General features: G+C 37.6%; 58 protein-coding genes, 8 pseudogenes and 1 riboswitch (1 of these 67 running past the window's edge). Of the genes and pseudogenes, 59 read left to right on the forward strand and 7 right to left on the reverse strand.

The features are described from left to right. The 17 genes and pseudogenes from STRIC_RS03195 to STRIC_RS03275 form a co-directional block, all read left to right on the forward strand. A pseudogene (locus STRIC_RS03195) lies at positions 1-630 on the forward strand (IS30 family transposase); the annotation flags it as partial. A gap of 146 nt (positions 631-776) precedes the next feature. Then, a complete protein-coding gene (locus tag STRIC_RS03200; RefSeq protein WP_008088267.1) occupies positions 777-1304 on the forward strand; it encodes a YqeG family HAD IIIA-type phosphatase in 528 nt (175 codons plus the stop codon). Further along, positions 1304-2422 carry a ribosome biogenesis GTPase YqeH gene (gene yqeH, locus STRIC_RS03205; protein ID WP_008088399.1) on the forward strand — a complete coding sequence of 373 codons (1119 nt, stop codon included), beginning with the start codon at positions 1304-1306 and terminating at the stop codon, positions 2420-2422. The genes STRIC_RS03200 and yqeH overlap by 1 nt, the downstream gene beginning before the upstream one ends. 19 nt (positions 2423-2441) lie before the next feature. Continuing rightward, complete coding sequence (gene yhbY / locus STRIC_RS03210) at positions 2442-2750, forward strand: ribosome assembly RNA-binding protein YhbY (RefSeq protein WP_008088193.1); 309 nt, start codon at positions 2442-2444, stop codon at positions 2748-2750. 104 nt (positions 2751-2854) lie between these two features. After that, a complete protein-coding gene (locus STRIC_RS03215) occupies positions 2855-3487 on the forward strand; it encodes a nicotinate-nucleotide adenylyltransferase (RefSeq protein WP_008088250.1) in 633 nt (210 codons plus the stop codon). After that, on the forward strand, positions 3484-4083 hold the full coding sequence (gene yqeK, locus STRIC_RS03220) for a bis(5'-nucleosyl)-tetraphosphatase (symmetrical) YqeK (RefSeq protein WP_008088546.1): 600 nt from the start codon (positions 3484-3486) through the stop codon (positions 4081-4083). Before STRIC_RS03215 ends, yqeK begins: the two co-directional genes overlap by 4 nt. Before the next feature lie 18 nt (positions 4084-4101). After that, complete coding sequence (locus STRIC_RS03225; protein WP_040831929.1) at positions 4102-4596, forward strand: cysteine hydrolase family protein; 495 nt, start codon at positions 4102-4104, stop codon at positions 4594-4596. Between the two features lies 1 nt (position 4597). Beyond that, entirely contained in the window at positions 4598-4951 is a 354-nt protein-coding gene (gene rsfS / locus STRIC_RS03230; RefSeq protein WP_008088177.1) for a ribosome silencing factor, read from the forward strand. Between the two features lie 49 nt (positions 4952-5000). After that, a complete protein-coding gene (locus tag STRIC_RS03235; protein ID WP_008088374.1) occupies positions 5001-5744 on the forward strand; it encodes a class I SAM-dependent DNA methyltransferase in 744 nt (247 codons plus the stop codon). A 9-nt stretch (positions 5745-5753) separates the two neighbouring features. After that, a complete protein-coding gene (locus tag STRIC_RS03240; RefSeq protein WP_008088513.1) occupies positions 5754-6869 on the forward strand; it encodes a nucleotidyltransferase in 1116 nt (371 codons plus the stop codon). Between the two features lie 53 nt (positions 6870-6922). Next, the gene (locus STRIC_RS03245) at positions 6923-7648 is read left to right on the forward strand and encodes a MerR family transcriptional regulator (protein WP_008088035.1); all 726 of its coding nucleotides are present in this window, start codon (positions 6923-6925) and stop codon (positions 7646-7648) included. A gap of 226 nt (positions 7649-7874) precedes the next feature. Beyond that, on the forward strand, positions 7875-8591 hold the full coding sequence (locus STRIC_RS03250; RefSeq protein WP_008088325.1) for a YebC/PmpR family DNA-binding transcriptional regulator: 717 nt from the start codon (positions 7875-7877) through the stop codon (positions 8589-8591). Positions 8592-8739: 148 nt separating this feature from the next. After that, positions 8740-9587, forward strand: a pseudogene (locus STRIC_RS03255) (amino acid ABC transporter substrate-binding protein). 154 nt (positions 9588-9741) lie between these two features. Further along, entirely contained in the window at positions 9742-10587 is an 846-nt protein-coding gene (locus STRIC_RS03260; protein WP_008088521.1) for a MetQ/NlpA family ABC transporter substrate-binding protein, read from the forward strand. A 74-nt stretch (positions 10588-10661) separates the two neighbouring features. Next, the gene (locus tag STRIC_RS03265; protein WP_008088408.1) at positions 10662-12035 is read left to right on the forward strand and encodes a M20/M25/M40 family metallo-hydrolase; all 1374 of its coding nucleotides are present in this window, start codon (positions 10662-10664) and stop codon (positions 12033-12035) included. Further along, on the forward strand, positions 12028-13092 hold the full coding sequence (locus STRIC_RS03270) for a methionine ABC transporter ATP-binding protein (protein ID WP_008088580.1): 1065 nt from the start codon (positions 12028-12030) through the stop codon (positions 13090-13092). The genes STRIC_RS03265 and STRIC_RS03270 overlap by 8 nt, the downstream gene beginning before the upstream one ends. Then, positions 13093-13785, forward strand: a complete 693-nt coding sequence (locus tag STRIC_RS03275) for a methionine ABC transporter permease (protein ID WP_008088163.1) — start codon at positions 13093-13095, stop codon at positions 13783-13785. 40 nt (positions 13786-13825) lie between these two features. Here the strand turns inward: STRIC_RS03275 and brnQ are convergent, their stop codons facing one another. Next, complete coding sequence (brnQ, locus tag STRIC_RS03280; RefSeq protein WP_008088306.1) at positions 13826-15205, reverse strand: branched-chain amino acid transport system II carrier protein; 1380 nt, start codon at positions 15203-15205, stop codon at positions 13826-13828. A 210-nt stretch (positions 15206-15415) separates the two neighbouring features. On the opposite strand from brnQ, the gene sstT reads away from it, so the two are divergent. Next, positions 15416-16621, forward strand: coding sequence for a serine/threonine transporter SstT (gene sstT, locus STRIC_RS03285; protein ID WP_008088221.1), 1206 nt, complete (start codon positions 15416-15418; stop codon positions 16619-16621). 45 nt (positions 16622-16666) lie between these two features. On the opposite strand, the gene ktrA is transcribed toward sstT, so the two are convergent. The 3 genes from ktrA to rsmG form a co-directional block, all read right to left on the reverse strand. Then, the gene (gene ktrA / locus STRIC_RS03290) at positions 16667-17341 is read right to left on the reverse strand and encodes a potassium uptake transporter gating subunit KtrA (protein WP_008088361.1); all 675 of its coding nucleotides are present in this window, start codon (positions 17339-17341) and stop codon (positions 16667-16669) included. Positions 17342-17350: 9 nt separating this feature from the next. Next, the gene (gene ktrB, locus STRIC_RS03295; RefSeq protein WP_008088618.1) at positions 17351-18727 is read right to left on the reverse strand and encodes a potassium uptake transporter channel subunit KtrB; all 1377 of its coding nucleotides are present in this window, start codon (positions 18725-18727) and stop codon (positions 17351-17353) included. 81 nt (positions 18728-18808) lie between these two features. Next, positions 18809-19522 (reverse strand): 16S rRNA (guanine(527)-N(7))-methyltransferase RsmG, encoded by a 714-nt coding sequence (gene rsmG / locus STRIC_RS03300; protein ID WP_008088162.1) that lies wholly within the window; start codon positions 19520-19522, stop codon positions 18809-18811. A gap of 149 nt (positions 19523-19671) precedes the next feature. On the opposite strand from rsmG, the gene STRIC_RS03305 reads away from it, so the two are divergent. The 18 genes and pseudogenes from STRIC_RS03305 (at position 19672) to greA (ending at position 37919) form a co-directional block, all read left to right on the forward strand. After that, on the forward strand, positions 19672-20229 hold the full coding sequence (locus STRIC_RS03305; protein ID WP_008088274.1) for a LemA family protein: 558 nt from the start codon (positions 19672-19674) through the stop codon (positions 20227-20229). 32 nt (positions 20230-20261) lie between these two features. Next, the gene (htpX, locus tag STRIC_RS03310) at positions 20262-21158 is read left to right on the forward strand and encodes a zinc metalloprotease HtpX (protein ID WP_008088487.1); all 897 of its coding nucleotides are present in this window, start codon (positions 20262-20264) and stop codon (positions 21156-21158) included. Between the two features lie 203 nt (positions 21159-21361). Continuing rightward, the gene (locus STRIC_RS03315; RefSeq protein WP_008088637.1) at positions 21362-21895 is read left to right on the forward strand and encodes a YceD family protein; all 534 of its coding nucleotides are present in this window, start codon (positions 21362-21364) and stop codon (positions 21893-21895) included. Between the two features lie 208 nt (positions 21896-22103). Next, positions 22104-22790, forward strand: a complete 687-nt coding sequence (gene covR, locus STRIC_RS03320) for a two-component system response regulator CovR/CsrR (RefSeq protein ID WP_008088134.1) — start codon at positions 22104-22106, stop codon at positions 22788-22790. A gap of 16 nt (positions 22791-22806) precedes the next feature. Further along, on the forward strand, positions 22807-24282 hold the full coding sequence (locus STRIC_RS03325) for a HAMP domain-containing sensor histidine kinase (RefSeq protein ID WP_008088313.1): 1476 nt from the start codon (positions 22807-22809) through the stop codon (positions 24280-24282). Between the two features lie 218 nt (positions 24283-24500). Then, positions 24501-25160 (forward strand): hypothetical protein, encoded by a 660-nt coding sequence (locus STRIC_RS03330; RefSeq protein ID WP_008088503.1) that lies wholly within the window; start codon positions 24501-24503, stop codon positions 25158-25160. 188 nt (positions 25161-25348) lie between these two features. Next, positions 25349-25843 carry a transcriptional regulator NrdR gene (gene nrdR, locus STRIC_RS03335; RefSeq protein WP_008088068.1) on the forward strand — a complete coding sequence of 165 codons (495 nt, stop codon included), beginning with the start codon at positions 25349-25351 and terminating at the stop codon, positions 25841-25843. Further along, complete coding sequence (locus STRIC_RS03340; RefSeq protein WP_008088142.1) at positions 25830-27002, forward strand: replication initiation and membrane attachment family protein; 1173 nt, start codon at positions 25830-25832, stop codon at positions 27000-27002. Before nrdR ends, STRIC_RS03340 begins: the two co-directional genes overlap by 14 nt. After that, a complete protein-coding gene (gene dnaI, locus STRIC_RS03345; protein ID WP_008088245.1) occupies positions 27003-27905 on the forward strand; it encodes a primosomal protein DnaI in 903 nt (300 codons plus the stop codon). Positions 27906-27960: 55 nt separating this feature from the next. Further along, entirely contained in the window at positions 27961-29271 is a 1311-nt protein-coding gene (gene der, locus STRIC_RS03350; RefSeq protein ID WP_008088296.1) for a ribosome biogenesis GTPase Der, read from the forward strand. Positions 29272-29360: 89 nt separating this feature from the next. Continuing rightward, complete coding sequence (locus STRIC_RS03355; protein ID WP_008088534.1) at positions 29361-29864, forward strand: VanZ family protein; 504 nt, start codon at positions 29361-29363, stop codon at positions 29862-29864. A gap of 105 nt (positions 29865-29969) precedes the next feature. Continuing rightward, positions 29970-33062, forward strand: a complete 3093-nt coding sequence (locus tag STRIC_RS03360; RefSeq protein ID WP_008088458.1) for a DEAD/DEAH box helicase — start codon at positions 29970-29972, stop codon at positions 33060-33062. A 110-nt stretch (positions 33063-33172) separates the two neighbouring features. Continuing rightward, positions 33173-33781, forward strand: coding sequence for a hypothetical protein (locus STRIC_RS03365; RefSeq protein ID WP_008088300.1), 609 nt, complete (start codon positions 33173-33175; stop codon positions 33779-33781). Positions 33782-33827: 46 nt separating this feature from the next. Further along, a complete protein-coding gene (gene murC / locus STRIC_RS03370) occupies positions 33828-35159 on the forward strand; it encodes a UDP-N-acetylmuramate--L-alanine ligase (protein WP_008088189.1) in 1332 nt (443 codons plus the stop codon). A gap of 33 nt (positions 35160-35192) precedes the next feature. Next, a pseudogene (locus STRIC_RS03375) lies at positions 35193-35680 on the forward strand (GNAT family N-acetyltransferase). Between the two features lie 96 nt (positions 35681-35776). Further along, positions 35777-35993, forward strand: a pseudogene (locus STRIC_RS13030) (endolytic transglycosylase MltG); the annotation flags it as partial. Between the two features lie 239 nt (positions 35994-36232). Then, positions 36233-37372, forward strand: a pseudogene (mltG, locus tag STRIC_RS03380) (endolytic transglycosylase MltG); the annotation flags it as partial. Positions 37373-37436: 64 nt separating this feature from the next. Next, positions 37437-37919, forward strand: coding sequence for a transcription elongation factor GreA (greA, locus tag STRIC_RS03385; protein WP_008088597.1), 483 nt, complete (start codon positions 37437-37439; stop codon positions 37917-37919). Between the two features lie 139 nt (positions 37920-38058). On the opposite strand, the gene yidC is transcribed toward greA, so the two are convergent. Continuing rightward, complete coding sequence (yidC, locus tag STRIC_RS03390; RefSeq protein WP_008088153.1) at positions 38059-38985, reverse strand: membrane protein insertase YidC; 927 nt, start codon at positions 38983-38985, stop codon at positions 38059-38061. A 151-nt stretch (positions 38986-39136) separates the two neighbouring features. On the opposite strand from yidC, the pseudogene STRIC_RS03395 reads away from it, so the two are divergent. Further along, positions 39137-40159: pseudogene (locus STRIC_RS03395) on the forward strand (IS30 family transposase). 85 nt (positions 40160-40244) lie between these two features. Here STRIC_RS03395 and STRIC_RS03400 read toward each other — a convergent pair. Beyond that, entirely contained in the window at positions 40245-40523 is a 279-nt protein-coding gene (locus STRIC_RS03400) for an acylphosphatase (RefSeq protein ID WP_008088050.1), read from the reverse strand. Positions 40524-40652: 129 nt separating this feature from the next. On the opposite strand from STRIC_RS03400, the gene STRIC_RS03405 reads away from it, so the two are divergent. Then, positions 40653-41108, forward strand: coding sequence for a TlpA family protein disulfide reductase (locus STRIC_RS03405; RefSeq protein ID WP_008088191.1), 456 nt, complete (start codon positions 40653-40655; stop codon positions 41106-41108). 13 nt (positions 41109-41121) lie between these two features. Here STRIC_RS03405 and STRIC_RS03410 read toward each other — a convergent pair. Then, positions 41122-42228: pseudogene (locus STRIC_RS03410) on the reverse strand (IS3 family transposase). 261 nt (positions 42229-42489) lie between these two features. Between STRIC_RS03410 and STRIC_RS03420 the strand changes: the two are divergent. The 21 genes and pseudogenes from STRIC_RS03420 to pflA form a co-directional block, all read left to right on the forward strand. Next, positions 42490-43227: a TrmH family RNA methyltransferase gene (locus STRIC_RS03420; RefSeq protein WP_040831992.1), complete on the forward strand. Its 738-nt coding sequence runs from the start codon at positions 42490-42492 to the stop codon at positions 43225-43227. A gap of 38 nt (positions 43228-43265) precedes the next feature. Beyond that, positions 43266-43766 carry an HD domain-containing protein gene (locus tag STRIC_RS03425; RefSeq protein WP_008088357.1) on the forward strand — a complete coding sequence of 167 codons (501 nt, stop codon included), beginning with the start codon at positions 43266-43268 and terminating at the stop codon, positions 43764-43766. Between the two features lie 15 nt (positions 43767-43781). Next, positions 43782-44471: a Bax inhibitor-1/YccA family protein gene (locus STRIC_RS03430; protein ID WP_008088515.1), complete on the forward strand. Its 690-nt coding sequence runs from the start codon at positions 43782-43784 to the stop codon at positions 44469-44471. A 179-nt stretch (positions 44472-44650) separates the two neighbouring features. Next, positions 44651-44893 (forward strand): YneF family protein, encoded by a 243-nt coding sequence (locus STRIC_RS03435; protein ID WP_008088581.1) that lies wholly within the window; start codon positions 44651-44653, stop codon positions 44891-44893. Positions 44894-45085: 192 nt separating this feature from the next. Continuing rightward, the gene (racE, locus tag STRIC_RS03440; protein WP_040831994.1) at positions 45086-45880 is read left to right on the forward strand and encodes a glutamate racemase; all 795 of its coding nucleotides are present in this window, start codon (positions 45086-45088) and stop codon (positions 45878-45880) included. Beyond that, positions 45877-46854 carry a nucleoside-triphosphate diphosphatase gene (locus STRIC_RS03445; protein WP_008088059.1) on the forward strand — a complete coding sequence of 326 codons (978 nt, stop codon included), beginning with the start codon at positions 45877-45879 and terminating at the stop codon, positions 46852-46854. The genes racE and STRIC_RS03445 overlap by 4 nt, the downstream gene beginning before the upstream one ends. Beyond that, positions 46830-47351, forward strand: coding sequence for a metallophosphoesterase (locus tag STRIC_RS03450; protein ID WP_008088505.1), 522 nt, complete (start codon positions 46830-46832; stop codon positions 47349-47351). The genes STRIC_RS03445 and STRIC_RS03450 overlap by 25 nt, the downstream gene beginning before the upstream one ends. Next, on the forward strand, positions 47348-47809 hold the full coding sequence (gene cbpB / locus STRIC_RS03455; protein ID WP_008088406.1) for a cyclic-di-AMP-binding protein CbpB: 462 nt from the start codon (positions 47348-47350) through the stop codon (positions 47807-47809). Before STRIC_RS03450 ends, cbpB begins: the two co-directional genes overlap by 4 nt. Next, positions 47806-48549, forward strand: a complete 744-nt coding sequence (gene xerD / locus STRIC_RS03460; protein ID WP_008088116.1) for a site-specific tyrosine recombinase XerD — start codon at positions 47806-47808, stop codon at positions 48547-48549. The genes cbpB and xerD overlap by 4 nt, the downstream gene beginning before the upstream one ends. Then, positions 48549-49256, forward strand: a complete 708-nt coding sequence (locus tag STRIC_RS03465) for a segregation/condensation protein A (RefSeq protein ID WP_008088380.1) — start codon at positions 48549-48551, stop codon at positions 49254-49256. Before xerD ends, STRIC_RS03465 begins: the two co-directional genes overlap by 1 nt. Further along, on the forward strand, positions 49253-49804 hold the full coding sequence (gene scpB / locus STRIC_RS03470; RefSeq protein WP_008088527.1) for an SMC-Scp complex subunit ScpB: 552 nt from the start codon (positions 49253-49255) through the stop codon (positions 49802-49804). Before STRIC_RS03465 ends, scpB begins: the two co-directional genes overlap by 4 nt. Positions 49805-49855: 51 nt before the next feature. Further along, positions 49856-50578: a pseudouridine synthase gene (locus STRIC_RS03475; RefSeq protein WP_008088073.1), complete on the forward strand. Its 723-nt coding sequence runs from the start codon at positions 49856-49858 to the stop codon at positions 50576-50578. Then, a pseudogene (yidD, locus tag STRIC_RS03480) lies at positions 50575-50822 on the forward strand (membrane protein insertion efficiency factor YidD). Before STRIC_RS03475 ends, yidD begins: the two are co-directional and overlap by 4 nt. A 192-nt stretch (positions 50823-51014) precedes the next feature. Continuing rightward, on the forward strand, positions 51015-51554 hold the full coding sequence (locus tag STRIC_RS03485) for a tRNA (cytidine(34)-2'-O)-methyltransferase (protein WP_008088185.1): 540 nt from the start codon (positions 51015-51017) through the stop codon (positions 51552-51554). Between the two features lie 137 nt (positions 51555-51691). Continuing rightward, positions 51692-51816: riboswitch (FMN riboswitch) on the forward strand. A 75-nt stretch (positions 51817-51891) separates the two neighbouring features. Further along, positions 51892-52455 carry an ECF transporter S component gene (locus tag STRIC_RS03490; RefSeq protein ID WP_008088164.1) on the forward strand — a complete coding sequence of 188 codons (564 nt, stop codon included), beginning with the start codon at positions 51892-51894 and terminating at the stop codon, positions 52453-52455. A gap of 3 nt (positions 52456-52458) precedes the next feature. Beyond that, on the forward strand, positions 52459-53109 hold the full coding sequence (locus STRIC_RS03495) for a phosphatase PAP2 family protein (protein WP_008088125.1): 651 nt from the start codon (positions 52459-52461) through the stop codon (positions 53107-53109). Between the two features lie 114 nt (positions 53110-53223). Continuing rightward, positions 53224-54150 (forward strand): TIGR01212 family radical SAM protein, encoded by a 927-nt coding sequence (locus STRIC_RS03500; protein WP_008088342.1) that lies wholly within the window; start codon positions 53224-53226, stop codon positions 54148-54150. A 3-nt stretch (positions 54151-54153) separates the two neighbouring features. Then, positions 54154-54939, forward strand: coding sequence for an aminoglycoside 3'-phosphotransferase (locus STRIC_RS03505; protein ID WP_008088469.1), 786 nt, complete (start codon positions 54154-54156; stop codon positions 54937-54939). Positions 54940-54948: 9 nt separating this feature from the next. Continuing rightward, positions 54949-55539, forward strand: coding sequence for a tRNA (mnm(5)s(2)U34)-methyltransferase (locus STRIC_RS03510; protein WP_008088630.1), 591 nt, complete (start codon positions 54949-54951; stop codon positions 55537-55539). 59 nt (positions 55540-55598) lie between these two features. Then, complete coding sequence (locus STRIC_RS03515; protein WP_008088102.1) at positions 55599-56933, forward strand: hemolysin family protein; 1335 nt, start codon at positions 55599-55601, stop codon at positions 56931-56933. 75 nt (positions 56934-57008) lie between these two features. Beyond that, positions 57009-57671 carry the 5' portion of a pyruvate formate-lyase-activating protein gene (gene pflA, locus STRIC_RS03520; RefSeq protein ID WP_008088629.1) on the forward strand. Its footprint extends 129 nt past the window's final position, so only the first 663 of its 792 coding nucleotides appear in the window; it begins with the start codon at positions 57009-57011; the stop codon falls past the right edge of the window.

The raw sequence follows: 57671 nt of genomic DNA on the forward strand, positions 1-57671 counted from the left end.
GAAGTGTCCCCTCTCCAAAAGCGATTTATCGTTATATCAAAGAGGGGGTATAGCTATTAACCAATCGATTTGCCTAAGATGGTTAGTATCAGAAAACGTTCTAAGAAAGTCATGAAGACGAATAAGAAGACTTTAGGTAAATCTATCGAAGAACGTCCAGAATATATTAATGATCGTTCTGAATTTGGGCATTGGGAGATTGATTTGGTTCTCGGCAAGAAAACCAAAGGTGAAGCTGTTATGTTGACTTTGGTAGAGCGCCAGACACGCTATGCACTAGGAGTTAAGCTAGAAGACAAGCAGTCCCAAACCATTAACCGTGCTGTCACGCATCTCATCAGTCAGTATCCTATTGCATCCATCACAGCGGATAATGGTTCTGAGTTTAGTTTACTCTCAAACTTAGAAGCTGTTGAAGTTTACTTTGCACATCCCTATTCTTCACATGAGAGAGGAAAAAACGAGAACTTCAATGGCCTCCTCAGAGAATATGTCCCTAAAGGAGTCTCACTTAATCCACTAACCTCTGAAGAACTTGACAATTATATTACTGCCATCAATGAGCGCCCAAGACGACTTCTTCAATATCAATCCTCAAAATTCCTGTTTGAGCTATCCCGAACAGCTTAACATCTGGAACTCTAGTTATCTATGAACTGGTTGCACTTGACTTGACAACTTACGGTTTTATTTTCCTCTTAAGAATGACATGAATTTGAATGCTATTTGTCTTGAAATATGATAAAATAAGAGGTACTAACTATTTTGGAGATGTAATGAGTATCGATGATTACAGGCCGACCTATACGGTAGAGGCTGTTTATGATTTAAGAGCAAATGATTTATTGCGAAATGGCATTTCAGCTGTTTTGGTTGATTTAGATAATACACTAATCGCTTGGAATAACCCAGATGGAACTCCTGAGGTTCGTGCTTGGCTAGATGAAATGACAATTGCAGACATTAGTGTTGTCGTTGTTTCAAATAATAATCATGCACGTGTTGAGCGAGCTGTTTCTCGTTTTGGTGTTGATTTTATTAGTCGTGCGATGAAGCCATTTGCACATGGTATTAATAAGGCGATTGAACGCTATGGTTTTGATCGTGATGAAGTATTAATGGTTGGTGATCAGTTAATGACCGATATTAGAGCTAGTCACAGGGCAGGAATCAAATCTGTTTTGGTGAAACCATTGGTAACTTCAGATGCTTGGAATACTAAAATCAACCGTTGGAGAGAACATCGGGTGTTATCAAAATTAGAAGAGAAATATGGTAAATTATCATATCAAAAAGGGATTTAATGGAAGAATTATTTTGTATTGGGTGTGGTATTCAGATTCAAACCTTGAGTAAAAGTGAGGTGGGATATACGCCCTTATCTGCTTTAGAAAAAGGGCTAGAGACTGGTGAGCTTTATTGTCAGCGATGCTTTAGATTACGTCACTATAATGATATTACAGATGTTAATATTACGGATGATGAATTTTTAACCTTATTACATGAGGTTGGGGATAGTGACGCCTTAGTTTTAAATGTGATTGATATTTTTGATTTTAATGGTTCAGTCATTCCAGGTCTATCTCGTTTTGTTTCAGGCAATGATGTTTTATTGGTAGGAAATAAGAAAGATATTTTACCTAAGTCTGTTAAAGATGGTAAGCTAACACAATGGTTAACTGAAAGAGCTCATGAAGAAGGGTTTAGACCAGTAGATGTTTTATTAACAAGTGCTCAAAATAAATATGCCATCAAAGACTTGATGAAGCGTATTGATCAATTGCGAAAAGGTAGAGATGTTTATGTGGTTGGTGTTACCAATGTTGGTAAATCGACTTTAATTAATGCCATAATTCAAGAAATTACAGGTAATAAGGATCTGATTACGACTTCTCGTTTTCCAGGAACTACCCTTGATAAAATTGAGATTCCTTTGGATGATGGTTCTTTTATTTTTGATACACCAGGAATTATTCATAGGCACCAGATGGCTCACTATTTATCAGCAAAAGATTTGAAATACGTCAGTCCTAAGAAGGAAATAAAACCTAAAACTTATCAGTTAAATCCCGAGCAAAGCCTTTTCTTAGGAGGACTTGGTCGTTTTGATTTTATTAATGGTGATCGACAAGGGTTCACAGCCTTCTTTGATAACAATTTATTACTGCATAGGACAAAACTAGAAGGTGCTTCTACTTTTTATGAGAAACATCTAGGCACTTTGCTGACTCCTCCAGGCAAAAAAGAAGTGGCAGATTTTCCAAAACTCGTGCGTCATGAATTCACTATTGATGATAAAATGGATATTGTTTTTTCAGGCTTGGGTTGGATTAGAATTCAAGCCAATAAAGAGTCAAAAACAAGAGTTGCAGCATGGGCTCCAGAAGGGGTTGCCGTTTTAGTGCGTAAAGCATTAATTTAAAAGAAGAAAGAGATATGAGATGTTAACAAGTAAACAAAGAGCTTTTTTAAAGTCGGAAGCTCATAGCTTAAAACCAATTGTTCAAATTGGGAAAAATGGTCTGAATGATCAGATCAAAACCAGTATTCGTCATGCCTTGGATGCTAGAGAGTTGATCAAAGTAACCCTATTACAAAATACTGATGAAACTATTCATGAGGTTGCTGAGACACTAGAAGAAGAAATTGGATGTGATACGGTGTTAAAAATTGGACGCATTTTGATTTTATACAAAGTATCTGCTAAGAAGGACAATCGTAAATTATCAGTAAAAGTAAAAGCTATTTAAAGAACTTTTTGAAAAAGCTTTATTTATGGACTTTTACTTTTGAATTGACGAACAAATTGATCTTTTTAAAAGGCCTTTTAGGAGATCAATAATTTGGAGACGTTATGGCATTAGAACTTTTGACCCCTTTTACAAAGGTTGAATTAGAAACAAAAGAAAAAAAAACCGATAGAAAGCAAATTGGGATATTGGGTGGTAACTTTAACCCAGTTCACCATGCTCACTTGATTGTTGCTGATCAAGTTCGGCAACAGCTAGGCTTGGATCAGGTCTTACTGATGCCTGAATATACACCGCCTCATGTTGATTTCAAGGAAACCATTGATGAAAATCATCGTTTAAAAATGCTTGAATTAGCTATTGATGGGACAGAGGGTTTAGCTATTGAAGAGATTGAGTTGAAGCGTAAAGGAATTAGCTATACTTATGATACGATGAAACTGTTAATCGAAGCTAACCCAGATGTGGACTATTATTTTATCATCGGTGCTGATATGGTTGACTATCTCCCCAAATGGTATCGTATTGATGAATTAGTCAATATGATCCAATTTGTCGGGGTACAAAGGCCTAAATATAAGGTTGGTACCTCATACCCATTAATTTGGGTAGATGTGCCTTTGATGGATATTTCTTCTAGTATGATTAGAGATTTTATCAAAAAAAAGAGACAACCTCATTATTTATTACCTGAATCAGTTTTAAGCTATATTAGACAAGAAGGTCTTTATCGATGAACTATCAAAACTATCTGTCATTGTCTCGTGAGCAACTCTTGGAAAGCATTTCAGCTCAAATGAGCCAGAAACGGTTTCAGCATGTTTTAGGTGTTGAAAAAGCAGCTATTGCTTTAGCAGAATTATATGGGTATGATAAGACTAAAGCTAGTTTAGCAGCTCTTTTGCATGATTATGCTAAGGAATGTTCAGATCAGGTCTTTTTAGATCTTATTGATAAATATCATTTGAATCCAGATCTAAAACATTGGAACAATAATGTCTGGCATGGTATGGTTGGTATTTACAAAATTCAAGAAGATTTTGGTATTGTCAATCAAGATATTTTAAGAGCTATCCAAATTCATACAGTTGGGTCTGCTCAGATGAGTTTATTAGATAAAATTTTATATGTTGCGGATTACATTGAAGAGGGGAGACAGTTTCCTTTGGTGGAAGAGGCTAGACAAATCGCTAAAAGCGATCTTAATAAAGCAGTAGCTTTTGAGACTGTAAATACTCTTGCTTTCTTAGCTAGAAAAGCCCAGCCAATTTACCCACAAACTTTAGAAACCTATAATGCTTTTTGCCGCTACATGCAAGATGAGGAAGAATAGATGAGAACAGCTTAGGTGATGATTGATGTTCAAAATGGATTGGTTAATTCACAACCCTATCTAATTGATAACTGTCTGGCCTTATGGCAAGAAGCTATAGGGACGGCACGCCAAAAATCAATAGAAGTTATTTATATTCGTCATCACGACGAGGAGTTACCTTTAAATAGTAAAGAATGGGAAATTCCTGCTAATCTGTCACCACTTGATGGGGAACGTATTTTTGAGAAAAGATTTAATTCAATCTTTAAAGAAACAGACTTACATTGCTATCTTAAAGAAAAAGGGATTAAAAAGCTCTGTTTAATGGGAATGCTTACCAATTATTGTATGGATACTTCCATCAAAGTGGCATTTGAGCTTGGTTATGAGGTTTTTGTTTTAGAAAATGGTACGACAACCTTTGATGATGACAATATCCCAGCATCTTTATTAGTGGATTACCATGAAAGAATTTGGGCAGATCGATTTGCCCAAGTAGATGACTTAGAAATGATGTTACAAGAGGAGTAGAATGAAAAAAGAAGAACTTTTAGAAATTGTGGTTAAAGCTGCTGATGAGAAGCGTGCTGAGGATATTTTAGCACTTGACTTGGAAGGCTTAACTAGCTTAACCGATTATTTTGTCATTGCTAGCGCTAGTAATAGCCGTCAATTAGAAGCTATTGCGGATAATATTCGTGAGAAAGTGAAAGCTGCAGGAAATGATGCTAGTCACATCGAAGGTGATAGCAAGGCTGGTTGGATTTTGCTTGACTTGAATGACTTGGTTGTTCATCTTTTCTCAGAAGATGAGCGCCACCATTATAATCTTGAAAAATTGTGGCATGAAGCTCCGGTTGTAGACCTTGATAGTTTCTTGGCTTAATAAATAGTAGGGACCTTGTCAGTTTGGCAGGGTTTTTGAGGATAGGAATATGCAAAAAAATTATGAAAAGTTTACGTCTATTTATGACGCCGTAATGGATGATAGTCTCTATGATAAATGGACCGATTTTTCATTGAGACATTTACCTAAAAAGAAAGGCGCTAACCGTTTGTTAGAGTTAGCTTGTGGTACTGGGATACAGTCTCTTCGCTTTGCACAGGCTGGATTTGATGTGACAGGGCTTGACCTTAGTCAGGAAATGCTTGATATTGCTCAAAAGCGTGCCAAATCAGCTCACAAAGCTATTCATTTTATTCAAGGTAATATGTTGGACTTGTCAGATTCAGGGACATATGATTTTGTTACTTGCTACTCGGACTCCATTTGTTACATGCAAGATGAAGTGGAAGTAGGTGATGTTTTTAAGGAAGTCTATCAATGCCTTAATGATGACGGGGTCTTTATCTTTGACGTTCATTCGACTTATCAAATTGATGAGGTGTTTCCTGGTTTTTCTTATCATGAAAATGCAGATGATTTTGCTATGGTTTGGGATAGTTATGAAGATGAGGCGCCGCATTCGATTGTTCATGAATTGACCTTCTTTATCCAAGAAAATAACGGATCTTTTTCACGATTTGATGAGGTTCATGAAGAACGGACTTATGAGATCTTGACCTACGATATCTTATTAGAGCAAGCTGGATTTAAATCTTTTAACGTCTATGCGGATTTTGAGGATAAAGAGCCAAATAAAGAAAGCAAACGCTGGTTCTTTGTAGCGCAGAAATAGGAACTTTCTATGACTATAACTGGAATCATCGCCGAATTCAATCCCTTTCACAACGGGCATAAGTACCTCTTAGAGCAAGCAAAAGGTCTCAAAATCATTGCTATGTCAGGCAACTTTATGCAGCGTGGTGAGCCTGCTATTGTTGATAAGTGGACACGTGCGCAAATGGCGCTACAAAATGGAGCTGACCTAGTGGTTGAGCTTCCTTTTCTGGTTGCCGTTCAGTCGGCTGATTACTTTGCTCAAGGTGCGATTGACCTTCTAGCCGAGTTAGGTGTGGATAACCTGACCTTTGGCACAGAGTCTGTTCTCGATTATAACCAGATTGGGGACATCTATGTGGAAAAGTTCCAGGAAATGACAACTTTTTTGGAAAACCAGCCCACTCATCTCTCTTATCCGCAGAAGACACAGGCCATGTGGGAACATTTTACAGGCATCCAGTTCTCAGGCGACACCCCTAATCATATTCTGGGGCTTGCCTATACTAAGGCCGCAAGGAAAAATGGCATCCGCTTAAATCCTATTCAACGTCAGGGGGCAGGCTATCATTCCAAAGAAAAAGAGGTCGCTGCATACGCCTCGGCAACAAGTATCCGACAGCACAAGGCCGACAAGGACTTCGTGAATGCATTTATGCCTAACGCAGAGCTACTTTTGGATAGTCCGCAAGTTTCGTGGGACAACTATTTCACCTTGCTTAAATATCAGATCCAAACGCATGCTGATTTAACCCAAATTTACCAAGTCAACGAGGAGTTAGCCAACCGTATCACCACAAACATCCGACATGTGAACACTGTGGAAGAATTGGTGGATAAGGTGGCCACAAAACGCTATACCAAAGCACGTGTGCGACGTCTTTTGACCTATATTCTAGTCAATGCTGTGGAAAAACCACTGCCTCAATCCATTCATGTCTTAGGTTTTACACAAAAAGGGCGACAACATTTGAAATTTTTAAAGAAATCTGTGGATATCATAACGCGAATTGGTGCAGAGCCTTGGGATGTAGTGACCCAGCAGGCAGATGCCGTTTATCAAATGGGGGATGGGGACATCAAAGAACAAAGCTTCGGAAGACGACCACTTATTTTTGAAGATGATGGCAATTTATCTGATTAACCCCTTGACCCTCACGCCACGTGATAGCTTATACTGATAGTAGAGAGGTAACCATGAAGACCGTTAAAGACATGAGTATTATCACAGGCATCAGCGTGCGCACGCTTCACTATTATGATGAAATTGGCCTATTGTCTCCAGCCTTGTTAGGAGAAAATGGCTATCGCTTTTATGATGATGACAGTCTGGTGAGACTGCAAGAAATTCTCCTCTTTCGAGAATTAGAGTTTCCTCTCAAAACAATAAAAGAAATCATGGATAGCCCAAGCTATGACCGAAATCAAGCTCTTTCTGATCAAATCAAGTGGTTAGAACTCAAAAAAGTGCACTTGGAGAAAGTGATTAGCCAGGCAAAGGCCATGCAAGGAGGATTAGATATGACAGATTTTACCGCCTATAATCAAACAGAATTAGAAGCATTTCAAAAGGAAGCTAAAGAACGTTGGGGAGAGACTTCAGGCTATCGCGAATTTGAAAGCAAATACAGCGCCAGCCATTTTTCAAAAGTCCAAGAGGATATGGGGAACATCATGGCAGTATTTGGAAAATGGAAAGACTTGGACGTCTCAGATGAAAAAGTTCAAAGGCAAGTCAAAGTTTTACAAGATTATATCACTAGAAATTGTTACACCTGTACTGATGAGATATTGGCCGGTCTTGGTCAGCTTTATGTAGCTGATGAGCGTTTTACCTCTTATATCGATAGCGTGGGTGGAAATGGGACAGCTCATTTTATTAATGAAGCCATCAAAGTAGCTTGTAATATTAAGGCAGATTAATAAAATGTACTCTCTAGAGCCATCTTTTTAATTTCCTCAAAAAGTTGTCGAGCAAATACTGTCTAAAAAGAGCTATGACAAAGCAGTCTGTCACTTACCGTTTAATCCGTGATGTGATTAGCAATTTACTATCTTTTTTCAAAGTGTTATAATAATAAAGTTAAAGTAAAATGTCGCTTATCTTTTGAGGTGCGCAATCAAAATTCAGATATAAGAGGAGAATCCAATGGGTCGTAAATGGGCTAATATTGTAGCTAAGAAAACTGCTAAAGATGGGGCTACTTCAAAAGTCTATGCTAAATTTGGTGTAGAAATCTATGTTGCTGCTAAACAAGGGGATCCAGATCCTGAAACCAACTCTGCCCTTAAGTTTGTCATTGACCGTGCTAAACAAGCGCAAGTTCCAAAACATGTTATTGATAAAGCTATTGATAAAGCTAAAGGAAATACTGATGAGACTTTCGTTGAAGGTCGTTATGAAGGTTTTGGACCGAATGGTTCAATGATTATCGTTGATACCTTGACGTCAAACGTTAACCGTACAGCTGCTAACGTCCGTACTGCTTATGGTAAAAATGGTGGTAATATGGGAGCATCAGGCTCAGTCTCTTACATGTTTGATAAAAAAGGTGTTATTGTTTTTGCTGGTGATGATGCTGATAGTATCTTTGAATTGTTATTAGATGCTGATGTTGAAGTTGATGACGTTGAAGCAGAAGAAGGCACAGTAACGGTTTATACGGCACCAACAGATCTTCATAAGGCTATTTTAGCCCTTCGTGAATCAGGTATTTCTGAATTCCAAGTGACAGAACTTGAAATGATTCCACAATCTGAAGTAACACTTGAAGGTGATGATTTAGAAACCTTTGAAAAATTGGTAGATGCCTTAGAATCAGATGATGATGTGCAAAAAGTTTATCATAATGTTGCTGATTTTTAAGATGTCTCATATGACGATAAAAGAGTTGACGTGAGTCAGCTCTTTTTTGTGATAGCCAAATGATATCGCCTTGATAAGTTTTAAGGATTAGTGTCTTGACCTAAAAAGTGGTACACTAAAAGTAATTAAGGAAATGGAGGAAATCAGGATGAGAAAAGGGATATTAGGATTAGTGAGTCTTTTAGTGGTCGCTAGCTTTGGACTTGTGGCTTGCACAGCTTCTAATAAGACTGAGAAATCTTCGGATTCAAAAATTCAAAAATTCAAAAGATTATATTTGCTACAGTAGGGACAACGGCTCCTTTTTCCTATGAAAAAGATGGGCAATTAACTGGTTATGATATTGAAGTGGCTAAAGCCATTTTTAAAGATAGCAAAGACTATCAGTTGGTTTTTCAAAAAACAGAATGGTCATCCATTTTTACGGGACTAGATTCTGGTAAGTACGCTATAGGAGGTAATAACATTTCCTTTACCAAGGAAAGAGCTTCAAAATATCTCTTTTCTTATCCAATAGGTGCAACCCCTTCGTTTTTAGTGGTACCAGACAAAAGTGATATCAAGTCTTACCAGGATATTAAAGGACATTCAACGCAAGTGGTTCAAGGTACTACAACAGTTGCACAGCTTGAGGCCTTTAACCAAAAACATCCAGATCAGCCAGTTGAGTTGAAGTTTACTAATGAGACCATTACCCAAATGCTGATGAATTTGAGTGATGGTAAGGCCGATTTTAAATTATTTGATGCTCCAACCGTTAATGCCATTATTAAAAATCAGGGATTGAAACATTTAAAAACCATTCCTTTAACGTCAAGTGAACAACCATTTATCTATTTCATTTTTGGGCAAGACCAAGAAAAATTACAAGCTTTTGTGAATAAGCGTTTAGAAAGTCTGCTGCAAGATGGTACTTTAAGTCAGCTAGCTAAAAAACACTTAGGTGGAGACTATGTTCCCAAATCTTCAGAATTAAAAGTGCCAGAACTTCCTTAAAAGAAGCCTTTATCAGTTAACCTTTTGTTGACTGATTTTTTTGAATCTTTGATATAGTTTTAAACTATATATTTACCTAATTTATTCCAATTTGAAAACTATATCTAATTACGCTACAATGGGTACAGTTAAAAAATGAAGTGAGGATATCATGATGACAATAAAAAAAACAGTTGGTTTAATAGGCCTTACCCTAGCTTCTCTTTTCTTAGTGGCTTGTTCAGGAAAAGAGGATGATAAAAATACCTTAACCATTGGTGTAATGACAAAGACGTCTTCTGATCAAGCGAGATGGGATAAAGTTGAAGAGTTACTAAAAAAAGAAGGCATTACTTTAAAATACAAAGAGTTTACAGACTATTCACAACCTAACAAAGCAGTAGCTAATGGAGAAGTGGATGTCAATGCTTTTCAGCATTATAATTTCTTAAATAATTGGAATAAAGAAAATAAAGCAGGGTTAGTGGCTATTGCAGATACCTATATCAGTCCTGTAAATCTCTTTTCAGGAACCAGTCAAGATGGTAAAACCAAATACAAATCTATCGCTGAGCTACCTAAAGGTGCTCAAATTGCCGTTCCAAATGACGCGACTAACGAAAGCCGTGCCTTATATGTCTTGGAAGCAGCAGGTTTGATTAAATTAAATGTTTCTGGCGATAAGTTGGCAACTATTGCGAATATCACAGAAAACAAGAAAAAGTTAGATATCAAAGAGTTAGATGCTAGTCAAACAGCGCGTGCCCTAACATCAGCTGATGCGGCTATTGTGAATAACAGCTATGCTGTTCCAGCTAAAATCGATTTTGAAACATCGCTTTATAAAGAACAAGTAGATGACAATTCTAAACAATGGATCAATATTATTGCTGGCCAAAAGGAATGGAAATCATCTCCAAAAGCTAGTGCTATTAAACAATTAGTTAAAGCTTATCAAACCGATGAGGTTAAAAAAGTTGTTGATAAAACCTCTAATGGTATTGATGTACCCGTTTGGTAAAGCAGCGTAAAAAGGTAACAGGAGGATTGAGGCGTGTCTGACACGCCCTTTCTTGTCTTGAAGGAGTAAAAAGCATGTTAGAAAAGGAAAATGTGGCGAGTAGCCATCCCATTTGGCATCGTGATAATACCAAGATTTATCTCAAACAATTAGAGCATTTTTTAGCCATACGATCTATTTTTGCACAGAAAGTCGGTCTAAAAGAAGCAGCTCTCTTTCTAGAAAAGCTCTTTAAAGAGGCAGGAGCAGAGGTTCTTGTGGATTCTTCTGAGGAAGCCCCCTTAGTGATTGCTCAATTTAAGAGCCCTAAAAAAGAGGCTAAAACCATCATTTTTTATAACCATTACGATACTGTGCCAGCTGATCAGGATCAAGAGTGGACTTATCCAGCTTTTGGTCTAAGTATTGAAGATGGGAAGATGTATGGTCGTGGAGTAGATGATGATAAGGGACATATTATTGCTCGATTAACAGCAGTGACCCGTTACCTTCAAGAAGTAGGGGATTTGCCATTACATATTATTTTTGTAATGGAGGGTGCCGAAGAATCAGCCTCTGTTGGATTAGAGAAATACCTTGAGCGGCATGCCAATCTTTTAAAAGGAGCGGACTTATTGGTCTGGGAACAAGGCATTCGTAATGCTTGTGGAAAATTAGAATTTACTGGCGGAAATAAAGGCATTCTGACTTTTAACATGTCTGTAAACAGTGCCAGTTGTGATATTCACTCACAGTTTGGTGGGATTATTGAGTCGGCTTCATGGTATTTATTGCAGGCCTTGACTTCCTTGAGAGATGAGAAAGGTAAACTATTGATCCCAGCAATTTATGAGCGGGTGATTCCTCCTAGTCAAAGAGAATTAGATTTAGTTGAGCAGTATGCTCTTGAAAATGCCCCTGCTTTAAAAAAGCTTTACGGACTTAAGTTACCTACGTTACAATCAGAAAGGCGTCAATTGCTAAAAACTTATTATTTTGAACCATCTATAGGGATTCAAGGTTTATGGATTGGTTACCAAGGTCAAGGGGTTAAGACCATTATTCCTTGTCAAGCTCAGGCTAAAATGGAAGTCCGCCTTGTTCCTGGTTTAGAGCCTAAATGGGTTTTTGAAACGATTAAAGAGCATTTGCTTTGTCAGGGTTTTGATAAAGTAAATTTAGAGTATAGTTTGGGAGAGAGCAGTTACCGTAGTGATTTATCAGCTAATAGTATTACTAATCTCCTATCTCTTGCTAGCCGTTTAAACCCTGAAGGGATTAGTTTGTTGCCAACGTCAGCTGGAACAGGGCCGATGCATATGGTCTTTAAGGCTTTGGAAGTTCCAATTGTTGGCTTTGGATTAGGTCATAGCAATAGTCGAGACCATGCTGGAGATGAGAATGTTCTGATCTCGGATTATTGTCGTCATATAGAATTAATAGAGGAGTTAATAACATCTTATGAGTAATACCATTATTCAATTAGATCATATTGATATCACCTTTCATCAAAGAAAGCGCGTGATTGATGCAGTTAAAGATGTAACGGTTCACATTAACCAGGGAGATATCTATGGTATTGTGGGCTATTCGGGTGCTGGTAAATCAACACTTGTCAGGGTCATTAATTTATTACAGGTGCCAACCAAAGGAAAAATCAAGATTGATGGTGATCTTACTTTTTATCAAGGTAAAGTACAGCTAACATCTGCAGAGTTGCGACAAAAACGTCGTGATATCGGTATGATTTTCCAACATTTTAACTTGATGGCTCAAAAAACAGCCAAAGAAAATGTGGCTTTTGCTCTGCGTCATTCAAACCTGTCTAAGGCTGAAAAAGAAAAAAAAGTGACTGAGCTCTTAGCTCTAGTGGGATTGTCCGATCGAGCGGATAATTACCCGTCACAATTATCAGGTGGTCAAAAGCAACGGGTAGCTATCGCTCGCGCTCTTGCTAACGATCCTAAAATTTTGATTTCAGATGAGGCAACATCAGCCTTGGATCCCAAAACGACTATACAAATTTTGGCACTTTTGCAAGAGCTTAATCGCAAATTAGGTCTAACCATTGTCATGATTACGCATGAAATGCAGATTGTAAAAGATATCTGTAATCGTGTAGCTGTCATGCAAAATGGGGTCTTGATTGAAGAAGGATCTGTTTTAGATATTTTCTCTGCACCAAAACAAGCACTAACACAGGAATTTATACGGACAGCAACAGGTATTGATGAAGCGCTTGACAAAATTAATCAGCAAGATATTGTCAAGCATCTACCTCAAAATGCAATCCTGGTTCAATTAAAATATGCTGGAACATCAACAGATGAGCCACTTCTGAATCGAATTTACCGTCAATATGAGGTTACAGCTAATATTTTATATGGCAATATTGAAATATTAGATCATGTGCCTGTGGGTGATATGATTGTGGTCTTGGAAGGGCAAGCTGAAAATATTCTTGCTGCAGAAGAAGCCCTTCATCAAGCAGGTGTCGAAGTCAGTGTACTGAAGAGAGGAGTTTAGATGTCACATTTAATTCAAACCTATTTACCAAATGTTTATGAACTCGGATGGTCTGGAGAAGCTGGTTGGGGCTTAGCCATTTGGAATACCCTGTATATGACCATTGTTCCTTTTATTATTGGTGGCTTGATTGGTCTCTTATTAGGCTTGTTGTTAGTTTTAACAGGACCGGGTGGTGTTATTGAAAACAAAGCTATTTGTTGGGTTATTGATAAAGTAACCTCTATTTTCCGAGCTATTCCTTTTGTTATTTTGATTGCCATTTTAGCTAGCTTTACCTATTTGTTGTTAAGAACAACCTTAGGAGCAACAGCTGCCTTGGTACCTTTAACCTTTGCGACTTTTCCTTTTTTTGCCCGTCAGGTTCAAGTTGTTTTTTCAGAATTAGACAAAGGTGTTATTGAAGCAGCGAAAGCTTCAGGTGCTACTTTCTGGGATATTGTCAAAGTGTATCTCAGTGAAGGTTTACCAGATCTTATTCGTGTTTCTACAGTCACCTTAATTTCTTTAGTTGGGGAAACTGCCATGGCAGGAGCTATTGGCGCTGGGGGATTAGGAAATGTTGCTATTTCCTACGGCTATAACCGTTTTAACAATGATGTGACATGGGTGGCCACTTTGATTATTTTGTTGTTAATCTTTTCAATCCAGTTTCTTGGAGATAGTTTGACACGCCGTTTTAGTCATAAATAAAAAAAGAATCTGAGTGATTAAAGCTCGGATTCTTTTTGTTTTAATGTGATGGTTTATTCTTGAGTGATTTTAGGAGTAAACCTAAAATGAATCCTGCAAAGGCAAAGATGATCCATCCCATTGAAAATTGACCGAGTGGAACCACTTTTTGGAAGAAGTTCGTAATAGCTTCAGGAAGGGTAAATAATTTGGTCATGTCAGATAGGGTAAAGATAGCATCGAATAGAGCAGGGATAGCCGTCAGGCCGATAGTTGTTCGATAAACAATTGGATCATTATCAAATGTTTTTTGGAAAAGAACAAGGAAAATAAGGTCTACTGTTAATGGATAAAGAAGGAATAAGACTGGTGCTGACCAATTGATGATAACAGATAAGCCACCAAAGTAGAAAAAGGCAGAAACTAAGGTGAAAATAGAAGCCCATGTAATGTGAGATAGACCTGGAATCAACTTATGGAAATATTCAGCACTAGAGGTAATCAAACCAGTGGATGTGGTTAAACAAGCAAGGAAAATAATAATGGCTAAGAAGGCTTGTCCAATACTGCCAAGGTAAAAACGTGACGCATGGCTTAAAATTTGTCCACCGTTGACGGCAACACCATCTAAGGTAAAGTTACCATTGACGAGTGGGAAGAGGGATTGAGAAGTGGCACCAATACGACCTACAAAGATATAAACAAAGGCAAGTAGGAGAATGGCAATCAATCCTGAAATCAGAGTGACTTTGGTTACTTCTTTATCTGACTTGGCACCAAATTGTTTGGTGGCTTCAATAACCAAAATAGCAAAAACTAAAGAAGCTAAGGCGTCCATCGTGCCGTAACCTTGAATTAAACCAGCAATAAAAGGAACATCTTTAAAGGCATTATTGATACCTGTACCAGCATTTAATGGGGTGCCGTAATCGCCAGCTGAATGGACAAAAGAAGAAATCACTAAAATAGCAATAACGACAAGTAGCGTTGGTGTCAAATATTTTCCAATATTTTCTGCTAGTTTACTTGGACGGATAGCTAAAAAGTAGGATAAACCAAAGAATAAAAGAGCGTAGATTGCTTTATTAGTAAAATTATCTCCTAGGATAGGGGCGATTCCCACAGAAAAAGAGGTCGCACCAGTTCTAGGAATGGCAAAAAAAGGACCGATGGAGAGGTAAAGAATGGCAGAATATGCGATAGCATACCATTTTGAGATAGGACGAGCTAGGCTCTCAACATCACCAGATCCTGACTTAGCAACTGCAATGACACCGAGGAGTGGTAAAGACACGCCGGTTAAGCAGAAACCTAGGATAGACCATAGGATATTGTGTCCGGAATAGATCCCTAGGAAGGCTGGATAAATGAGATTAGCAGCTCCAAAAAAGAGTGCAAATAGCATAAAGCCAACAACAATATATACATTTTTTTGTTTCATTTATAAATAGTCTTTCTATTGGTACTAATGGTACTAATTTGAAGATTCTAACAATTTTAACTTTAGGTCTCCGAAAAAATTAACAGATGCTATTATATCGCAGTTTTAGCTTATCGTCAATAGTCAAGTTTTTAGAAAATTTTAAATATATTTGACGAATAGTCAGATTTATATTATGATAAAAAATAAACTTTAGTGAGGAAGTGAATAATGAAAAAAATAATTCATCTGTGGCTTAGGATAAGCCTGATTAAAAAGATTATTATCGGTGTCGTAATTGGTCTCTTGTTAGGCATCTTATTACCTGGTTTTACAGGAATCGGTATTTTTGGGAAACTATTTGTGGGGGCTTTGAAAGCTATTGCGCCACTTCTTGTTTTTGCCTTAGTCTCTCAAGCAATTTCGCATCAAAAACAGGGTCAAGAAACGAATATGAAGCTTATTGTTGTGCTTTATTTGTTTGGGACTTTTGCAGCTGCCTTGGTGGCAGTTTTGACATCCTATATTTTCCCTCTCACTTTAATTTTAAACAAACCTGTTGATACGGAGTTTGCACCACCTCAAGGAGTCACTGAGGTCTTTCAAACCCTTCTTTTAAAATTAGTGGACAATCCTATTGACGCATTAGCTAATGCTAACTACATTGGCGTCCTAGCTTGGGCCTTGATTTTTGGACTAGCGCTTAAGGCGACCAGCTCAGAAACCAAGCATTTGGTTAGAACAGCTGCAGAAGTAACCTCACAAGTGGTGGTTTGGATTATTAATCTAGCTCCGATTGGGATTATGGGCTTAGTATTTTCGACGGTTTCAGAAAACGGAATTGGTATCTTGTCGGATTATGCGCTCTTAATTATGGTATTAGTAGGAACCATGGCTTTTGTCGCTTTGGTTGTCAATCCTTTTATTGCTTTTTTGGTGACACGTCAAAATCCTTATCCTCTGGTTTTAAAATGTTTGAGAGAATCTGGAATTACAGCTTTCTTTACAAGGAGTTCAGCAGCTAATATTCCTGTAAATATACGCTTGTGTGAGGATTTAGGTTTGAGTAAAGAAACTTACTCTGTATCTATTCCACTTGGATCTACCATTAACATGGGAGGCGCAGCTATTACCATTAACGTGTTGACTTTAGCAGCTGTCAATACATTTGGTATTCAAATTGATTTTGCAACAGCTGTCTTATTGAGCGTTGTGGCAGCAGTATCAGCCTGTGGTGCATCAGGTGTAGCCGGTGGATCATTACTATTAATTCCTGTAGCATGTAGCCTTTTTGGTATTTCAAATGATTTGGCCATGCAAGTGGTCGGCGTTGGCTTTATTGTTGGTGTTATTCAAGACTCTTGTGAAACTGCCTTGAATTCTTCTACAGATGTTCTTTTTACAGCCATTGCTGAGAATGCTTTCTGGAAAAAATAGTAAAAACCTCATAAGAGAAGAAGGATTTCTCTTATGAGGTTTTTACTATTTGAGATAACCTAAATAATCAAATTTTTCGAAGGTATGATCATTTGCAATGGCTACAATAATGGTATTTGCTCCTAAAGGTTCAAATGGTTTGACATTGGTATCCAATGTTTTGACATCCTTTTGACGCATGCCGATAATATTGAGTTCATATTTTCGGCGAACGTCTAATTCTGAGAGTGATTGGCCTTCCCAAGTCTTAGGAATAACAAACTCAATCATGGAAATGCCATGCTCTAAATAAATAATGCTCTCGATATGACGTCGAAGGAGGTTTGAGGCAACACGTTTTCCAGAATCGCGTTCAGGAGTGATGACTTTAGTAGCTCCGATACCATACAAGACTTCTTCAAAGATTTTGTTTTTAGCTTTAGCAATAATTGTAGGAACGCCTAATTTTTTACAATGCATTACGGCAAGTACTGATGATTCTAGGTTATTACCAGAGGCGATAACTACAGTATCACAATGTTCAATGCCGACTGCTAGTAAAAAGTCTTTATCAGTAATATCGCCAACAGCAGCCTTAGTTACTAAATCGGCTACTTCTTTGACATGGCTTTCTCTAATATCGATGGCGATAACATCTTGATCAAAATTACTTAATTCTCTGGCCACTGTACGACCAAAGATTCCTAGACCAAGGACACCAACAGTTTTACGTTTTAACATGATTTCTCCTTAACCCACTAAAATATCTGTAGTGGCATATTGAATGGTTTTTTCTTTACGTTGGATCAAACTGATAAGAACCGTAATAGGTCCAACACGTCCAACAAACATGAGAACAATAATAATGAGTCGTCCAGCTGTTGAAAGCTCAGGTGTTAAATCCATTGAGACACCCACAGTAGCGATAGCTGAAATAGATTCAAATAAGAGTGGAATTGGCTCAATATGAGGCTCCACACTCAATAACAGAATGTAGCCAGTCATTAAAACAGCGAAAAAGAAAATGAGAACCGTCATGGTTTGTTTAATGGTTTTATTTGCAATAATGCGATTACGGAAGGTTACTTCTGACTGACCTGATAACTCGGCCTTAAATAACAAGAAGGTAATAGCAGCAGTGGTAACTTTAATCCCACCTGCAGTCCCCCCTGGTGCTCCTCCGATAACCATTTGAATCATATAAAGAATATTGGTTGGTGCTAAGGTATCCTTATAGGAAATAGTTGCAAAGCCTGCTGTTCTCATCGTGACTGTCTGGAAAAAGGAGACCATCATTTGTTCATGAAGGGCAAAGTTAGCAATGGTTTTGGGATTATCTTTTTCTAAGAACCAAGAGACAAGTGTTCCTAGAAGCAGAATGACTAGGGTAGTTTGCAAGACTAAGCGGGTTTGATTTGATAGCTTCCTAAATGTTGAACCGTAGCAGTGAGGTCTTTCAAAAAAGAATTTCTTAAAGGAAAGACCTAAATCCACCCAAACGGCAAAACCAAGTCCTCCTGAAATAATCAAAAAGGTAATGATAAAATTAAGTGTTGGGTTTAGGATAAATGCTTTTAAACTTGAGGAACCTAAATTATCAAAACCAGCATTACAAAAAGCAGAAATAGCAAGAAAAATACTATTGAAGATGCCATGTTTTACCCCAAAACGAGGGATAAAGTCAGTCATAATGATTAAAGCGGCTATGGCTTCTAGCGAAAAAGTAACCTTATAAGCAAAAAAGAGATAATGTTTTAAGTCTTTACTATCTCCTCGGTTTAAAGCCGATTGGAGCAAGGTTTGGTCGGTTAAACGCATTTTACGCTTTAAAGCAAAGGTACTCATAGCGATTAATGTTACTAATCCAAGACCACCAATTTGCATAAGAATCATAGCAATGGTTTGCCCTATACCGTTGTAGACCTCTGAAACAGGAACAACTGATAGTCCAGTCACACAGACCATAGAAACCACATTAAAAAAATGATCGAGATAAACCGTATCAGGTCCATTTTGGTAATGGGTAAAGGGCATGGATAGCAAAATAGTCCCTATCAAAATGACAATGGCAAAGCTAAAGGTTAAGCGTTGCGTCACCGAGAGGGATTTGATAAATGAGCGTTTCATGATTCCTCCATAATAATATCTCATACTATCATATCAAAAATACAATTAAAAAGCTAAGTTTGGTCTTAGCTTTTCGGTTACTCATAAAGGTTTTTTGTTTGGTGTGCCTGCTTTTCTTGGAAACTTTTTGGGTGTCTCTTTTTTCTTTTCTACGATGGTAATGTAACGAGCATCGCCATTTGGCAAAACATAACCATAATTTGTAACAACTTTTGCGAATAAAAGAGAGAGTGCTTTTTTAGCTTCTTCCAATTCTTGATCAGCAGCTTGAGCTTTTAAGGCAATTAACTTGCCTCCGACTTTTAGAAAAGGAATGGTTAATTCAGATAAAATTTGCATACGCGCAACAGCTCTTGCAGTTACTAAGTCAAATTGACCTCGAAAAGCTTTATCTTGTCCAAAGTCTTCTGCACGGCCATGGAAAAAGTCAACCTCTGTCAAACCTAATTCCTTGGCTAAATGATTGAGAAACAAGATTCGTTTATTTAACGAATCAATAATAGTGATTTTCAAATGAGGAAAGAGGATTTTCATAGGAAGGCTTGGAAAGCCTGCTCCAGCCCCAATGTCTAAAAGTTTTAAAGGTTCATTTTGAATAAAGCCTTGTAAAATCGGCGCTACTGAGTCATAGAAGTGCTTTAGATAGACTTCTTTTTCGTCAGTGATAGCGGTTAGGTTTATCTTTGTGTTCCACTCAACTAAGGTATTAAAGTAAGTGTCAAACTGTTCTTTTTGACGTTCACTTAAAGAAATGCCAGCTTCTTCAAGGGCGATATAAAATTCTTGTGGTATCATTGTTTTCCTCTGATTTTGATTAGTCTATCTATTTTAACATAAATTAAAAGATAAAAAAATAATCTAAATCTCTGTAAACCAGCCTACAATACTTGCTATTGGGCTAAAAATTGCTATAATTGAGACACAAAGATTAAAGGAGAAACAATATGCCAACATTTTTGATTATCTTAGTCGTTTTAGGAGTGCTTGCTCTTTGGTTGATGACTAGCTACAATAGTCTTGTTAAATCTCGTATGCGCACAAAAGAAGCTTGGAGTCAAATTGATGTGCAATTGAAACGTCGTAATGACTTGATTCCAAATCTTATTGAGACGGTTAAAGGTTACGCAAGTTACGAGGAAAAAACATTTGAAAAAATTACGGATCTTCGTTCACGTGTTGCCAATGCGACAACTCCTCAAGCAACTATGGCTGCTTCAAATGAGTTGAGTAAGCAAGTCACCAATCTTTTTGCAGTAGCTGAAAATTATCCTGATTTGAAAGCTAATACTAATTTCTTGAAATTACAGGAAGAATTAACTAATACAGAAAATAAAATTTCTTACTCTCGCCAATTATTTAATACAACAACCGCTAATTATAATGTTCAGTTAGAGTCTTTCCCAAGCAATATTGTTGCTAAGATTTTTGGCTTCAAAGCAAGTGAATTTTTACAAACACCAGAAAATGAAAAAGAAGTTCCAAAAGTGGATTTTCAATTCTAAATGGGATGATTAGGGATTAGTAGAGGAGATCAATGCTTTATAATCAAATCTCACAAAATAAGCGAAAAACGATTCTTTTATTGATTGTTTTCTTCACTTTATTAGCGCTGATTGGTGCCTCAGCTGGCTATTTACTACTTGAGAGTTATCAGCTAGGAATGGTTATTGCTTTGATTATTGGTGCTATTTATGCCTTCAGTATGATTTTTCAATCCACATCTGTGGTCATGGGGATGAATAATGCTAGGGAAGTTACTGAAGAAGAAGCTCCGGATTTTTATCATATTGTTGAAGATATGGCATTGGTGGCTCAAATTCCTATGCCGCGAGTCTTTATTATTGATGATTCATCCTTAAACGCTTTTGCAACGGGATCAAGTCCACAAAATGCAGCTGTCGCTGCAACTACTGGGATATTACAAGCCATGAACCGTGAGGAACTAGAAGGCGTGATGGGACACGAAGTCAGTCATATCCGCAATTATGACATTCGTATCTCAACCATTGCCGTTGCTTTAGCAAGTGCCATTACCCTTATTTCCAGTATTGGTGGTCGTATGATGTGGTATGGAGGTGGCAACCGAAGACGTAATGATAATCAAAATGACAATGGCCTTGGTGCTATAATGCTCATTTTTTCGCTCTTGTCATTAATTTTAGCTCCCTTAGTGGCTACCCTAGTTCAACTTGCTATTTCAAGGCAAAGAGAGTATCTGGCTGATGCCAGTTCTGTCGAACTGACTAGAAATCCTCAAGGAATGATTAGAGCTCTTGAAAAGTTAGGGCAATCACAGCCCATGCGAAAACCTGTGGATGACGCAAGTGCCGCACTTTACATCAATGAACCGAGAAAGAAAGAAAAAATAAGTTCTCTCTTTAGTACACATCCTGCTATTGAAGATAGAATTGAACGACTTCGACATATGTGAGAGCTTGGGTTTAGCTCAAGTCTCACTTTTTTCTTTCTAAATAATATTCAGAAAATATTAGATAAAGCAAAAGTGATAAGACTACAAGAAATAATATTGTAAAAGCTATTAACTTCGCAATTGTTACCAATTTGTCATAAATGCAAGGGCAAAAAATTGGTATAATAGTGAGAATAAATTAGATTTTTATTAGGAGAGGCGTTATGTTACTCGTTTCAGAGATACGAAAAAGACCAGATGGTATTCACTTCGATCAGAAGTGTGAGATTAAAGAAAAGCTACTTGAACGTGATCCAAACATTCTCGATATTGATAAGGTGATGGTTACAGGGAAGGTTCAATATGATAATGGTTTGATTTTATTAGATTATCAGTTAAGCTATGAGCTGACGCTTCCTTCCAGTCGATCAATGATTCCAGTGACCTTATCTGAGAATCAAATGGATCAAGAACTCTTTATTCAGGAAGAAGATATTAGAGGCCGAGAAGATTTAATCGAAGATCAACTAGTCTTGGTTTTAGAAGACAATCAAATTGATCTTGAGGAAAGTATTGTGGATAATATTCTATTAGCGATTCCATTGCAAGTATTGACAGATGAGGAAAAAGTGTCTCAAGACCTTCCAACAGGTCAGAATTGGACGGTTTTAACAGAAGAACAATACCAAGCGCTTCAAGCAGAAAAAGAGAAAGAAAATAATCCTTTTTCAAGCTTACAAGGCCTGTTTGATGAATAAAACAGAAAATTAAAGATATCTGTAATTTTTATTTGAAAAAATATTGATTCTTTGATATACTTTGTACAGAACAAGGTTGCTGATTAACAAGGTTTACCAGTTAATAAAGGGCCATTTGAGTTCAGTACTCAAAAATGAAAAATTTTAGATAAAAAGTCCTGCCGAGGAGAGATTTAGGTAGAGCTGTAAAAGGTAAAGGTTGATTTAAATGACAAAGAAAATTTTAATTATCGAAGATGAAAAAAATCTAGCAAGGTTTGTTTCCCTTGAACTTCAACATGAAGGGTATGAAGTTACAGTGGAAGTAAATGGACGTGAGGGTCTTGAAACTGCTTTAGAAAAAGATTTCGACTTGATTCTTCTTGACTTGATGCTTCCTGAAATGGATGGTTTTGAGGTGACTCGTCGCTTACAAACTGAAAAAACCACTTATATCATGATGATGACTGCGCGTGATTCTATCATGGATGTGGTAGCAGGCTTGGATCGTGGTGCTGATGATTATATCGTCAAACCATTTGCGATTGAAGAATTATTAGCACGTATCCGTGCAATCTTCCGCCGTCAAGATATCGAAACTGAGAAGAAAGCACCAACCCAAGGTGTTTATCGTGATCTTGTTCTTAATCCACAAAACCGTTCTGTTAACCGTGGTGACGATGAAATCACTTTAACAAAACGTGAATACGACTTGCTTAATATTTTGATGACAAATATGAATCGTGTTATGACACGTGAAGAGTTATTGTCAAATGTTTGGAAATATGATGAAGCGGTTGAAACAAACGTTGTTGACGTTTATATCCGTTACTTGCGTGGGAAAATCGATATTCCAGGCAAAGAATCTTATATTCAAACAGTTCGTGGAATGGGATATGTTATTCGTGAGAAATAATTAAGTGGCAAATCAGATGGAGAAAAAGTATAAAAAATCCTTACCGAAGCGGTTATCAAATATCTTTTTCGTTCTGTTTTTCTGTATTTTCTCTGCATTTACACTGATTGCTTATAGCTCAACCAACTACTTCTTGCTGAAAGAAGAAAAGCAATCGGTTTTTCAGGCTGTTAATATTGTTAGAGTTCGTCTTTCTGAGGTGGACTCTAATTTTACATTAGAGAACCTGGCAGAAGTTCTATATAAGAATGACAAAACGCATTTAAGGATTGATGATACCACTGGTAGTCGTGTTATTCGAAGCGAAAGAGATATTACAAACTCTCTTGTGGCCAATCAGGATATCTATGTCTATGATTTGAATAAAAAAATGATTTTCACCACGGATGACGAAGAATCTTCTCCAGGGTTAAAAGGTCCAATTGGTCGTGTCTATAACGATCATATTGAAGATCAATACCGTGGTTTTTCGATGACGCAAAAGGTTTATTCCAATAAAACTGGTGAACTGGTTGGATATGTACAGGTCTTTCATGACTTGGGCACTTATTATGTCATTCGTGCCAGACTACTCTTTTGGTTATTGGTGGTTGAACTATTTGGAACGAGTCTAGCTTACTTTATTATTTTGGTAGCTACTCGACAGTTCTTGAAACCATTGAAAAATCTTAATGATGTCATGCGAAATATTTCGAAGAATCCTAACAACCTCAATTTGCGCTCAGATATTTCATCGGGTGATGAAATTGAGGAATTATCGGTTATTTTCGATAAGATGCTAGACAAAATTGAAACCCATACCAAATTACAATCTCGCTTTATTAGCGATGTCAGTCATGAGCTACGGACTCCTGTGGCGGTAATCAAGGGGCATATCGGACTCTTGCAACGTTGGGGTAAAGATGATAGCGAAATTCTAGAAGAGAGTCTTAATGCTGCTGCTCATGAGGCTGATAGGATGACTATCATGATTAATGACATGTTAGATATGATAAGGGTTCAAGGTTCTTTTGAAGGTCACCAACATGATACTACTGTTTTGGAAACATCTGTGGAAACGGTTATCAGTAACTTTAAGGTCTTAAGGGAAGATTTCGAGTTTACTTGGGAGTCAGACCAGCCTAAAACCTTGGTACGTATTTATAAAAATCATTTTGAGCAAGCCTTGATGATTCTTATTGACAATGCTGTTAAATATTCGAGACGTGAGAAAAAAATCAGCATTCATATAGCAGTCAACGATGCTAATGAAGCTGTGGTAAGGGTAAGAGATAGAGGTGAAGGGATTTCTGATGAAGATATCAAACACATCTTTGAACGCTTTTATCGCTCTGATAAATCTCGTAATCGGACTAGTACCCAAGCTGGCTTAGGAATTGGGCTCTCTATTTTGAAACAAATTGTGGATGGCTACCAGCTTCATATGGAGGTAGAAAGTGAGATCAATCAAGGGTCTGTCTTTATTTTACATATTCCATTGGTAGAAAATTAGAGATGGGAGCTGCAATTTAAGATTTGCTATAATTAAAATGAGAGCTTAAAGGCTCTCTTTTTTTAGTTCTTTTTTCCTTGTGATAGACTTGTTTTAAAACACTGTTTAAAACAAAAAAATTAAAAATAAGCGCAAAAAATGATTTACAAATTAAAAATAAATTATATAATTAAAAACAATTAAGTTCTTAATACAATTATAGAATGAGGAAATCAAAAATGAAAAAACTATTTAGTCCCCTTGTAAAATCCTTAGCTTTAGTTTCAGCTGTGGGTGGATTTGTTGTTGTTTCTAACCAAATGGCATCAGCCAGTGAAAAATACGATCTTTACTGGACATACTCAAATCCAGTCGAAGAATATGTGGATTATGAGAAGAAAGTCTCTCACGATGCGATTGAATGGACTGTTACTTTCAACAAATATCATCGTGCTTGGGTTAATCCAACCTATACGGTTTTCTTACCAAGTGAGGTTAAGGATCCAACAGATATTACCATCACAAGAGAAAATGCCCATAGAAAAATTGTAGATACTAAGAAAGTTAGTCATACCAAATGGTCAACTCATTTCACCTCAAATCGTTGGCAGTTTGAAAAAGAATGGGATAAATACCCTGGCTATACAGCATATAGTCCAGCATTAGGACACTTTACGGATTTAAAAAATGAAGGTAAATTCGATGCTGTTTTGATTGAAGGAGATGGTGGTGACTTTACCCAGTATAATGATAAATTGGTTTGGAAATTCAAAACAGAGTTAAAAGATCAATTTAAAGGTCAAGGAGATAAAACAGCCTTTTTAGCTGGTATTCGTCAACACGTTAGATGGGGAGACAAGTCTCATCCAAACTTCAGAGGTGAATTTGGCGAAGATTAAGAAAAGCAATATTACTTATAGTCAAAAGAACTTTTTTGACTTGTAAGCGAGTTAGAAATGTAAGACATTAAGTGACACGTTGAGATTACTATTTGCCATGAGACGTAGAGGTAGTAGATGCTTTTGTATTCCTTATAATTATGGTAAAATAGATTATTAGATTAATTTGATAGAATTGGGGTGTTTGCGTGCGTTGTCCGAAATGTAACTATAATAAATCAAGTGTTGTTGACAGTAGACAAGCCGAGGATGGCAACACCATACGTCGCCGCAGAGAATGTGAGCAATGTCATTCGCGTTTTACAACTTTTGAGCGAGTAGAAGAACTTCCCTTATTGGTGGTCAAAAAAGATGGTACCAGGGAACAATTTTCGCGAGATAAAATCCTAAATGGTGTGGTGCAAAGTGCTCAAAAACGCCCTGTTTCTAGTACAGATATTGAAAACCTTATTTCACGAATTGAGCAAAAAGTCCGTACAGCTTATGAAAATGAAGTTTCAAGTACTATCATTGGAAATTTAGTGATGGATGAATTGGCTGAGTTAGATGAAATCACCTATGTTCGCTTCGCTAGTGTCTATAAAAGTTTTAAAGATGTTGATGAGATTGAAGAGCTTTTACAACAAATCACTAGTCGTGTTCGCGGTAAAAAGAAGAGTAGAGTAACAGATGAAACCCATTGATTCTTTTTCTTACGTTAAGCATAATAAAGTTTCTAAGGATTCTAGCAGTCTAATCCAATTGTATTTTCCAATCATCGGAAGTGATGCGGTAGCTCTTTATCATTATTTTTTGCATTTCTTTGATGATGGCAAAAGCCAATACAAATTCAGTGATGTCCTAAACCATTTACAGTTTGGGATGAAGCGCTTGGGAGATGCCTTGGTCATGTTGACAGCCATGGATTTGCTTGTTTTGTATCAACTGCCAGATTCCTATCTTATTAAGCTGAACCAACCCTTAAGTCATGAGGCTTTTTTTAATCATCCCCTTTATTGTCGCCTTTTGGAACAAAAAATTGGAGAGCTTGCCCTTTCAGACTTAAAAATGCAAATTCCTAGACAAGCTCGTGATATTTCAAAAAAATTCTCGGATGTCTTTGGTACAGAAGAGACAGTTTCACATAACTTGACTAGTGGAAAGAATCGCTTTGATATCGATAGTTTCCAAAACTTAATGTTACGTGATGGTTTGCAATTTGATGATGAGTCAAAAGATGTGATTCGCTTGTATAGTATCTCAGAAAAATACCAAATGACTTGGTTTGATACCTACCAATTAGCTAAGGAAACAGCTGTGAATGGCAGTATTCGTCCAGAACGTATGGTTATTCAGAAGAAACAAGCGAAAAGGTCTCTCAATCAGACTGATTTTTCTAAAGCAGAAGAAATTATTCTTAGAGAGGCCAAGCAAGACAAGTCTTTAGCTTTTTTGGAAAAAATCAAGAAAGCAAGAAGAGCGGCAGTAACAAAGGATGAACGGCAATTATTGATTACTTTAGCAGAGATGAATTTCTTGGATGAAGTGATTAATGTGATGGTTTTGTATACCTTTAATAAAACGAAATCAGCCAATCTGCAAAAAAATTACCTTATGAAGATTGCCAATGATTTTTCTTATCAACAAGTCACAAAAGCTGAGGATGCGATTTTAAAAATGCGTGCCTTCACGGAATCAAAAGAGAAGTCAAAAAAGGTTTCCAAATCAACTACTAGTAATGTTCCCAAGTGGAGTAATCCCGATTATCAAGAAAGCACTAGTCAAGAAGAACAGGCGAAATTAGATCAATTTAAGCAGGCGGCTTTGAAGCGTTTAGAAAAGCTCAAAAAGGACGGTGATTAGATGGAAAAGATTGGAAAGACCATGCAAAAGCTAGACCAGAGGGCGCGTGTGCAAAGTGAGCACTTGATGCAAGCCATTTTATCAGATCCAGAGATTGCCCAATTTATTAGCGAACACAAGCTTGATCAAGAGCAGATAAAATTAAGTCTATCGAAGTTTAATCAATTTTTATTGGAACGTAAAAAGTTTCAAACGAGTGACCAAACATACATTGCTAAAGGGTATCAGCCCATTTTAGTCATGAATGAGGGCTATGCTGACGTCTCTTATTTGGAGACCAAAGAATTAGTGGAAGCCCAAAAGCAAGTAGCTATTTCAGAGCGTATTCGCTTAGTCAATTTGCCCAAATCTTATCGCTCCATTCAACTATCAGATATTGATGTGAACAATACCAGTCGCATGCAAGTTTTCTCGGAAATTCTTGACTTTGTTGAAAATTATCCCCTAAATACTCAAAAAGGCCTGTACTTGTATGGTGATATGGGGATTGGTAAGTCTTATTTTATGGCTGCCATGGCCCATGAGTTGTCAGAGCGAAAAGGGGTGTCGACAACACTCTTACATTTTCCTAGCTTTGCTATTGATGTCAAAAATGCCATTTCGAAAGGTTCTGTTAAAGAAGAAATCGATGCCGTTAAATCCGTGCCAATCTTAATTTTAGATGATATTGGTGCAGAACAAGCCACATCTTGGGTACGAGATGAGGTCTTACAGGTCATCTTACAGTACCGTATGTTAGAAGAGTTGCCTACTTTTTTTACTTCCAATTATAGTTTTTCGGATTTAGAAAAAAAATGGGCTAATATTAAAGGAAATGATGAGACTTGGCAAGCCAAGCGTGTTATGGAACGGGTTCGTTACTTGGCTAATGAGTACCACTTAGAGGGTGCCAATCGTCGTTAACCTTATAGAAAGAATTAACAATAATTGACAAACAGTTATTGAGAGAAGGAGAATCATGGTTTTACCTACAGTTGCCATTGTTGGGCGTCCTAATGTTGGGAAGTCTACATTATTTAACCGAATTGCAGGAGAGCGCATTTCCATAGTTGAGGATGTGGAAGGGGTGACTCGTGACCGTATCTATACTACTGGTGAATGGCTAAATCGAAAGTTTTCATTGATTGATACTGGAGGGATTGATGATGTGGATGCACCATTTATGGAGCAAATCAAGCATCAAGCTCAAATCGCAATGGAAGAAGCAGATGTTATCGTCTTTGTGGTCTCTGGAAAAGAAGGGGTTACAGATGCGGATGAATACGTGTCAAAAATCCTTTATCGCACCAATAAGCCAGTTATTTTAGCTGTCAACAAGGTGGATAATCCCGAAATGCGAAATGACATCTATGACTTTTATTCGCTTGGTTTGGGAGATCCTTACCCAGCTTCATCTGTTCACGGGATTGGAACAGGTGACATTTTAGATACTATTGTCGAAAATCTTCCTGTTGAAGAGGCTGAAGAAAATGATAATATCATTCGTTTTAGTTTAATTGGACGTCCTAATGTTGGTAAATCAAGTTTGATTAATGCTATTTTGGGTGAAGATCGCGTTATTGCTAGTCCAGTTGCTGGAACAACCCGTGATGCCATTGATACCAACTTTACGGATGCTGAAGGCCAAGAATACACCATGATTGATACGGCCGGAATGCGTAAATCTGGTAAAGTCTATGAAAATACTGAGAAGTATTCTGTCATGCGTGCTATGCGTGCCATTGACCGATCAGATGTGGTTTTGATGGTTATTAATGCCGAAGAGGGCATCCGAGAATACGATAAACGTATTGCTGGTTTTGCACATGAAGCCGGAAAAGGGATGATTATTGTCGTTAACAAGTGGGATACTCTTGAAAAAGACAATCATACCGTGGCAAAATGGGAAGCAGATATTCGTGACCAATTCCAATTCTTAGCTTATGCCCCTATTATTTTTGTCTCAGCAGTAACCAAGCAACGTTTGAATAAACTGCCTGAGCTGATTAAACGTATCAGTGATAGCCAAAACAAACGGATTCCATCTGCTGTCTTGAATGACGTCATCATGGATGCTATTGCGATCAATCCAACGCCGACAGATAAAGGAAAACGCCTGAAAATTTTCTATGCCACGCAAGTTTCGGTTAAACCACCAACTTTTGTTGTCTTTGTTAACGAAGAAGAATTGATGCATTTTTCATACCTACGTTTCTTAGAAAATCAAATTCGAGCAGCCTTTACATTTGAAGGAACTCCTATACATTTAATTGCTCGTAAACGAAAATAAAGCGAAAACCACTAGTCTTGTACTAGTGGTTTTTGATATGATAAAGGTGTCTAAGTGAAAAAAACAGCTTGAATAAGGAAGGAAGTCTTATGTCACAAGCTAAAATGACGCGTCTTATCTTTACTACCTATATCTTCTTTTTGATTTGGTGTATTTTATTGAAGTTTAATCTACCTTTTCGTCTCCTGTTTTTTCAGAATTATCGGTATATTAACTGGATTCCTTATGCGGCCCCCCTCACCTTGAATGGTCAAGTAGTTCCTTTGGAAATGCTTTTTAATCTAGTAGTTTTTCTTCCTTTGGGAGCTTATTTAAAGCTGATGAAACCTAACTGGTCTCACCTTAAGATTGTCTGCAGTGGCTTCTTAATTAGTCTTTTGTTTGAGCTTCTGCAATATGTTTTAGCTATTGGGATGACGGACGTCACTGATGTGATTCATAATACTTTAGGTAGCTATTTAGGCATTTGGATTTACCAAGCCTTTGTTTTAGCTTTCAAAAGTAAAGCAGAGCAAGTTCTCAATAGTCTAGGGATCTTACTTGCCATAATTGCTTTCATTGTCTTTATGGTGTTTGGTTTTAATGGCTATTAGTAAACTAAGTTTTGAGATGAAATCCAATCAAAAACAGGATTTTTATCAGTCAACTCACTGGAATTTTGCTATAATAAAAGGATAAGCAAAAAGGTGGGACAGTAAATGGCTAGATTAATTCCAGGACGTGTGCGTAATCAAGGGATTGAACTTTATGAAGAGGGTTTGGTCTCTATTGTCGAAGAGACAGAAGGGCTTCTTAAGGCAGAAGTGGATTCTTATCAAGTTCAATATGGCATAGCAGATGATGATATTAAGTGTCAGTGTGACCTTTTTGAGCGCAAAAATTATTGCCAACATATTGCCGCTTTGGAGTATTACCTAAAAAATAATCAAGAAGGTCAAACAATTTCAAAACAACTGGCAGACCAGACTGAAAACCAGGAAGAAACGAAAAAAATGACCTCTTTTGGAAGTCTGTTTTTAGATAGTCTGAAAATGAATGAAGATGATACGGTTAAATATCGTATCTCGGCTTCAGGAACAAGAAGTCCCTATACTTCGGATTATTGGTGGAGCCTTAAAATTAATCGTTTACCAGATGAACGAACTTATGTCATTAGAGATATCAAAGCTTTTGTAAGTATTATTCGTAAAGAGGGATTTTATCAGATTGGCAAAAACTATTTTGAACCTTTATCGATTTTGCAATTTGATCAAGCTAGCCAGGAGCTGATTTATTTTCTATGGCGTTTGATACCGGATTCTGATAAATCAGAACAAGAACTACTTTTTCCTAATCATGCCAGGCATTTGAGACTACCAAGTGGTTTTTTTGAAGAAGGACTGTATTTACTGTCGGAGCTGTATGACTTTACCTTTGAAGGTGTGTCACAAAGCTATTCTAAAGTATATGTTCGTCCTTTAGATGGTGAATCTGGTCTTTTCACTTTCGATGTGGCTGTTCATCGTAAATCGATTGAATTAACGATCACAGAAAAAAATTGTCAGTACCTTTTTGGGAATCAGTGCCTTTTGTACTTAGATACCTTTTATCAGTTGACCTTGAAGCAACAAAAAATGATTCAAGCCATTCGTAGCCTTCCTATTCAATCTGATTTGGCTAAGCACATTCATTTTGATTTGGATGATCAGGCTAAACTAGCGGCTAATTTACTCGAATTTAAAGAGATTGGCCAAGTGAATGCACCAAAAAGTTTTACCATTCGAGATTTTGAGGTTAGCTTTTATTTTGATATTAATGAGCGTGGCAAACTAAGTTGTCAATTGCTCTTTGACTATGGCAATGTTCAGATTAAGGATAAGCACAGCTTGGATCAACTTCCTTTTGCTAGTCACTATAAAAAAGAAGAGAAAATTTACCGTGCCTTAAAACATTTTGGCTTTGCAGCTCAATTTCTATCACAAAAAGAGTTGGCAAAACCAAACGAACTTTATGACTTCTTTACGCAGACAGTGCCCTATCTGGCGCGTTTAGGAAAGGTTCATTTATCAGATGATGTGGAAGCCTTACGTTTTTCTGAAGCGCCACAAATTCATATTAATAAGCAAGGTGGGCTTTTGGATATTTCTTTTGATTTTTCAAGTGTATTTGAAAATGATATTGATGATGCCTTGGCTGCACTTTTTAATAATAAGCCCTATTTCTTTAGTGAGACAGGAAAACTGGTTGTTTTTGATGAAGATACCCAAAAAGTTAGTCACAGTTTACAAGAATTAAGAGCTAAGCAATTGTCTAACGGCCATATGCAATTGGATGGTATGGCTGCTTTACAGGTTTCGCAATTATTCTCTAGTAACGATTCTGTCCATTTTTCTAAAGAACTGGAAAACTTGATTTATGACTTGCAGCATCCTGAGGCGTTTGCCTTGGGAGAGTTAAGGGTTGAAGCTGAGGTTCGTGATTACCAAATTCAAGGAATCAAATGGATGTCTATGCTTGATCACTATGGCTTTGGTGGCATTTTAGCCGATGACATGGGATTGGGTAAAACACTTCAGACCATTGCTTTTTTGACTTCGCGTCTGACAAAAGATAGTAGGGTGCTGATTCTATCACCATCTAGTCTTATTTATAACTGGCTAGATGAATTTCATAAGTTTACCCCTTCCATAGATGCAGTGGTTTCTTATGGGTTGAAAACAGTGAGAGATCAGTTGATTGCAGAACAACATCAGGTAACTATCACTAGCTATTCTTCTTTTAGACAAGACTTTGATACCTATCAGGCTTTTGACTATGATTATTTGATTTTAGATGAGGCGCAAGTCATCAAAAACGCTCAGACTAAAATTGCTCAAAGTTTACGAGCTTTTAATGTCAAACATTGCTTTGCCTTGTCAGGAACTCCTATTGAAAATAAACTGCTTGAGATTTGGTCTATTTTTCAAATTGTTTTACCTGGTCTTTTGCCTTCCAAAAAAGCCTTTCTTAAAATGGATGCTAAACAGGTTTCTAAATGCATTAAACCTTTTGTTATGCGTCGTAAAAAAGAAGATGTCTTGCCAGAGCTGCCTGACTTGATTGAGATTAACTACCCTAATGAAATGGCAGACAGTCAAAAAGCCATCTATTTAGCGCAACTCCGTCAAATGCAAGACCGTATTTTGAAAGCTAGTGATGCTGAGATTAATCGTCAAAAAATTGAAATATTATCAGGTATCACACGCCTAAGGCAAATTTGCGACACCCCTAGTCTTTTCATGGATTATCAAGGAGATAGTGGGAAGTTAGATAGTCTAAGGACTTTGCTTGTGCAAATTAAGGAAAATGGACATCGTGCTTTAATCTTTTCACAATTTCGAGGTATGCTAGAAATAGCTGGTCAGGAAATGGAAAAGTTGGGACTTACCTCTTACCAGATTACAGGATCTACACCAGCCAATGAACGTCAAGAAATGACACGAGCTTTTAATAATGGATCTAAGGATGCTTTTTTGATTTCCTTAAAAGCTGGTGGTGTCGGTCTGAACTTGACAGGGGCTGATACGGTGGTCTTGATTGATTTGTGGTGGAATCCAGCAGTGGAGATGCAAGCCATTAGTCGCGCTCATCGTTTGGGACAAGAAGAGAACGTCGAGGTCTATCGTCTGATTACTAGAGGCACCATTGAAGAAAAAATACTAGAATTACAAGAAAGTAAGCGTAATTTAGTGACAACAGTTCTAGATGGTAATGAAAATCGTGCTAGTATGTCTATTGAAGAAATTAAAGAAATTCTTGGTTTGAATTCTTAAAAAAGTCAGTATTCCTAATGGAAACTGGCTTTTCTTATAGGAATACTTTGAAAAAAGCTGGTCTTTAGTTTATAATAGTGAGAGCTATAGGAAGGAAGGGGATAAAAAGGATGACGAAAAAGCAGTTTCCTCTGGTTGCAGATGGGGAGCCCATTATTGAAGTGGCAAAACAAATGGCCTTGTATGACAATGAGGATCTCATTACTAATATTCAAGGATTTTATCAGGAAAAAGATTACAATGATGTCACGAGAGATTTTCAGTTTGCTGAGAATCAAAAGCTAGCAAATACGTCACACGCCAACTCTTCCAATCGTCTTCAAACCATTAACGAAGGCCGTAACTATGCTAAAGAAGCTCGTCAAAAAGCTAAGCAAGATATTAAAGAGAAACGAAAAGCCTATATTACTAAAGAGATGGCTTATCAGCCAAAACAAACAGCCAAAAAGAGTCAATCACATAAAGCGAGTGCAAGCTTGAAAGAATCGAATTCTGAGTTAGGCCGTTTTACCGGTAAATTACAGCAAGAGGATTATATTTTAGCTGAATTACCGCGTCAGTATAAGGAACCAAAACCATCAGATCAAAAGGCAAGTCAAAAGAATAATTATGACTTTTTGAAACGTAGTCAAATCTATAACAATAAAGAGACCAGAGAAAATCGTGAAAAAACAATAGCTCAAGAACTAAATTTGAGTCGTTTTGATGATTTATCGTAATCAGGTAGTCAATTTAAGGGGAATAAGGGAAATAAAAGGAGTCAAAATGTCAAAAACTTATCATTTTATCGGAATCAAAGGATCTGGGATGAGTGCCTTAGCCTTGATGCTTCACCAAATGGGGCACCAAGTACAAGGAAGTGATGTCGAGAAATACTACTTCACACAACGTGGATTAGAGCAAGCAGGGATTACCATCTTACCATTTGATGAAAAGAATATTTCAAAAGATATGGAACTGATTGCTGGAAATGCTTTTCGTGAAGATAATAATACTGAAGTGGCATATGCTATTCATGAGGGGATTCCTTTTAGACGTTATCATGAGTTCTTAGGAGAATTCATGAAGTCCTTTATTAGCTTTGGTGTCGCAGGAGCTCATGGGAAAACATCTACTACTGGTCTATTATCGCATGTCTTAAAGAATATTACAGATACTTCTTATCTCATTGGAGATGGTACTGGACGCGGCTCTGCTAAGGCGCAGTATTTTGTTTTTGAATCAGATGAATACGAACGTCATTTTATGCCCTACCATCCCGAGTATTCGATTATCACCAATATTGATTTTGATCATCCAGATTACTTTACTGGAATCGACGATGTTTTTGATGCCTTCAACGACTATGCCAAACAAGTGACGAAAGGTCTCTTTGTTTATGGTGAAGATCCAGAATTGAAAAAAATTAGTTCAGAAGCACCTATTTATTATTACGGATTTGAAGATGATAACGATTTTGTTGCTTTTGATTTGACACGCACTACAAATGGCTCTGATTTTAAAGTGAAGCATGGTGATGAACTGCTTGGCACTTTCCATGTTCCTGCTTATGGCCGTCATAACATTTTAAATGCAACGGCTGTGATTGCTAATCTTTATATTGCTGGAATTGATATGTCTCTAGTAGCGGAGCACTTAAAGACGTTTTCAGGGGTTAAACGTCGTTTTACTGAAAAAATCATCAATGATACCATTATTATTGACGATTTTGCTCACCATCCAACTGAAATTGTTGCAACGATTGATGCTGCTAGACAAAAATACCCAAGTAAGGAAATTATTGCTATTTTTCAGCCACATACCTTTACACGAACCATCGCTTTGTTAGATGATTTTGCGCTTGCTTTGAATGATGCAGACAGTGTTTATTTAGCTCAAATTTATGGATCTGCGCGTGAAGTGGATAAGGGTGAAGTCAAAGTAGAAGATTTAGCAGATAAAATTGTCAAGCCTTCTCAAGTGATAAGTGTTGATAATGTATCACCACTTCTAAATCATGACAATGCCGTCTATGTCTTTATGGGAGCTGGGGATATCCAGTTATATGAACGCTCTTTTGAAGAATTGTTAGCTAATTTAACCAAAAATAATCAATAGAGCGTATCGGTTCTTATGATGAAGGGAGTAACCATGCTAATCAGACACGTTTCACAGGATGATTGGGAAGCAATTGCTCAGATCGAGAGGGAAAATTTTTCGATGCTGCTAAACCTGAAGTTATTAAGGAACGAACGCAATTGATTCCTGATACTTTTTTAGTAGCGGAGCTTGATCATTGCATTGCAGGTTATATTGAAGGGCCAGTTATTCAAAATGCCCTTCTTCAAGATCGTCTATTTCATAAGGTCTCGAAAAACCCTAAGCAAGGCGGTTACTTAGCCATTACTAGTTTATCAATTGCCTCTTCTTTCCAAAAGCAAGGTGTGGGAACGGCACTTTTAGCTGCCATGAAAGACTTAGTAGTAGCTCAAAAACGTCAGGGCATTATTCTGACCTGTCACGATTATCTGATTCCCTATTACGAAATGAATGGATTTAAGAACCAAGGCTTATCTGATTCCCAGCATGGTGGTACGATTTGGTATCAAATGTTCTGGGAGACGCCAAGTCGAAACTAAACTTTAGGATTTGTTAAAAAAGTGTAACAAAATGGGGCTTTTATTGCATTTGTTACGCTTTTAAGTTATAATGGCGGTTGATTAAGTTTAGGAGGATTGGCTTTGACCGATTTTAAAGATGATGAGCAAAGTGCTCAGCAACAAAAAAGTTTTAAAGAACAAATTCTAGCTGAGTTGGAAAAAGCAAATCAGATTAGAAAAGAAAAAGAAGAAGAGCTCTATCAAAAAGAACTAGAAGCCAAAGAAGCTGCTCGCCGTACAGCTCACTTATACGCAGAGTACAAAAGACAAGAAGCTCTTCAAAAAGAAGAAGCACAGTCGCCAAATGATTTAGTAGTGGATTCTTATTTGACATCATCAGATCAGTTTTCAGATGAAAGAGTTTCTGATGAGGAGATTCTTGAAGCTGTGGTTACCCCAGCTATCATGCCTGAAGTAGCAGAGGAGTCAAAAAGATATACGCAGGATCAGCCAGACGAAGAGCTAGTAAGGCAAAGAGAAGCTGTTCTTGACGAAAGCTTTGAGGAAGGTGATTCAGTGAAAAAACGAATAAGAAAAAGACAAGAAACAGATCGAATGGCAAAGAAGATATCAACGATTTTGATTTCATCGATTATTGTTGCTCTTTTGGCTATTGGGCTTGCTGGAACTATTTATGTTTATAGCGCTATCAATCCTGTAGATAAGAGAAATAATGAATTTGTGCAAGTGGAAATTCCATCCGGTTCGGGAAATAGGCTTATTGGACAAATTCTTCAAAAAGAAGGTTTGATTAAAAATAGCACTGTCTTTAGTTTTTACACAAAATTTAAAAACTTTACTAATTTTCAAAGTGGATATTACAACCTTCAAAAAAGCATGAGTTTAGAGGAGATAGCTACTGCATTGCAAGAAGGTGGTACGGCTGAACCGACAAAGCTTGCAGTAGGTAAAATTTTAATTCCTGAAGGTTATACCATTAAGCAAATTGCTTCTGCCATTGAGGTGAATAGCAAAGCTCATCACAAAAAAGGACAAACGCCATTTGACTCCAAGGCCTTTCTAAAGCTTGTTTCAGATGATGGTTTTATTCAAGAAATGGTAAAAAAATACCCTCGTTTACTGTCAAATATTCCAAGTAAAGAAGTGGCAGTTTATCAATTGGAAGGTTATCTTTTCCCAGCAACTTATAATTATTACAAAGAAACTGAATTAAGAGATTTAGTGGAAGAGATGATTGCTGCAACTGATGCAAACCTTTCACCATATTACGATGCTATTGCTGCAAGCGGTAAATCAGTGAACGAAGTACTAACTTTAGCTTCACTTGTGGAAAAAGAAGGTTCGACTGATGATGATCGTCGTAGTATTGCTAGTGTCTTTTATAATCGTTTAAATAATGACCTGGCCCTGCAATCAAATATTGCAATTCTATACGCTATGGGCAAATTAGGAGAAAAAACGACTCTAGCTGAAGATGCAGCTATTGACACAACCATTAATTCTCCTTATAATATTTATACCAACACAGGACTAATGCCTGGCCCGGTTGACAGTGCAGGAATCTCTGCTATTGAAGCAACCATTAACCCAGCTTCAACGGACTACTTATACTTTGTGGCCAATGTCCATACTGGTGAAGTCTACTATGCGAAGACATTTGAAGAGCATTCAGCAAATGTCGAAAAATATGTGAATAGTCAAATTCAGTAGAACAAACATGATGCTTAGGCATCATGTTTGTGTTTCTGATTAGTAAAAAAGAAAGAGAAATATCATGGCAGAAAAAACTTACCCAATGACCCTAACTGAAAAAGAGCAACTTGAAAAAGAATTAGAAGAGCTAAAATTAGTTCGACGTCCAGAAGTTGTTGAGCGCATTAAAATTGCTCGCTCTTATGGAGACCTTTCAGAGAATTCCGAATATGACGCAGCAAAGGATGAGCAAGCTTTTGTTGAAGGGCAAATTTCAACATTAGAAACAAAAATTCGCTATGCTGAGATTATTGATAGTGATGCAGTTGCTAAAGACGAAGTGGCTATTGGTCGAACAGTCGTTGTTCAGGAAGTTGGAACAAGTGATAAAGATACCTATCATATTGTAGGAGCTGCAGGGGCAGATATCTTTTCTGGAAAAATCTCTAATGAGAGCCCAATTGCACAAGCTTTGATTGGTAAAAAACGTGGTGATAAAGTTAAAATCGAATCACCAGCTGCTACCTATGAAGTTGAAATCATCAGTGTCGAAAAAACAAATTAATCATATAATGCTTAATGCTCGTCAGAAAGCAGAAGTCAAACTGACTTTTGTCTTCTGATGTTTTTTTATAGCTCTATTAAACTAGAGTAATAAAGAAAAAATAATATCGGCTAGCTTATATGCTAGCCGATATTATTTTTTAACGTTTGCGCTGTTTACCAGCGTTTCGGTTTGACTTGTTTTTCTTTGATGTCATAATCACTTGTGAGACAGGCTCTGAATCAGTCACATCTTTCCTAGGATTTGATGATTGATAAGCTTTAGGCGGATTTTTAGCAAAGTCTTGTTCAATTTGCTGACGCAATCGTGGCTTAATCACGTAAGTGGTGATCAATTGTTGGATAATACTAAAGAATCCACCAACAAACCAATAAAGTCCAACACCAGCTGGAAGATTAAATGACATAAAGACCATCATAATAGGCATGGTATACATCATTGTTTTCATTTGAGCACGTTGTTCCTCTGGCATGGCTTGCATGGATAGCCAAGATTGTACGAGATAAAGGAGTGCGATAACAGCTGTTAGTAATAAGCTACGACTGCCTAGATCAATTCCCATAAAGGTACTTGTGGCAATGCCTTTGGTATGCTGTGCTGCAAAATACATTGAAGAGAAGAAAGGCATCTGAATCAAAAGGGGAAGACACCCAATCCCACCTAATGGGTTAACACCGTTTTCACGTTGAGCAGCCATTAATGCTGTTTGAGCGGCCATTTTTTCCTCTTGAGTCGTAGCAGCTTTGATACGCTGATTAATAGGCTCAAAAACAGGCTTTAAGAATGCCATTTTTTCAGATTGATAGCTGGCTTTCCAAGACTGGTAGAGTCCTAATGGCAAAATGATTGTTCTAACGATGATGGTAACGATAATGATAGCAACACCATATCCTAGCCCAACATTATTAGCGAAGTAATCAATGAAGTACGACATTGGTTTTCCGAGGTAGTCCCAGATAAAACCTTTAGGATTTCCATGAGAATCTCGTCCAACACAACCTGTCAGGGTGAAGAGAATTGACAAAGCAAGCCCTGAAAAGAGAATGCGATTTAATTTTAGTTTCAATGTAAATTTCCTTTAATTTTTAATATACTTACCTATTTTACTGTTTTTTTCAGAAAATAACAATCCCGCGTTGTAAAATGAAGTGCAACAAAAAAGACATGTTCGTCTGATATACTAGAATTCCCCAATTCAGTATGGAAAGCAGATGAACATGTCCAACATTAATTCTACCAGAAAATCATCCTATTCTCATCTTTCAGCCACAGAACGGGGTGAAATTGCTGCTTATCTTAAAATGGGAAAGAAACCCGCTGAGATTGCTCGACTCTTGGGTCGTCACCGTTCTACAATCTGCCGAGAAATAAAACGTGGTTCAGTAGAACAGGTAAAGGATAAGAATGGAAAACAAACCTTCTTCAACGCCTATTTCGCTGATAGTGGGCAACGTGTCTATGAAACCAATCGTCAAAAGAGTTCTTATCTCAAGTTGAATGACTGCTCCGCTAGGTTCATTGAACAATTAGAATCTGCCTTGACGGCTAACATTCGTCTCCATAGTGTGGATAGTTTTGTTCAGACTTACAAAGTGAACCATCCTGAAGAAGTCGTCCCCTCTACCAAAACGATTTATCGTTATATCAAAGAGGGGGTATCAGCTATTAAACCAATCGATTTGCCTAAGATGGTTAGTATCAGAAAACGTTCTAAGAAAGTCATGAAGACGAATAAGAAGACTTTAGGTAAATCTATCGAAGAACGTCCAGAATATATTAATGATCGTTCTGAATTTGGGCATTAGGAGATTGATTTGGTTCTCGGCAAGAAAACCAAAGGTGAAGCTGTTATGTTGACTTTGGTAGAGCGCCAGACACGCTATGCACTAGGAGTTAAGCTGGAAGACAAGCAGTCCCAAACCATTAACCGTGCTGTCACGCATCTCATCAGTCAGTATCCTATTGCATCCATCACAGCGGATAATGGTTCTGAGTTTAGTTTACTCTCAAACTTAGAAGCTGTTGAAGTTTACTTTGCACATCCCTATTCTTCACATGAGAGAGGAACAAACGAGAACTTCAATGGCCTCCTCAGAGAATATGTCCCTAAAGGAGTCTCACTTAATCCACTAACCTCTGAAGAACTTGACAATTATATTACTGCCATCAATGAGCGCCCAAGACGACTTCTTCAATATCAATCCTCAAAATTCCTGTTTGAGCTATCCCGAACAGCTTAACATCTGGAACTCTAGTTATCTATGAACTGGTTGCACTTGACTTGACAACTTGCGAGAAAATAACAATAGTGCTATAGTCTGATTTTTAGTTGGTCATTTTAAAGTCTTCAAAGTCTTCAAAACGACCTAAAGTAACATCAACATAAGTGACTTTTGACCAATGAGAAGGTCCTTTTCGGATTTCTTGGATAAAGTTTGCTAACTTTTGAGGATTTTCTGACTGGGCTAAAATCTCAACAGTACCGTCCTCATTATTCCACACACGCCCAAAAATATCTCCCATTTTTTGTGCTAAGGAGTAGGTAGCATAACGAAAACCAACCCCTTGGACGCGACCAGAGACAATTAAACGTACTTTTTTCATCGCTAACCTCCTTTTATTCATTATAACATATGTGCTTGATAAAGCAGGGAAAAGGCTTGCTAAACAAAAATTGTTGTATTACAATAAAAATACAAATGTAACATAAATAACTTATTTAAGGAGAAAGTAATGATAAAAATAATTAAAAAACTCTTGCTTGTCGTACCACTTTTCTTATTAGTGGCTTGTTCCAACGATGAAAGTATTTCTAAAAACCCAGGTTTAGCAGCTGGTGATCAAGTGCCAAATGTAACTTTGCGAAATCAAGAAGGAGACGATATGCCTCTTTCTGATTTTAAAGGAAAAAAAGTCTATATTAATGTCTGGGCAAGTTGGTGTGGTCCTTGTCGACATGAAATGCCTGATTTAGAAAAGGTTTATCAAGAGGTTAAAGACCAAAAAGATTTAGTCTTTATCTCTTTAACTTCACCTGGAGATAAGGCATTTAATAATCAAAATCCTGCAGATCAAAGTAAAGAAACTATTTTAGAAGTTGCTAAAGAAGAGGGGATTAATTATCCTATTTACTTTGATACTAAGGATAATGCCATGAAAAGGCAACACTTTTCTGTACAACATTTATAAAGTGCTTTTTTCTTTAAGCAATTAATCTCCATGTCATGGGTGTCTGGTAGTTGAGACTGCCATGAATGCGATGGTAATTCCACCAGTGCACATAATCTTTCGTTTTAAGGATTAATTCTTCCAGTGACTGAAAGGTTTCTTGATGAATAAATTCAATTTTGAAAGCGCGATAGGTGCTCTCAGCTACCGCATTGTCATAGGGACAGCCTGCTTGGCTTAGAGAACGATTGATTCCAAAAGCTTACCAACATGTCATCAATCAGCTGATTATCAAACTCCTTCCCACGATCAGAATGGAAGATCTTGACCTTGGTCAGAGCGTAAGGGATGCTCTGAATCGCTTGTTTAACCAATTCGGCGGTCTTATGCCAACCAACTGACAAACCGATGATTTCACGATTGAAGAGATCAATAATCAAGCAAACATAAGCCCAGCTATTACCGACACGAACGTAGGTTAAGTCTGTTACTAAAGCATTTAGAGGCTTTTCTTGATGAAATTGTCTGGCTAAGTGATTAGGAATAGCTGCCACATTCTTCCCTTTTGAATGTGGCTTGAAGGCTGCTTTCTGATAAACGGATACTAAGTTGAGTTTGTGCATGATGCGACGAATCCGACGACGAGACAGCTGGATGCCTTCATTTTCCAAACATTTCTTGATTTTCCTAGCCCCGTATCTGGCCTTACTTTCGAGAAAAATAGCTTTGATATTTTCTTCAAGTTCCGCTTCAGAGACTGGTTTAACAGCCTTGTAGTAATAGCTAGAACGAGGAATGTTCAACCAACGACACATGGCTGAAATGCTATATTTGTCTTTATTAGCAGTGATTACTTCTCTTTTCGTGCCATAATCACCGCCGCTTGCTTTAGGATATCTAACTGCATTTCGAGTTCTTTATTACGCTTTCGGAGTTCAATCAGTTCACGCTGCTCATCTGTAAGATTATCAATAGTTTTAAAGGAACCAGTTGTTTTAGCCTGACGTACCCACTTATCGAAGGTTGATGGGGTTAACTCATATTCTTTGATAAGCTCACTTCGTTTCATCCCTGCATTGTGAAGGTCAACGATTTGTTGCTTAAAGTCATCGGTGAAGTGGCGACGTATTTTTCTAGACATAATATTCTCCTATTTTCTTTAGTGTAGAACACTTTATAAATTCTGTCTAGTTTAGTGTAACCTATTCACCATGAAAGCTTTTGCTATTCGCGCTTTTCCCACTCATATTATGATTAATAGTGATGGAACTTTGGCCTCAATCCAGCCTGGAGCTATCTCCAAAGATAGCTTAAAATCAAGGCTGAAGGCTCTCAAGTAGTTTCGCTTAGGAGAAGAAAGCTCTTTTTTTGGGAGCTAAAGGCTTTGTGGTATAATGATTTTATGATAATTACTTCAAAAGCAAATACACTGATAAAGCAAACCAAAAAACTGTTACAAAAAAAACACCGTAAAGACTCCTATTTAATAGAAGGTTGGCATCTTTTTGAGGAAGCTCAAAAATCCCATCAGATTTTTAAGCACATATTTGTGGTTGAACACATGGCAGATAGGGTCTCTAAATACCAATCTGTTGTTTTGGTAACAGATGAAGTTTTAAAGGAATTAACCGATTCTCCAAGCCCTCAAGGTATCGTAGCTGAAATTGCGCTTCCAGACCAGAAATTGCCAAAACACTTTCAAGGATCTTATCTGATACTAGAAGATGTGCAAGATCCTGGAAATGTCGGTACCATGATTAGAACAGCGGATGCAGCTGGATTTAAAGGCGTCTTCCTATCGGACAAGTCAGCAGATATTTATAATCAAAAAACACTCCGCTCCATGCAAGGAAGTCATTTTCATTTACCGATTTGGCGGACCAATCTTCAAGACCTTTGTCCTCTCATGCAGGCAGAAGATATCCGATTACTTGTAACAACCCTATCAAAGGACTCTGTCGATTATAGAGAATTGAGTAGGCAACCTAATTTTGCCTTGGTAATGGGGAATGAGGGAAGTGGTATAAGTGAAGAGATGGCAACTATGGCTGACAAACTGGTGCATATCAATATGCCAGGGCAGGCAGAGAGTTTGAATGTGGCTGTGGCGGCCGGAATACTCATTTTCAGCTTGATTTAAGCTTCTATGTTATAATATGAGCACGAGGTGATTATGATATGCATTATACAGAAGATACAGAATTTATGGAACATGTCGGTGATTTGGTTGCTCATCCTCGCTTCCAAAAGTTGCAGCACATTGTTCAGCACAACCATTCGACGCGCTTAGAGCACTCGATCAATGTTTCTTACTCAAGTTATAAATTAGCCAAAAAATTTGGCTGGGATGCCAAGAGTACGGCTCGAGGTGGTTTGTTACATGACTTTTTCTATTACGATTGGCGTGTGACCAAGTTTAATAAAGGCCATGCTTGGGTACATCCCCGAATTGCCGTAAGAAATGCTAAAAAGCTGACCATACTCAACAAAAAAGAAGAAGATATTATTTTGAAGCATATGTGGGGAGCAACTGTTGCTTTTCCGCGCTATAAAGAAAGCTACATTGTAACCTTAGTGGACAAATATTGGGCAGTTAAAGAAGCCGCAACCCCCTTACGTCAGAAATGGACCAACCGTCGTTTCTTACGTCGCAAGACCTTACAAAGTCATAACCGTTAGTCAAAGGAGTTTTATATGGATCAACAGGTGATTTACACACAAACTGATACAGGATTAAATCAGTTTTTTGCTAAAATATATAGTCTGGTAGGAATGGGAATTGGATTATCGGCATTTGTTTCTTATCTTATGCTCTTTCCTTTTAGGGATAATTTGGTGTCCATCATTTATAACCATCCTATGGTTTATTATGGAGCTGCTATTGTTGAGTTGATTTTAGTCTTTGTTGCCAGTGGTGCAGCACGCAAGAACACACCTGCAGCCTTGCCTTTATTTTTAATCTATTCAGCCTTGAATGGTTTTACCTTAAGTTTTATCATTGTTGTTTATGCACAAACAACGGTTTTTCAAGCTTTCTTATCTTCAGCGGCCCTTTTCTTTGCCATGTCTTTTATTGGAGCAAAGGTAAAAAAAGATTTGTCAGGTCTACGAAAAACCCTTTTAGCAGCTTTGATTGGAATTATTGTGGCTAGTTTGGTTAACCTCTTTTTAGCTAGTGACATGATGAGTTATGTGATTAGTCTGATTTCGGTTTTAATTTTCTCAGGCTTGATTGCTTCAGATAACCAGATGATTAAGCGTGTTTATCAGTCTACCAATGGACAAGTTGGAGATGGTTGGGCTGTAGCAATGGCACTTAGTCTTTATCTTGACTTTATTAACTTATTCATTAGCTTACTTCGTATTTTCGGACGAAATGACTAGTGATGTGACAGCGAGCGAAAGCTCGCTTTTTTAGCAAGTTAATTTCAAGTGACTCGGCTAGAGTCTTCCTATTCTTTTCTTTATGAAAGAAAACCATCCGCCTTTGGTTTGCTATTTGTAAACTGCTTTGATTTTTGATATAATGAGAAGAATAAAAAACGAGGAGAAACTATTAAACTATGTCTACAGCTATTTGGATTTTGTTGATTATTGTGGCGCTTACAGCCGGACTTTTTGGAGGCATTTTCATTGCTCGCAAACAAATTGAAAAAGAAATTGGAGAGCACCCACGTTTGACGCCAGAAGCTATCCGTGAAATGATGAGCCAAATGGGGCAAAAGCCAAGTGAAGCAAAGATTCAACAAACTTATCGTAACATTGTGAAACAATCTAAGGCAGCAGTTGCTAAAGGTAAAAAATAGTCTACTAAATGACCAGCTTTTCAAAGAAAAGCCTTATAGTCATTAAACGTATAGAGTGAACAGTCATTGATCTTAATAGTTCGTTTGGACTTGTATTATCAGTTAGATTTGTCAACTGTTCAGGGGTTAAAAGAGACTCGGTTGGCAATTTCCAGCTGAGTTTTTTATGTTTTGGATAAGGAAGTGCCAATGATGGATAGCAGACCGATAGGTTTTTTAGATTCAGGTGTAGGAGGCTTGACAGTTGTTAAGGAATTGATGCGACAACTTCCTCATGAAAAAGTCGTTTATATTGGTGATTCAGCTAGAGCTCCTTATGGACCTCGCTCTGTCCAACAAATTCGTGACTTTACTTGGCAACTGGTCAATTTTTTACTTGCCCAAAATGTTAAAATGATTGTCTTTGCTTGTAATACAGCGACCGCTGTCACCTGGGAAGAAGTTAAGGAAGCCCTTGATATTCCAGTATTAGGAGTGATTTTACCGGGTGCTAGTGCAGCCATTAAAGCAAGCAAAACAGGTAAGATAGGTGTTATTGGGACGCCCATGACGGTCTCTTCGGATATTTATCGGCAAAAGATACAACTTTTAGCGCCTTCCTTTCAGGTCACAAGTCTTTCATGTCCTAAATTTGTACCTATTGTGGAGTCGAATGAAATAAAGTCTAGCGTGGCTAAAAAAGTGGTTTATGAGAGCTTAGCTCCTTTGGTTGGAAAGGTGGATACCTTAGTTTTAGGTTGTACACACTATCCTCTCTTAAGGCCTATTATTCAGAATGTAATGGGACCAGAGGTTCAGCTGATTGATAGTGGGGCAGAGTGTGTTCGAGACATTTCTGTGCTTCTTAATTATTTTGAAATTAATGGTAGCCGACAAGAAGACAAAGTACAAAACTGGTTTTATACGACAGCAAGTCCAGAAAGCTTTCGAGAGATTGCGACAAGCTGGCTAAAAAGAGATATTAATGTGGAGCATGTAAACTTATGAATGACAATGTTTATGAATACAAAGATGAGAACAACTGGTTTTTAGGGAAATGGGAGTCTTTTAACTATTTTACCTATTTTGGTGATGATGAAGCCTATGATGCCGTTCGAGAGCTGTTTCATCAAACCGTAACAGCTTTACAAGTTGACAATCTCCAGATTCATGTCGTTAAGTTAGGCAGTAGCTATCACTTGGTCTCTTTTTTGGTTGATATGATTAATCAAGCCTTTCAACGTCAGATTCAACTTCGTCAACTTTCAGGTAGTCTATTACTTATAGAAAATGATCAATTATTAGCGGTTCATTTGCCTAAGAATGGTGTCGCAGTCAAGACTTTTTTTGAGAATCAAGAGACCAGTTTTGGTGATGTCATATTGATTGCTACTCGAAACGAGGGTAAAACAAAAGAGTTTCGCCATTTATTTGGTAAATTAGGCTTAAGGGTCGAAAACCTTAACGATTACCCAGACTTACCTGATGTTGAAGAAACAGGAACAAGTTTTGAAGAGAATGCTAGGCTTAAAGCTGAAACCATTTCAGCTTTAACTGGTAAAATGGTGTTATCAGATGATTCTGGATTGAAAGTAGATGCCTTAGGTGGATTGCCAGGTGTTTGGTCGGCACGCTTTTCAGGGCCAGAAGCGACAGATGCTAAAAATAATGCCAAGTTATTACATGAATTAGCGATGGTCTTTAAGCAAGAAGATCGCTCTGCCCAATTTCATACGACTCTAGTAGTAGCTGCGCCAGGGAGAGAAAGCCTTGTGGTAGAAGCAGATTGGCCAGGTTATATTGTGACACAACCAAAAGGAGAGCATGGCTTTGGATATGATCCGCTCTTTCTTGTGGGTGAAACAGGAAAACATGCCGCAGAGCTTGACGCGGAAGAAAAAAATAAGATTTCTCATAGAGGACAAGCGGTTAAGAAGTTGATAGAGGTATTTCCGACATGGCAAGCAAAACAATCATTGTAATGAGCGATTCGCATGGAGACCGTGATATTGTTCTTGCTATTAAAGAAAAGTATTTTGGTCAAGTCGATGCTATTTTTCATAATGGGGATTCTGAGTTACCTAGTTCAGATCCGATTTGGCAAGGCATTCAAGTGGTTGCTGGTAATTGTGATTATGATAGCGCCTATCCAGACGATTTGGTCACAGAAGTGGGGGATATTAAGATTGCTCAGACGCATGGCCACCTTTATCATATTAATTTTATGTGGGATAAATTGAATTATTTTGCACAAGAAGCACAAGCAGATATTTGTCTCTACGGACACCTCCATCGCCCAGCCGCTTGGAAGGAAGGAAAAACCATTTTTCTCAATCCTGGATCGGTGTCACAACCACGAGGTGAGGTCAATGAATGCTTGTATGCACGAATCATCTCAGATGATCGTATGATTAAAGTGGACTTTTTGACACGCCAACACAAGCTTTACCCATCACTTTCTAAGGAATTTAAACGATGATCGCAAAAGAATTTGAAACTTTTTTAATTAGTCATTTAGACAGTTACTTGATTCCTGCTGAAGATTTAGCCATTTTTATTGACACTCACAATGCCGATCATGTCATGTTATTATTGGTCAGCAACGGCTTTTCTAGGGTTCCTGTTATCACAAAAGATAAAAAATACGTTGGGACAATCAGTATTTCTGATATCATGACTTACCAGTCTAAGGGGCAATTGACTGACTGGGAGATGACCCAAACGGATATTGGTCACATGGTCAATACCAAAATTGAAACCATTAATATTACCTCAAGCTTAACGGAAATCATGCATAAACTAGTAGACTTTCCTTTTTTGCCAGTTGTTAATAATGATCAGCACTTTGTTGGTATCATTACGCGCAAGTCTATTTTAAAAGCCGTTAATAGCCTTTTGCATGATTTTACAGATGACTATCGTATTTTGAAAAAATGATTAGTGTTATTGAAACTTTTATTAAGAGTAAGCCCTTATCTGATAACAGTCAGAAATCCTATCGTTATGATCTGCAACAATTCTGCGAAGAGGTTGGCGAACGTATCACTCCAGAAAAATTGGCACTTTATAAGCAAGGCCTTAGCAAGCTGAGTTTATCAGCAAAAAAACGTAAGATTTCGACAGTTAACCAATTTTTATATTTTCTCTATCGGCAAAAGCTGATGGAAGATTTCTTGAAAATTGAGGAAAAAGTAAGATTAGCACCTGCTAAGACCCCAAGAGAGTTGATTCAACGTGAAGTTTTCTATCAGGAATCTTCCTTTCCTAAAGGACAATTAATTGCACTACTGATATTGGAGTTGGGGTTAATCCCAAGTGAGATTGCTCAGATTAGATTGGCTGATTTAGACTTGGAATTTAAGATTTTAAAACTTGAGAATGATCACTGTCGACGTGTCTTGTCGCTAAGTAGTGAATTGCTTCCTTTTTTGACGCAAGAGATCGTTAGTCAAAGAGTTTATCTTTTTGACCATAACGGAAAACCCTTTTCTAGGCAATGGTTTTTTAAGCAGCTCAAGTCTTTTTTAGAAAGTATTGGACAAGGGCAATTGACAGCTCAGAGTTTACGGGAGCAATTTATTATCAAGGAAAAGTCAAAGGGCAAGTCCATGATGGCCATTAGTCAGTCACTGGGCTTAAAAAGCCCTCAGACCATAGAAAAATATTTTAGAACATAATGGATATAAAAGTTAAGGATTTTGAAGGGCCACTAGATTTGCTCCTGCATTTAGTCTCTCAATATAAAGTGGACATTTATGAGGTTCCAATTACTCAAGTCATTGAACAGTACTTGGTCTACATTGAAACGGTACAAGCCATGCGATTGGAGCTTGCAGGCGAATATATGGTCATGGCCAGTCAATTAATGCTCATCAAAAGCAGACGACTTCTACCAAAGTTGGTTGAAAAAGGTTTCGAGGAAGATGACCTTGAACAAGACTTATTGAGTAAGATTGAAGAGTACAGTCAGTTTAAGCAATTAAGTCAAGAACTAGGTCAGCAACATGATTGCCGAGCTAAATTTTTTGCCAAACCAAAGCAAGAATTAATTTTTGAAGATACGGTCTTGCAAGAAGATAAGACTGTTATGGATCTTTTTTTAGCCTTTTCAAAAATCATGACCGCTAAGCGTGAAGCCTTTAAAAATAGCCATACCGTTATTGAGCGTGATGATTATCGTATTGAAGACATGATGATCAGAATTGAAGACCGCCTAGCGCATAAAAACGAAGTGACCTTAAGTGACTTATTTGATGATTGTCAGAACATCAATGAAGTCATTACTTTATTTTTGGCTACTTTGGAATTGGTTAAGGTTCATTCTGTCTTTGTGGAACAATCGTCTAATTTTGGTCAGATTATAGTGAGAAAGGATGTGTCATGACCTATTTATCTCAAATAGAAGCCTTGTTATTTGTAGCAGGAGAAGAAGGTCTCAGCTTAAGACAATTAGCGACCATGATTGATTTATCTCCCACGGCACTGCAACAGCAATTGGAAAAATTGGCAGAAAAATATCAAGCGGATTTAGACTCGAGTTTGTGTCTCCTAGAGACGTCAAATACTTATAAGTTGGTGACTAAAGATGCTTTTTCAGCACTCTTAAGAGATTATGCCAAAGCACCTATCAACCAGAGTCTTTCTAGGGCTAGTTTAGAGGTCCTAGCTATCATTGCTTATAAGCAGCCCATTACACGTATTGAGATTGATGATATTAGAGGTGTTAATTCTAGCGGTACTTTAAGCAAGCTGATGGCTTTTGAGCTGATTAAGGAAGCTGGTAAAAAAGAGGTGGTAGGCCGTCCAAACCTTTATGCCACGACAGACTATTTTCTAGATTACATGGGAATTAACCACCTTGACCAATTGGTTGATGCATCATCTCTAGAGATACAAGCTGAAGAAACAGCTCTGTTTCAACCTAATGATTAATAAGCAGCTTGACTTAAAGGGCAAGCCATTTGCAATAAGAAAGAAGAAAAAATGAGAATTAATAAGTATATTGCCCATGCAGGGGTTGCTAGTCGTCGCAAAGCAGAAGAGTTGATTAAACAAGGCTTAGTCACCTTAAATGGCCAAGTTGTTACTGAATTAGCTACTCTAGTTAAGTCTGGTGATGTGGTTGAAGTTGAAGGAAGTCCTATTTACAATGAAGAGAAGGTCTACTATCTTCTAAATAAACCTCGTGGAGTGATTTCAAGTGTCTCTGACGATAAAGGTCGCAAGATTGTCCTTGATTTGCTTCCACAAGTTAAAGAACGGATTTACCCAGTAGGACGTTTAGACTGGGATACTTCAGGACTCTTAATTTTAACCAATGATGGTGATTTTACCGATAAAATGATTCACCCGCGTAATGAAATTGACAAGGTTTATTTGGCACGTGTCAAAGGCATTGCCACTAAAGAGAACCTCCGTCCCTTAACTCGCGGGGTAGTGATTGATGGTAAGAAAACAAAACCTGCTCGTTATAACATTGTCCGTGTGGAAGCTGATAAAAATCGTTCTATTGTCGAATTAACGATTCATGAAGGGCGTAATCACCAAGTCAAAAAAATGTTTGAGTCTGTTGGCTTACTTGTGGATAAATTGTCTCGAACACAATTTAGTACTTTAGACCTAACCGGCTTAAGACCAGGTGAATCCAGACGTTTGAATAAAAAAGAAATCAGCCAGTTGCATAATGCAGCCACTACTAAAAAATGATTAAATCCTTTCTTATACTAACCGTTAAAGCTTATCAAAAATATATATCTCCTCTTTCTCCGCCTTCTTGTCGTTATAGGCCAACTTGTTCTGCCTATATGATTACAGCTATTGAAAAACATGGTCTAAAAGGGGTCTTGATGGGCATAGCCAGAATTTTGAGGTGTCATCCTTTTTTTGAAGGTGGAGATGACCCTGTACCTGATGTCTTACTCTAAGAAGGAATAAGAAGATGAAAAAATAAGAAAAAGCCAACTGGTTTGCAGAAAAATATTTGACATTAATGGTTAAAGTGTTATAATAGCAAATAAGCATTCGTTGGTTTAAATCAAACCTGTTATGATTTAAGTTAACGAGTCACCACCAACCACATTGTTTGCTGAGCATGACTCCGAGCGGTGTGGTTTTTTTGATGAATCCATGAGGTGAAAAGAAGATGACAAAAGAAGTTCAAGCGTCAAGCGCTAGTTTAAGCCAAAATCATGTGGTCCTTTATCAGCCGCAAATTCCTCAAAATACTGGAAATATCGCACGGACCTGTGCCGCCACCAACGCTCCTCTTCATATTATCAAGCCGATGGGATTTCCCATTGATGACCGTAAGATGAAACGAGCTGGCTTAGATTATTGGGATAAGCTCGACATTACCTATTATGATAGCTTAGAAGAATTTTTAAGTAGCTGTCATGGCAAGTTACACTTAATTAGTAAGTTTGCCAACAAGGTTTACAGTGAGGAGCAGTATCAAGATGATTGTTCTCATTATTTTTTATTTGGCCGAGAAGATACAGGGCTTCCTGAAGACTTCATGAGAGAGCATGCTGAGAAGGCACTTCGCATTCCTATGAATGATGAGCACGTAAGAAGCCTAAATGTTTCTAACACGGTCTGTATGGTAGTCTACGAGGCTCTTAGGCAACAAGAATTTAAGGGACTTGAACTCAGTCATACCTACAGTAATGATAAACTCAAGTAGTCAGCTAAGGGTCATAGAATAGCTCTTATCTTAAGGATTACAAAGATGTGTTACAACACTCTTTGTGATTCTTTTTTGTTTGTCTCCAAAAAGTCCGACAAAACTATTGCTATCTAGTGGTAAATCTGCTATGCTATAAGTGTCTTCAGGGCAGGGTGTAATTCCCGACCGGCGGTGACTAGTTAGCTAGAAGTTCGCGAGCGAAAGCTGATGTGGTGTGATTCCACAACCGACAGTAAAGTCTGGATGAGAGAAGACCGGGGTTTTTGGAGGGCTTTTTGTCTACCCAATAACGAAGGAACTTCTTTCAATTTGTAAAAATTGGAGGAATTTTTTAATGTCTAAGACACACAATATGGTCATGGTTGCCATTCTTTCAGCCATTTCATTTATTTTAATGTTTTTTAGCTTTGCTATTATTCCAGGTGCAGACTTTCTTAAAATTGAGTTTAGTGTGATTCCTGCCTTAATTGGCTTGGTCTTAATGGATTTGAAAAGTGCTTATGCCATCATTTTAATCAGGTCATTGCTGAAGCTTTTCCTAAATAATCATGGGGTAAATGATTTTATTGGCTTACCTATGAATATCATTGCATTAGGTTTATTTGTGACAGCCTTTGCTATATTTTGGAAAAGAAAACCAACTATTAAGCATTACTTTACCGCAAGTATTATGGGAACTCTGATGTTAACAATTGGCATGTTAGTTCTAAATTATATTTTTGCAATTCCCCTTTATGCTAAATTTGCTAATTTTGATATTGGCCTTTATATTGGTATTCTTAAGTATTTGCTAGCTATGGTGCTTCCATTTAACTTGGTTCAAGGGTTAATATTTGCAATTGCTTTTTATTTCGTGTATATTGCAAGTAAATCAATTCTAGAAAGATACTCCATTTAAGGCATGAAAAACAAACAAACTCATTTTCTCAAGTCATCCTTTGCCATGCTCTTCTTTGTGATGATTGGCTATACGGTTAAATTTTTTCCAGAGAGCTTGACGGCTATTGACAGTAGCATTCAAAGTACTGTTAGAGGCAGCTTGCCAGAAGGTGTGACGCAATTGTTTAAACTGATTACAGTTGTGGGAAATGTTAAAACACAAATCTTAATTGTTGCCTTAGCGAGCTTGTTCTGTGCTGTCCTAAAATGGAAAGCAGAAGCTTATTTTATCCTAGCCAATGGACTGGTTGCAGCGGTTCTTATTTCGGGATTTAAATTGCTTTACCAAAGACCAAGGCCAAGTATTAGTCATCTGGTTCATGCAGGAGGCTTTTCATTTCCAAGTGGCCACGCTATGGGCAGCATGCTCATTCTAGGAGCTTTGTTGATTATTAGTTATCAGCGACTAAGCTCAAAGGATCTTCAGATAACAGCTGTTATCTTCTTTTCTATTTTGATTGCTTTAATTGGCTTATCAAGAGTGTATTTAGGGGTTCATTATCCTAGTGATGTCTTAGCTGGCTTTATCTTAGGGTTTGGTATCTTACACTTACTTTTTCCTTTTTATGATCAAAAGCGATTTGAATGGCGCTTTCAGATGAAACAAGATTAATCACACAAAGAGTTCCTATGGATAAAAGGGACTCTTTTTTCTTTGTCTTATGTCTTGGGAGTGGGATTGATACAACTTATTCCAGATTCTCTGAATTGTGCTACAATAAGACATATGGAAAAAAGATATCGTACCTTAAATGACTATTACCGTCAGTTATTTGGGGAAAAAATTTTTAAAGTACCGATTGATGCTGGCTTTGATTGCCCCAATCGTGACGGCACTGTAGCTCATGGTGGTTGTACATTTTGTACTGTTTCTGGTTCCGGTGATGCTATTGTGGCTCCAGATGCTCCGATTCGAGAACAGTTTTACAAAGAAATTGACTTCATGCATCGTAAGTGGCCAGATGTTAGGAAATACTTGGTGTATTTTCAAAATTTTACCAACACCCATGATAAGGTTGAGGTCATTCGAGAGCGCTACGAGCAAGCTATCAATGAGCCGGGAGTATTAGGAATCAATATCGGAACGCGTCCTGATTGCTTGCCTGATGACACCTTAGATTACCTTACCGAACTAACAGAACGCATGCATGTGACACTTGAGCTAGGGTTGCAGACTACCTATGAAGAGACATCCGAGATGATCAATCGGGCCCATTCTTATGAGCTTTATAAAGAGACAGTCAAAAGGGTTCGGCAAAAAGTGCCCAAAGCTGAAATTGTCTCTCATTTGATTAATGGCTTGCCAGGTGAGACAGCTGAAATGATGCTTGAAAATGTCAGACGTTGCGTGACAGACAATGATATTCAAGGGATAAAGTTGCACTTGCTTCACTTGATGACGAATACTCGCATGCAAAGAGACTATCACGAAGGACGCTTGCAACTCCTCAGTCAAGAGGAATATGTCTCTATTATCTGTGACCAATTGGAAATCATTCCAGAGCATATGGTTATTCACCGGATTACAGGAGATGCGACACGAGATATGCTGATAGGCCCCATGTGGAGTCTTAATAAGTGGCAAGTCCTCAATGCTATTGATTTGGAAATGGCAAGAAGAGGCAGTTGGCAAGGTTGTAAAAGTGGGCAGTGAGAAATGATAAAGATATTACTAAATACAAGGGAATTGCAGATTCCTCATAACTTTGTAAAACTAGTAAAAGACAGTATGATTTATGATAGTAGTAGTTCTACAGCAGCATGTGTCTTTTTTATTGAGAAAGATCAAGGTTATTTCTTGAAGACAGCTCCAAAAGGTAAGTTGAAGAGAGAGTTTGAAATGACCTGTTTTTTTCATAAGAAAGGACTTGCTCCAGAGGTTATTGATTATCAAAGTTTAGACAGAGATTGGCTTTTAACTCAAAGAGTTCCAGGAGAAGGGGCTAACCAAATAGAGTACCTACGTCAACCCAAAAAGTTAATTAATATAGTAGTTGAGCAATTACAAAAATTACATGAATTACATTTCACAGAAATATCAGCGATTAATCGCACCGACTCTTATATACAGACAGTAGAATTAAATTACCAAAAAGGGGTTTTTAATCCTAATTTTTTATCAAGTCGTGACCTGTTTAAAACATCATATGACATATTTGATTATATTCAAGAAATAAAACCATTATTAGAGTCAGATACCCTTATTCACGGGGATTTTTGCTTACCAAATGTAATATTAAACAATTGGAAATTTCAATCAATGATTGATTGGGATTGTTCAGGTATGGGAGATAAGCATATTGATCTTTTTTGGCTTCTTTGGACATTTCAACATCAATTAAAGACAGCAACATTTAAAGACTATATATTAGATTGTTATGGTAGAGAAGCTATTGAGATGAGCATTTTAGAGGCAATACCATATTTTGAAGTTTTTGGCTAAGGAGATAACATGATAACAAGACCGATTCACTTATCGCACAGTTTTTTTAAAGAAGTCATCGATGATAGTAGTGTGGTTCTTGATGGCACCATGGGAAAAGGGAACGACACAGCCTTTTTAGCCAGTCTAGCTAAGAAGGTCTATGCCTTTGATGTGCAAGAAGAAGCTTTAGTGAAGACCCAAGAACGTCTGCAAGAGCTTGGTTTGACCAATGCCGATTTGATTTTAGACGGGCATGAAAACCTAGATAACTATATCGAGGAACCGATTCGCGCTGCTATTTTTAATCTCGGTTATCTTCCAAGTGCGGAAAAATCTCTTATCACAAAACCTGAGACAACCTTAATGGCACTGTCCAAAACGCTTGAAGTACTAGAAGTTGGTGGTCGTATTGCGGTGATGGTCTATTATGGTCATCAAGGAGGCCAAGAAGAAAAAGAGGCGCTTTTACATTTTGTTTCTCAACTGGATCAAAGATTAGTAACGGCTATGCTATATCAACCACTGAATCAAATAAATCGTCCTCCTTTTCTGATTATGCTAGAAAAGTTAGAGCCTATTGATAAGGGATTGTTTTTGGGAAAAGGAAGAAAAGAATAACCTTTAAAGGTAAATATGATATAATGAAATCACTATATTATTTCTAGGAGTTATTATTAATGGAAGACCCTGTGAGTCAGCCTTTGTTTATTCAATTTTTACTGTTATTGGTTTTGACTTTGCTCAATGCTTTTTTCTCAGCCAGTGAAATGGCCTTAGTGTCACTTAATCGCTCAAGGGTAGAACAAAAAGCAGATGATGGCGATAAACGTTATATCCGTCTTTTGCGTGTCTTAGAAGAACCAAATCATTTTTTATCAACAATCCAAGTTGGCATAACCTTCATTAGTCTCTTATCAGGGGCTAGTTTATCTGCTTCTTTAGGAAAAGTCATTTCGGGATGGCTAGGGGGTTCTGCGACAGCACAGACAGCAGGTAGTATTATTTCCTTAATCTTTTTGACCTATGTCTCAATTGTGCTTGGGGAACTTTATCCCAAACGGATTGCTATGAACCTTAAGGATAAGCTTGCTATTATTTCAGCTCCCATTATTATTGGCTTAGGTCGTCTAGTTAGCCCCTTTGTTTGGCTCTTGTCAGCTTCTACCAATCTTTTAAGTCGCATCACGCCAATGACTTTTGATGATGCCGATGAACGCATGACACGTGATGAAATTGAGTATATGCTAACCAATAGTGAAGCGACTCTTGATGCCGAGGAAATTGAGATGCTGCAAGGGATTTTCTCTTTGGATGAGATGATGGCGCGTGAGGTAATGGTTCCTAGAACCGATGCCTTTATGATTGACATCAATGATGATGCTTTTACTAATATCCAAGAGATTTTAAAACAAAGCTTTTCTCGTATCCCAGTATATGATGTCGATAAGGATAAGGTGATTGGCCTTATTCATACCAAGCGACTGTTAGATGCTGGTTTTCGTCAGGACTTTGAGAATATTAACTTGAGAAAAATCCTCCAAGAACCTCTCTTTGTACCAGAGACCATTTTTGTGGATGATCTTTTAAGGCAATTACGCAATACGCAAAATCAAATGGCTATCTTGTTAGATGAATATGGTGGTGTTGCAGGGCTTGTTACCTTAGAAGACTTGCTTGAAGAGATTGTTGGGGAAATTGATGATGAAACCGACAAGGCTGAGCAATTTGTGCACGAGATTGGGGATAACACCTATATTGTTGTGGGAACCATGACTCTCAATGAATTTAACGAATACTTTGATACGGAATTAGAAAGTGATGATGTAGATACCATCGCTGGTTTCTATCTAACGGGTATTGGAACTATTCCAAGTCAAGAAGAAAAAGAAAGCTTTGCTTGTGACAGTAAGGACAAGCACTTGACCTTAATCAATGATAAGGTCAAAGATGGCCGGATCAACAAGTTAAAAGTGATTATCTCTAATATAGAACAGAATATGGAGGAAGACTAGGGTAATACCTAGTCTTTTTAATGAAAAATGATATAATGAAAATGTAAAAACGTTTACAAGGAATGAGGAGATGCAATGGCTGAAATAGATTATGGACAAGTAACTGGAATGATACATTCAACAGAAAGTTTTGGTTCTGTAGATGGTCCAGGGATTCGCTTCATTATTTTTTTACAAGGCTGCAAAATGCGTTGTCAGTATTGCCACAATCCAGATACCTGGGAAATGGAAACCAATAATTCTAAGCTAAGAACTGTTCAAGATGTCTTAAAAGAAGCTTTACAGTACAAGCACTTTTGGGGCAAAAAGGGTGGGATTACAGTCTCTGGTGGTGAAGCCATGCTTCAGATTGACTTTATCACAGCACTTTTTATCGAAGCTAAGAAGCTAGGTATTCATACCACCTTAGACACTTGTGGCTTTGCTTATCGTGCCACTCCAGAATACCATGAGGTTTTAGATAAGCTGCTAGCAGTGACAGATCTTATTTTGTTAGATTTGAAAGAAATTGATGAAGAACAGCATAAGTTGGTCACACGTCAACCAAATAACAACATCTTAGCCTTTGCGCGTTACTTATCAGATAAGGGCGTGCCTGTCTGGATTCGACATGTCCTGGTTCCTGGATTAACAGATATCGATGATCATTTGATTCGTTTGGGAGATTTTGTCAAAACACTGAAAAATGTGGATAAATTTGAAGTTTTACCTTACCATACCATGGGTGAATTTAAGTGG

It is taken from the genome of Streptococcus ictaluri 707-05 (assembly GCF_000188015.2).
Classification (GTDB): domain Bacteria; phylum Bacillota; class Bacilli; order Lactobacillales; family Streptococcaceae; genus Streptococcus; species Streptococcus ictaluri.

Excerpts from the sequence above, each read along its gene's own strand:
- STRIC_RS03200 (WP_008088267.1), top strand. The coding sequence starts at position 777 with ATGAGTATCGATGATTACAGGCCGACCTATACGGTAGAGGCTGTTTAT.
- yqeH (WP_008088399.1), top strand. The coding sequence starts at position 1,304 with ATGGAAGAATTATTTTGTATTGGGTGTGGTATTCAGATTCAAACCTTG.
- yhbY (WP_008088193.1), top strand. The coding sequence starts at position 2,442 with ATGTTAACAAGTAAACAAAGAGCTTTTTTAAAGTCGGAAGCTCATAGC.
- STRIC_RS03215 (WP_008088250.1), top strand. The coding sequence starts at position 2,855 with ATGGCATTAGAACTTTTGACCCCTTTTACAAAGGTTGAATTAGAAACA.
- yqeK (WP_008088546.1), top strand. The coding sequence starts at position 3,484 with ATGAACTATCAAAACTATCTGTCATTGTCTCGTGAGCAACTCTTGGAA.
- STRIC_RS03225 (WP_040831929.1), top strand. The coding sequence starts at position 4,102 with ATGATTGATGTTCAAAATGGATTGGTTAATTCACAACCCTATCTAATT.
- rsfS (WP_008088177.1), top strand. The coding sequence starts at position 4,598 with ATGAAAAAAGAAGAACTTTTAGAAATTGTGGTTAAAGCTGCTGATGAG.
- STRIC_RS03235 (WP_008088374.1), top strand. The coding sequence starts at position 5,001 with ATGCAAAAAAATTATGAAAAGTTTACGTCTATTTATGACGCCGTAATG.
- STRIC_RS03240 (WP_008088513.1), top strand. The coding sequence starts at position 5,754 with ATGACTATAACTGGAATCATCGCCGAATTCAATCCCTTTCACAACGGG.
- STRIC_RS03245 (WP_008088035.1), top strand. The coding sequence starts at position 6,923 with ATGAAGACCGTTAAAGACATGAGTATTATCACAGGCATCAGCGTGCGC.
- STRIC_RS03250 (WP_008088325.1), top strand. The coding sequence starts at position 7,875 with ATGGGTCGTAAATGGGCTAATATTGTAGCTAAGAAAACTGCTAAAGAT.
- STRIC_RS03260 (WP_008088521.1), top strand. The coding sequence starts at position 9,742 with ATGACAATAAAAAAAACAGTTGGTTTAATAGGCCTTACCCTAGCTTCT.
- STRIC_RS03265 (WP_008088408.1), top strand. The coding sequence starts at position 10,662 with ATGTTAGAAAAGGAAAATGTGGCGAGTAGCCATCCCATTTGGCATCGT.
- STRIC_RS03270 (WP_008088580.1), top strand. The coding sequence starts at position 12,028 with ATGAGTAATACCATTATTCAATTAGATCATATTGATATCACCTTTCAT.
- STRIC_RS03275 (WP_008088163.1), top strand. The coding sequence starts at position 13,093 with ATGTCACATTTAATTCAAACCTATTTACCAAATGTTTATGAACTCGGA.
- brnQ (WP_008088306.1), bottom strand. The coding sequence starts at position 15,205 with ATGAAACAAAAAAATGTATATATTGTTGTTGGCTTTATGCTATTTGCA.
- sstT (WP_008088221.1), top strand. The coding sequence starts at position 15,416 with ATGAAAAAAATAATTCATCTGTGGCTTAGGATAAGCCTGATTAAAAAG.
- ktrA (WP_008088361.1), bottom strand. The coding sequence starts at position 17,341 with ATGTTAAAACGTAAAACTGTTGGTGTCCTTGGTCTAGGAATCTTTGGT.
- ktrB (WP_008088618.1), bottom strand. The coding sequence starts at position 18,727 with ATGAAACGCTCATTTATCAAATCCCTCTCGGTGACGCAACGCTTAACC.
- rsmG (WP_008088162.1), bottom strand. The coding sequence starts at position 19,522 with ATGATACCACAAGAATTTTATATCGCCCTTGAAGAAGCTGGCATTTCT.
- STRIC_RS03305 (WP_008088274.1), top strand. The coding sequence starts at position 19,672 with ATGCCAACATTTTTGATTATCTTAGTCGTTTTAGGAGTGCTTGCTCTT.
- htpX (WP_008088487.1), top strand. The coding sequence starts at position 20,262 with ATGCTTTATAATCAAATCTCACAAAATAAGCGAAAAACGATTCTTTTA.
- STRIC_RS03315 (WP_008088637.1), top strand. The coding sequence starts at position 21,362 with ATGTTACTCGTTTCAGAGATACGAAAAAGACCAGATGGTATTCACTTC.
- covR (WP_008088134.1), top strand. The coding sequence starts at position 22,104 with ATGACAAAGAAAATTTTAATTATCGAAGATGAAAAAAATCTAGCAAGG.
- STRIC_RS03325 (WP_008088313.1), top strand. The coding sequence starts at position 22,807 with ATGGAGAAAAAGTATAAAAAATCCTTACCGAAGCGGTTATCAAATATC.
- STRIC_RS03330 (WP_008088503.1), top strand. The coding sequence starts at position 24,501 with ATGAAAAAACTATTTAGTCCCCTTGTAAAATCCTTAGCTTTAGTTTCA.
- STRIC_RS03340 (WP_008088142.1), top strand. The coding sequence starts at position 25,830 with ATGAAACCCATTGATTCTTTTTCTTACGTTAAGCATAATAAAGTTTCT.
- dnaI (WP_008088245.1), top strand. The coding sequence starts at position 27,003 with ATGGAAAAGATTGGAAAGACCATGCAAAAGCTAGACCAGAGGGCGCGT.
- der (WP_008088296.1), top strand. The coding sequence starts at position 27,961 with ATGGTTTTACCTACAGTTGCCATTGTTGGGCGTCCTAATGTTGGGAAG.
- STRIC_RS03355 (WP_008088534.1), top strand. The coding sequence starts at position 29,361 with ATGTCACAAGCTAAAATGACGCGTCTTATCTTTACTACCTATATCTTC.
- STRIC_RS03360 (WP_008088458.1), top strand. The coding sequence starts at position 29,970 with ATGGCTAGATTAATTCCAGGACGTGTGCGTAATCAAGGGATTGAACTT.
- STRIC_RS03365 (WP_008088300.1), top strand. The coding sequence starts at position 33,173 with ATGACGAAAAAGCAGTTTCCTCTGGTTGCAGATGGGGAGCCCATTATT.
- murC (WP_008088189.1), top strand. The coding sequence starts at position 33,828 with ATGTCAAAAACTTATCATTTTATCGGAATCAAAGGATCTGGGATGAGT.
- greA (WP_008088597.1), top strand. The coding sequence starts at position 37,437 with ATGGCAGAAAAAACTTACCCAATGACCCTAACTGAAAAAGAGCAACTT.
- STRIC_RS03400 (WP_008088050.1), bottom strand. The coding sequence starts at position 40,523 with ATGAAAAAAGTACGTTTAATTGTCTCTGGTCGCGTCCAAGGGGTTGGT.
- STRIC_RS03405 (WP_008088191.1), top strand. The coding sequence starts at position 40,653 with ATGATAAAAATAATTAAAAAACTCTTGCTTGTCGTACCACTTTTCTTA.
- STRIC_RS03420 (WP_040831992.1), top strand. The coding sequence starts at position 42,490 with ATGATAATTACTTCAAAAGCAAATACACTGATAAAGCAAACCAAAAAA.
- STRIC_RS03425 (WP_008088357.1), top strand. The coding sequence starts at position 43,266 with ATGCATTATACAGAAGATACAGAATTTATGGAACATGTCGGTGATTTG.
- STRIC_RS03430 (WP_008088515.1), top strand. The coding sequence starts at position 43,782 with ATGGATCAACAGGTGATTTACACACAAACTGATACAGGATTAAATCAG.
- STRIC_RS03435 (WP_008088581.1), top strand. The coding sequence starts at position 44,651 with ATGTCTACAGCTATTTGGATTTTGTTGATTATTGTGGCGCTTACAGCC.
- racE (WP_040831994.1), top strand. The coding sequence starts at position 45,086 with ATGGATAGCAGACCGATAGGTTTTTTAGATTCAGGTGTAGGAGGCTTG.
- STRIC_RS03445 (WP_008088059.1), top strand. The coding sequence starts at position 45,877 with ATGAATGACAATGTTTATGAATACAAAGATGAGAACAACTGGTTTTTA.
- STRIC_RS03450 (WP_008088505.1), top strand. The coding sequence starts at position 46,830 with ATGGCAAGCAAAACAATCATTGTAATGAGCGATTCGCATGGAGACCGT.
- cbpB (WP_008088406.1), top strand. The coding sequence starts at position 47,348 with ATGATCGCAAAAGAATTTGAAACTTTTTTAATTAGTCATTTAGACAGT.
- xerD (WP_008088116.1), top strand. The coding sequence starts at position 47,806 with ATGATTAGTGTTATTGAAACTTTTATTAAGAGTAAGCCCTTATCTGAT.
- STRIC_RS03465 (WP_008088380.1), top strand. The coding sequence starts at position 48,549 with ATGGATATAAAAGTTAAGGATTTTGAAGGGCCACTAGATTTGCTCCTG.
- scpB (WP_008088527.1), top strand. The coding sequence starts at position 49,253 with ATGACCTATTTATCTCAAATAGAAGCCTTGTTATTTGTAGCAGGAGAA.
- STRIC_RS03475 (WP_008088073.1), top strand. The coding sequence starts at position 49,856 with ATGAGAATTAATAAGTATATTGCCCATGCAGGGGTTGCTAGTCGTCGC.
- STRIC_RS03485 (WP_008088185.1), top strand. The coding sequence starts at position 51,015 with ATGACAAAAGAAGTTCAAGCGTCAAGCGCTAGTTTAAGCCAAAATCAT.
- STRIC_RS03490 (WP_008088164.1), top strand. The coding sequence starts at position 51,892 with ATGTCTAAGACACACAATATGGTCATGGTTGCCATTCTTTCAGCCATT.
- STRIC_RS03495 (WP_008088125.1), top strand. The coding sequence starts at position 52,459 with ATGAAAAACAAACAAACTCATTTTCTCAAGTCATCCTTTGCCATGCTC.
- STRIC_RS03500 (WP_008088342.1), top strand. The coding sequence starts at position 53,224 with ATGGAAAAAAGATATCGTACCTTAAATGACTATTACCGTCAGTTATTT.
- STRIC_RS03505 (WP_008088469.1), top strand. The coding sequence starts at position 54,154 with ATGATAAAGATATTACTAAATACAAGGGAATTGCAGATTCCTCATAAC.
- STRIC_RS03510 (WP_008088630.1), top strand. The coding sequence starts at position 54,949 with ATGATAACAAGACCGATTCACTTATCGCACAGTTTTTTTAAAGAAGTC.
- STRIC_RS03515 (WP_008088102.1), top strand. The coding sequence starts at position 55,599 with ATGGAAGACCCTGTGAGTCAGCCTTTGTTTATTCAATTTTTACTGTTA.